Origin of the sequence: Runella zeae DSM 19591 (genome assembly GCF_000423565.1) — a bacterium.
Taxonomy (GTDB): domain Bacteria; phylum Bacteroidota; class Bacteroidia; order Cytophagales; family Spirosomataceae; genus Runella; species Runella zeae.
This window is the reverse complement of sequence record NZ_AUIF01000038.1, coordinates 57,672-111,178: the sequence shown is the minus strand read 5'-3', so window position 1 is coordinate 111,178 and position 53,507 is coordinate 57,672. Positions and strand designations below refer to the sequence as shown.

Genomic DNA, 53,507 nt, shown 5'->3' with positions numbered 1-53,507 from the left:
ATGTATATGTTGATTTAGGTTATCTTGGTATTCAGAAAGAATACAAATTTTTGTCTTTAAAGATTCCATTTAAAAAGCCCAAAAAAAGCAAAAAAAATCCTTATCCAAGCTTAACATTAGAGCAAAAAAACTACAACAAGTCTATTAGTAAAAAGCGAGTTTTTGTAGAAAATGCAATTGCAGGAATAAAACGTTATCATATTTTAATTAACAAGTATAGAGGAAAATCTAAGGAAAAATTTGATGAAAGTATTGAATTATGCGCAGGCCTTTGGAACTTCAAAATCGACTTTAAGAAAAAGATAACTTGTTAGTAATCAACAAGAAAACAACTCTAATTTTTATTTGTACACCTTGAATACTAAGGTTTGAGAAAATATTTGATATAAGTTTTGCAACCCCAAAAGCTTCTAATGTCTCAGAGTAAGTGCCAGATTCTTTTTTAATTGAAAAGTTTTGATACATGTTAGTTTTCGTTAAAATATTTTTTGAAATTATCTGTCGCTTTCTGGTCACAAAGTCTAAGAATCCTTACAAAAAACAAATAAATGACATACTGTTTAAAATCACTATCATCTAATATAAACCCTTCCAATCTTCCCTCTGTATCATTTTTTTCTAGGTCAAAGTCTAACTCGAACTGTGCCAACAGCTTTCGTATAACGTTATAATTAGATTCTGAAATCTTAAAAGTTGGATACTCTGCTTTTGATAAATCTGGGCTATGATGTTTTGCTATCGCCATGGAGATACCACTTTTTAAATAGGCATTATCATAATATTCATCTAGTACTTCTTGGATAGCATAAGCTCCAACGCCTGCGTGTGGAGGTCTTTGGTTAAGTCCTGCCTGTTTTGCTAAGGCTAAGTCATTTTCATCTTTTGAATCAAAATCTGAATGTCCCAATACTTCAAGTTTCCAGTTGGGGTCTTTCAATGCTTGGTATTTTTGCATGGGCACTTGCCATTTTTCATTGAGCTTTCCGTAGTCGTGTAAAACAATCATCCACTTTATCAGTTCAATAAAATTATCCTTTTCTAGCTCTGACATATCAATGTAGTCAGCCAATTGCTTAAATACAAAGTCCAATTTATTTCTTTTATCTCCCAGAAATTCTTGTTCAAAAGCTCCAATTAAGCCCATATTGTGCTGATAGAAAGTATCTTTTTCAAGTGGTTTGAAATCATCTTTCTTTTCTTTATACACGCTTCTTGGCGACGAATTATCAAATGTAGATTCATATTGCCAGTTTAACCCTATACCTTCATCATAGCCTAAATAATAGGAATTTACGAATAAACGGTTTGGGATTTTATCAAGAGTAGTGAGCTTTTGAAGAGTAAATTTAACATCTTCATCATTTTCAAAATTCATTTCGCCTAAGAAGGTATTTTCTTCCAAAGTCCATGCAAGCGTATTCGATTCAATATCATAGTTTCTTACACCTTCTCCTTTCATAATTTTGTTTAGCCATGAAACTAAGCTCCATTTATACATACCAATTGATTGGAAGCGAAATGGATATTTGACAACTTCATTTTTTTGATTCTCGTGGATTAAAATAACTTCTACACTCTGAATATCTCTAATTGTATGTCGGTAGTTATTCTTTTTACAATCCTTCCAGCTTTGTTTAATCTTATCTTGATTAAATCCACCACCCTGTCCAGCAGACATATTTTTTATCAAGTCTTTTTCTGTTTCTCCTAAGATTACTTCAATTAATTTTTTAGGAATATTACCATCAAGAGTTTGATATTTTTTAAGTTCGGAAAATGTTTTTTCACATAAATCTTTATCATAAGGCAAATACTTATTATTCAATTTCGTTATCTCAGTCTTATCTTCTTTGCTTTCTGGTTCTAACTTTATTCGTTCTTTCTCTTCAACCTCCAAAAGTGAATAAATAAATACTTTCCCAATTTCATCTGCAAAGCGAGCATTACGCCCAACTCTTTGTAAAAAGGAGCTTATTGGTGATATTTCTGTGTGCATGACTGAACATGAAATATCCATTCCTGCCTCAATTACTTGCGTTGCTATTAATATAGCATTGGTATCGGTAGCATTTTTCCCGAATAAGGTTTTCAACTTATTCTCTTTTGCTTTTCTATCACTATCAAAAAAACGAGAATGTAAACAAATAATTTCGGCATTTTTGAACTTCAAATTATCGGTTATCTCTTTTTGATCAATTAATTCATAATATATTTTTTGAGCATTTTCAACCCGATTACAAATGATTATTGTTTTATCCTTATGGTTTTCAATAACATTTTCTGGGTTCAAAGTTTTATCTAAAACGCAAACGGTTTTCTTATTTTCGGTAGGAAGTAAAGACCTTATTCTACTTTTATCCACCTCAAAATCATCTAATGTGATAATTTCGTAATTATCCAACGTACTTTTGAGAGAGTACATAAAATCTTCACTAAGTGTCGCAGTCATTATACAACATCTACAAAGGTTCCCGAGCATTTTCAATGTACCAATAGTGGTTGCCATAGAAAGACCGCTATCTAACAAATGAAATTCATCAAAAACTAAATAACTTCCAACCAATGCCCCTGCATTAATATTGGCTTGACGGGGTGATAACGGCAACGGAAAGCAGAGAAAATTACTAAGAGTCTGGTCAATTGTTGAAAAAATAATATCTTTCTCAAAATATGGGTCATCTGAATATTCTCCTGTTTGTCTTTTTATTTCGTCTTCATCGTACCCATTCTTTTTAAGAATATCAAAAACATCTTCATAAATAGAGTTTGCCAAAGTCCTCAAAGGAAGACTATAAATCATTTTTTCAGGGAATGAGTCAAGCTCTAATTCTCTTGCATACAAAAAAGGCATTATAGATGCCCACGTTTTTCCTGCTCCTGTTGGGACTTGTAATATTACATTTTTACCTTCCAATAGTTTTTTAGCTACAGCAAGCTGATAACTGTATGGAACAATGCCATCAGAAAATGTTTTTTTGTAGTATTCTTCTATGTTCATATTTTCGTAAATCAATTTTCTGATTCAAATATTCACCCCTCCCCCCCTCATTATCTGCCCTACCCCTCAAAATTTCTAAAAATTTATTTTTGCAATGTGCCTTCGGATATGCTCAATGAGCGATTCTGGTTCTACTATTTCTATGATATGCTCGTGATATCCCAATATAAAATTGGTTAGTCCGAAAAACCTTTCATTCACATTACACTCAAAATCATACACGCCAGGTTCCTCCGCCGAGGGTTGTAGATAGGCTTGTGTCAACGGAAAACGCTCAATCAGCTCATTGTATCCTCCTACCTTCAATCGAATGTGCACCCTTACTTTATGGTCGTTTACAATCCTAAATGGGTCGGTAGCGGTCACATAGTGTAGCGTTTCGTGCTGCCACGTCATTTCTTGTAATTCTACGCGCTCAATCCTCGAAATCCTGTAATGTCGAATATCCATACGGTCTAGGGCAAAGGCGTGAAGAATATCTTCTTTGACATTCACCGAAAAGGGTTCAACCAACTTATTGGAAACTTCACTGCTATTCGTCGAACGATAATGGACAAGTTTCACAACCCTTTTCTGTTGCTTAGCTTGTTGGAGCAAGTTGACTTTTGAGAGAAAAGTCCGCGAAAACAAACTACTCCCTAGCTTCGACACATCATAAATCATATTGAGCTTTTCCTGCATTCGCTTAGATCTTTTCTCGGAAGCTTTTGGATTGACTGAAAGCGCCTCCATTAAAATTTCTTTTTCGGCTTCGGTAAAAAATAGCATATCCTCTAAGTGTTCTAAAGGTTTATTGGGCACAATAGCATACCTATATTTATTATCATAATCAACATTAAAATCAGCATCTCGAAGCTCCTCAAAGTCTTTTTTAATTGTATCAGGGTCAACGTTGTACTTAGTAGCCAATGTCTTTTTAGTATATTGATACGTACTCTCAATCAATAGCTTAAGAATCGCTAACAAACGGTATTTGGGGCTATTATCATTAAATTTATTCATAATTCAAACCAATAAAACAATCTATTTTGGGTGATTATATATATCTTTTTACGAACCTTTATCCTTTCACCTTAAAAATGAAAACAAAAGCTGTAATTTAAAACGATGAGTTAGCAAACGGTCTTTCGCAAACCTCCACACACCCACATCCCATCGCGCTATAGCGGCCAAACCCTCCCCAATACCCCACTTCAATAAGTTCGGGTGGAGCCGTGAGCGAAAATGTAAAATCCTGATAACCAATCACTTTCGTCTGTAGCCTTTCTTTCCCTTCTTTGGTCAAAATACCTCGTTTTTTGATACGTTCGGGGTCGCTCAAGAGTTCAAACTTCACGAGTCGCTCGGCAACAGTTGCGTCCATGTGCATAGAAGGCTGTATCGAACGAAATTTATCGACCAAATTGACCGCAAAAAATCGACCAAATTCCGCATTCGTCGGGGCTAAATACTGATCCAAACTGTCTGTTTTTTTGGCCACTACCATCGGCGATAAGGTGCGAAAGGTCATTGTGGCATCTAAGGCCACCACGGGTAGCGTCTCTACCCGCTCTACCACAAAATCGGCGCGATACTCGCGATTGTAAATACTAAGCTGCTGCTCTTGAAACAATCCTATGATAAAACCCTCGGCGGCTTTGTCTACATAAAACGAAATGACAAGGCTCAACATATCCGAACGGAGCGTCATATACGTATCGCCTTTTCGAATGGGTTCAGTGCGTGGAATCACCAAACTCGAAAATGTGAAATGCTTAAATGTTTTTCGGGTAGCTGCCAACTCATAGCCGCGCTGATGCAAAAACGTAGCATAATCCGCATCTGCCCGCGCCAACAACCCATAAATCCAAGCCTGTAGAGGGTATTGATAATTAAACAAAAGTTTTTGTCGGTCACGTAGAGGTTTTAGGTATATCTTAAAGCGCATAATAAAGCTGTATGTATTTTGGAACACTGTAGGGTTTAAAATCTCAAGTTACAGAATCTTCCGCTTATAAAGACTGATAGTTATCATAAATTTATCAAGTGGTATCAATGACTGCAACAAAATCCCCTAGTACTTTTCAAAAACTTAAATTTGGCCCTAATCAACCATAAAATCAGCTTTAGTCACCACTCTTTATAATAAGTTTTGAGTAGGTGAGAAACTTATTTTTCTTTTCAGTTTAAGACCTTAATCTTCGTTGTAATGCGCCAGACATTTTTCATATTAGGCACTTGTGCTAGCTTGGTAGCTGCCCTTTCTTTTACCGGAACCAACACCCTCCAAAAAGCGTATCAAACAGTAACCCAAGGAGATTCCAATCAAGTATATGTACCCGAAGACCTCGAAGCAACGCTCTGGGCTACCACACCTTTGTTTCATAATCCTACCAATATGGACATCGACGCCAAGGGTCGAGTGTGGATTACGGAGGCGGTCAACTACCGAAATTTCAATAACAAACCTGACCAAAAACTCAGCTTTGCCGAAGGCGACCGGGTGGTCATTTTGGAAGATACCGACGGCGATGGCAAAGCCGATAAATCGAAAGTGTTTGTACAAGACAAAGATTTGGTGGCACCATTGGGCATTGGGGTCATTGGCAATAAAGTAATCGTAAGCTGTGCGCCTAACTTGATTGTGTACACCGACGAAAACGGCGACGATATTCCCGACAAAAAAGAAATCATTTTGACGGGTTTTGGCGGGCTCGACCACGACCACTCGCTGCATTCGCTTACGGCAGGGCCTGATGGACTTTGGCATTTCAATACAGGCAACGCTGGCTCCCACCTCGTCAAAGACAAAAGCGGCTGGACGCTTCGCTCAGGAAGTATTTATATTGGCGGTACTCCCTACAACAAAAACAACCAAGGCAATCAAAAAAGCGATGACGGACGCGTATGGGTGGGCGGCTTGGCACTCCGTATGAACCCCGATGCAACGGGACTCAAAGTAATGGCGCACAATTTCAGGAATAGCTACGAAACCGCTATCGATAGCTATGGCAATTATTGGCAAAACGACAACGACGACCAAGTCGTGACTTGCCGCACGAGTTGGGTCATGGAAGGCTCTAATGCGGGCTATTTTAGCGCCGACGGTACACGCTACTGGCAAGCCGACCGCCGCCCCGATCAAGATATGTTTACGGCCCATTGGCACCAAGAAGACCCTGGTGTACTCATCGCTAGCGACAACACCGGCGCAGGCTCTCCTACGGGTATGCTTGTGTATGAAGGAGATGCGCTTGGCCCCAAATACCGTGGTACGGTACTGAGCTGTGAAGCAGGCCGAAATGTGGTATGGATGTATTGGCCCAAACCCAAGGGCGCAGGCTACGACCTCAGTCAGCGCATTGATTTGATAAGTTCGTTTCCTAAAGTGGACGAACATTACATTTGGCACGAAACAGGTCAAGACAAACGGAAATGGTTTCGTCCAAGCGATGCCGCTACGGGGCCTGATGGTGCTATTTATGTGGCCGATTGGTACGATGCTGTCGTGGGAGGCCACCAAATGCACGATAAAATCGGCTATGGACGCATCTATCGGATTACGCCCAAAGGCAAAAAACTTACCACGCCCAAACTTGACTTGAACACTACCGCTGGGCAAATAGAAGCCCTCAAAAATCCCGCTATCAACGTAAGAAACCTTGGTTTTGTGGCACTGAAAGCAGAAGGAGAAAAAGTAATACCGGAGGTAAAAGCCTTGCTTAAAGCACCCAATCCTTTTGTACAAGCAAGAGCGGTGTGGCTATTGGCACAATTGGGTCCTAAAGGAAAGGCCGAAGTAGCTACAATCCTCAAAAACAACCCTGATAATCAACTCAAAATCACCGCATTCAGAGCGCTGAGACAACTTTATCCCATGAACGACCTTTCGTGGATTCCCGCCATAAATAGCATTACAGATGTAGCTTTGCTACGCGAAATCGCCATTGCATTGCGGGATGTTCCTTACGAAACTTCTAAAAATCTACTCAAAGCGCTCATTGCTAAATTTGACGGTAAAGACCGCTATTACCTCGAAGCCCTGGGAATTGGATTGGACGGTAAAGAAGAAAATATCTACCGTGACCTTCGCCCTTCTTGGCCTAAAAATCCAGTTCAATGGACACCTCAGCAAGCTTGGCTCACGTGGAGAATTCACCCCAAAACCGCTCTTTCTGATTTAAAAACAAGAGCAACCACGGCTACCCTACCCGCCGATGAGCGTAAAAGAGCTATTACGGCCTTGGCTTTTATCAAAGACAAAGAGGCGGCACTCACGATGCTTGAGCTTTCTAAAAATCAGCTCAAAGATGTAGCCGAGCAAGCGTTTTATTGGGTCAATTTCCGCAAAACCAACGATTGGCAAGACCTCCTCAACTGGCAAGAGGCCGCTGCTGCACAGCTTACTCCTGAACAGAAAAAAATGCTTGAATGGCAAAAAATAATGCTTGATACCCTAGCCTCCAAACCTGACCGTGAAAATGCGGCCAAGAGCCTTGCCGCTGATGTGTTTGGGGGGCAGTTGATTTTGGCGACTGCAAGCGAATACAAAATACCCAAAGAAGTACGTCCCGTCATTGCGGAGCATATTTTCAACAACCCCGACCGTAGTATTCGTATGATGGCGGGCGATTATTTCCCACGTCCAAGCGGCAAGGGACTCTCAATCAATTTGGCAGCAAGCTTTCCGAGTGATGCCTCCAAAGGACAGAAGATTTTCCAAACCAATTGCGCCATTTGCCACCGTTTTGGTAAAGACGGCAAAGACATCGGCCCCGATTTGTCGTTGATTGGCAAGAAGTTTGACAAACCCGGCCTGCTTGATGCCATCATCAATCCAAGCGCTAGCATGGCTTTTGGCTATGAACCGTGGATTATCCAAACCAAAGATCAAAATACTTACTATGGTTTTATCGTAGGTGACGGAGCCACAGTGGTACTCAAAGATGCTGGCGGTCAAACTACCGCTATCAAAGCTACCAATATCGCCTCCCGCAAACAACTCACCAATAGCCTTATGCCAGAGCCGTCGTCGCTAGGACTCAAAGAGAAAGACCTTGCTGATTTGGCAGGTTATTTATTGAAACTACCAGCTACCAAATAAGCTGGGCATTCATCTATTTGTATAATTTTCAACAATTACAAATTAAATACACCCTTAAAAAATCAATATAGTTCAAATTTTGGCAATTTGAAGGCTAGAAATTGGCTTTAAGGTTCCATTATCTTTGTATTATTATTTCAATCAAAAATATTACAAAACATGGAAGCGCAAACAATGACCCCTACCATGATTCCGAATCAGAATCACAAAGAAATACCCGGTAACCCTTCTACCGCTACAAGTAGTCATATCAAACTCAGCGACCGCTCCAATGGACAATCACTAAGAGTTTTGAGCGAAGAGGATTGGGCATTTTGGGTACATAATGGTTACGTAGTTGTCAAAAATGCAGTACCACGCGAGCAAGCCCTAAAAACCGCCGAATTTTTGTGGGAATTTGAAGAAAAAGACCCCAACAATCCCGAAACATGGTATGCTCCACCACGCGCCGAAATGAAAATGAAGGAGCTGACAGGTACAGGCATGGTAGAAGTATATAACCATCAACATCTCTGGAACAATCGCCAAATGCAACGGGTCTACGACGCCTTTGTGGATATTTGGGGTACGGAAAAACTATGGGTCACTATCGACCGTGCCAACCTCAACTTCCCGATTCGTCCGGGTTTTGAATACAAAGGGTTTATTCACTGGGATTATGACCCCGAAACCAAACCCCAAAACGTACAGGGTGTACTCGCCCTTGCCGACCAAACCGACGAAAACATGGGCGGGTTTCAATGTATTCCTGAGCTTTTCAGAACTTACGATACGTGGAAACTTACCCAACCCGCCGACCGCAATCGCTTCCAACCCGACATCAGTGGTTTTGAAGACAAACTCATAAAAGTAAAACTCGAAGCGGGTGATTTACTGATATTTAATAGCAGTCAGCCGCACGGTATCCGTCCCAACCTCTCAGGAGATAAGGTCAGAATCGCTCAGTACATCTCAATGATGCCCGCCGAAGAAGACAATGATGCCATGCGCGAATGGCGCATCAATTCTTGGAAAAACCGCATTGCCCCTGAAGGTTATGCTTTTCCGGGTGACCCTCGCCGTTGGGAACAAATCAAATATGATCGTGCCGAACTCAATGAACTAGGCAAGACATTGTTAGGACTTGAAAAATGGTAAAAAATAGACAAGCCTGCCGGGAGAAATCCTCAGCAGGCTTGTCTATTTTCAATGGTAGTACTAATTGCTTATTCAGAAGTTTTAAACTGCCCTTGCCCTACGCCCATTTTTCCTACACTCGTCATACCTTCTATTTTTAGTTGAATCGTAGATTTGGCATCGGAGGTAAAAAAGGTCACTTTGGCCTTTCCTTCTTGGTTGGTTTGGATGAGAGGTGCCCAAAATACAGTAGGGCGAAAATCAGGCCGAACGTGCTCAGGGGCGGGCTTATCGTACTTAGGAGCGTAAAACTCTATTTCTGGGCTATATCCTAAGATTTTGGTGACTAAGGTACCCGGAACCGCCTCTTTTGACCAATCGTAGTTGCTACCACCACGTTTTGTCAATATCGCAATCACTCCTCCTCCCCCACGGCTCCCATAGATAGCCGCCGAAGCACCTTTCAAAATATCGACGGCCTCTACGTCCGACGGTGGAAGATTCATGATCGCTTGTTTGTCAACGGGCATTCCGTCCAACACAAAAAGCGGTTCTACTACTCCACTAAAATTAGCCGCTCCCCGAATCTGAACGGTTCGGTCCATGCCACTTCCCGTGATAGTAACTCCCGCCACTCTCCCCTGAATCACATCAAAAATACTCATAGCGCCTGCCGTATTGATTTGGTCAAATTTCACAGTGGCATCAGGATTACCATACAGTGCCCTTCTTCCATCATCTTTTAGCGGGTCGGCTTTTTTTGCTTTCACTACCACTTCTTGCAGCAGTTGCTCCCGGCTTGCTCTTATCTGCCGTTCTATGCGCAAGTATTCTTCGGTTCGTCTGAGATACTCTGCCAATTCGTTGGCGTCAAATTCTATAGGGTTATAAGGCACTTTAGTTACCGTCATTTTGGCTGGCTGAAAGGGCGTAAGACTAAGAACGAGGTTTCGATTGCCTCTTTCCGTGACGGCCTGTACCAGCAGATTGGTGGTATCGCGCAAATCCACGTCATAAACTGCAAACTCCCCCGTTTCGGTGCTTTCGCCCGTCAAAAACGACTGAGCACTGTCTTTTTGCATCATCATGAAAGTCAGTTTTACTTTACCGGCTTGCTTTTTGTTGAGGCGGGTCACTTTGCCTTGAAAACTAATGCCCTGCTCCAAATAAAAAGGATGAGCACTCACAGAATCACTCAAAACCGCAGCCCAATTGAACCGTCGCCACCCTTGGGTCATCATCAACAAATCAAGTTGCGCATTTGAATTGGTATTTTGGGCACTAAAATACCTTGCCGGTTCCTCAATATTTCCTTTCAAATCAGAAGTCAGCAAAAAATACGAACGGATGTTGTCAGCATAAAGTTCTTTGTCAATGATTTGGCCAGCATCAACGGCTGCCAACGAAAAATTACCGCTCACAGGCTGCCCGTTGGCATCTTTGGCCGTGATTTCCACCTCTACTTTTTCACGCGATTTATAGACTTGTTTATCAGTCGCAACCTGAATATTTAATTGTTGGTTTTTATTGATAAAAGCCAAGCGCTCAGCTACGGGCTTGGCTTGGTCATCAAACAGCGTAAAATGAAGGACACCTTCGGGCAATTCAGCTCGCGGCACGTTAAAAAGCAGCGTTTTTTTGGCCATTGCCCCTTTTGCTCCGTATACTACTAGTCCCCGTGTATGTACAAGAAGTGCTAATTCGCCTTGTGTCACGTTTTTATTGTGCCTCACAATCACCCTTATGTTATCTTTATTGGATAGATTATCGACGGTCAGTACAAAGCCTTCAGCCAATATCTCTGGCATCGGATATTTGGTGTATTGTCCGTTGGGTTTCCTGACTTCTATTCTGTATTGTTGTCCAGATTCAGGTTTTAGATTAAAAAAGCCCATCCCCAAATGTCCTGTATTAAAACCTGCCACGGTATCATTGGCTTGGTTTAATACTGCCCCTGTGATATCGGTTCCTTTTCCCAAGGTATTGAGTGCTTTAAAAGCAACTCGACTTTCTAAATTGGCTACAAGATGCCCCCCTTCTGGCATAAACTGCACGTCAATATCATCAGGATTAGGCGGCAACGACGAGGCTTTGAAATCTGGGCGAAGAATTTTTATATCTCGTTGAAAAAAGAAAGAATCGTCATAATTACGCATCCAATTGGTGTATGCTCTTAAACGATACTCCCCTACTGCTAGCGAGTCTCCAAGAGCCAACTCTCCCCTTCCTATACCACTCGACATAGCTACTTTTTTCATCAAAATGATTTTTCCATTTTGCTTATTTACCAAATCCACATAAAGCACTCGGCTGATTGAATCGGCTTCGTGAAGCATGGCCGTCACCAAATAGGCTTTAAACCAAATCCGTTCTCCTGCCGAATAATAGGGCCTATCTAGGTGTAAATAGACTTTTTCTTGAGGATAGGTACGCTGGTAGTTTTGAAATTTACTCACAATTTTGTCAAACCAAGCATCGTCCATTTGGAAGGAACTCAACAAACAACTGAGTACAATAGTAAAGGTTAAGAGGCTGTAACGGGTCATAACTTTTGTTTTTTAAATTATATGAAATGCTAATAAACAAAAAATGAGCTTACAAAAAGCTCATTTAATACAAAATAACTAATTTCTTAAGTATACCTTTTTTTGTATCTTATTACTTTGGTATATAGAAAGCGTTTTTTTTGTTTGTTTCCTAAAAAAATCTACGTTTTTTCTTCCCAAATCTGGCACAAATTCACAATCACTTCCACGGCCTTCTGCATGTCTTGTACCGATACCCATTCTAGTTTGGAATGAAAGGCATGTTCACCCGCAAAAATATTAGGGCAGGGCAATCCCATAAAAGACAAACGTGAGCCGTCGGTTCCTCCTCGGATACTTCTTCTAAGGGGAGTCAAGGCTGAACGTTTGATGGCTTCTAGGGCGTATTCACTTACTTGGGGATGTTGGTCTAACACTTCTTTCATATTACGGTACTGCTCAATCACCTCAAAATCAGCCCTAGAATTAGGGTAGTTGACGAGTACACTGTCCAAAATATTTTTTAAAAAAGTCTCCTTTTCGTGCAAACCTTCTACCGAAAAATCGCGAATGATAAACTCCAACACTACTTTTTCGAGGATGCCTTCCATGTGTGTCGGGTGAATAAACCCTTCTTTTTCTTCGGTAGTTTCGGGCGAAAGGCGGTCTTTGGGCAACGCCGCCAATACATCGCCCGCTATTTTGAGGGCATTTTCCAATTTTCCTTTGGCAAACCCAGGGTGGGTACTTACGCCATAAATTGTGATTTTGACCGCATCGGCACTAAAAGTCTCATCTTCGAGTGTTCCGAGGCTTTCGCCATCAATCGTATAGGCAAAATCCGCCCCCAATTTCTCCAAATCGACCTTGGCGGTTCCTCGCCCTATTTCTTCATCGGGCGTAAATAGGATTTTGATAGTGCCGTGTTTGATCTCAGGATGATTGACAAGCTGATAAACGGCATCCATGATTTCGGCGACACCTGCCTTATTGTCAGCCCCCAAAAGCGTAGTCCCACTTGCGGTCACGATATCATTGCCGATTTGGCCCCTTAAATCTGGATGGTCGGCTATTCGCAAAACTTGCGATGTATCATCGGGCAAAACAATATCTGAGCCGTCCCATTGCTGATGCACAAGCGGCTTTACACCTTTTCCCGAACAATCTGGCGCCGTATCTACGTGCGAGCAAAAACAAATCACCGGAACATTGAGCTTGGGGGTATTGGCGTGTAAAGTAGCATATACGTAGCCATACTCGTCCAAATGAGCATCTACAAGGCCCATTTCAAAAAGCTCATTTACCAAAACCCGACTTAAATCTTTTTGTTTTTCGGTAGAAGGTTGAGTAGAAGAATGAGGATCTGACTGAGTATCAATTTGCACATAGCGTAGAAAACGCTCCAAAACAGTAGAAGACATGGCTATCGGTTAAGAGGTGAAAAAACAAAAACCGCTTAGTGTGTACTAAGCGGTTGCTAAGTTACCAAAGTGGTTTATTTTGGCAAAATTCTAGCCTAAATCGTTGAAGATTTTCAACTAGCACTAATAGGAGCCTTTTGGTATCTTCCCCAAGCCACAAACAACGCCAAAGCTCCCAGTACGAAATTGAAACCAATAGCCGCAAATTCGCCTTTAAGCGCATGATAAACCGCCGCTGCAATCATCACTGTAGTCAATCCTAAGGCAGCAAGGGGAGTCAGAATAGGCTTAATTCTTAAAAGCGAAGGCAAAATAAGGCCGATTGCCCCAAGCAGCTCCACTGCTCCAACAAATCGGACTATACCTTCCGAAAAATCCTTAACCCAAGGCAACTGAGTCGCCAACTCGGCGATTGGAGTCGTGAGTTTCATGAAACCAGCCATCAAAAACATGGCCGCAAGCAATACTTGAACAATCCAAAGCGTAATTTTCATGAGATTGGGTTGATTAAAGATGTGGTTATAACAATTCTATAAAAGACTTTAGCGGAGTAGTTTTACGACCTAAAATATTTTCCAAAGCAGCATCTGTCGTACTTAGTTCGCCATCTTTGATAGCTTCTGCTATCCCTACAATCATCGCTATTACGGGTTCGGGAAGATTTGCTTGTTGCAATCCACCCACAAAAGCTTCGGTCGGAATACTAGTATAAGTAATCGTCTTGCCCTTCGCTTCGGTCAAAAGAGCGGCAATTTGGGTAAACGATAACGACTCACCCGACGTGATTTCATACACTTGATTGAGGTGCTTTTCGGGGGCTACGAGTACCTTTGCCAATCCTTCAGCTATATCAAACCGTGCCACTAAATTGATTTTGGCATCTCCCACAGGATAATACCAATCCCCTGTTTCGAGGGCATTACCCAACAACATCGGCAATACTTCGGCATAAAAAGTGTTTCTAAAAACAACATAATTTAGCCCTGACGCTTTGAGGTATTCTTCGGTTTTGATGTGATCAAGACCGGGCAAAAACTTGGTTTCGTAAGAGGGCTTGACCACACTTGTATATACAATGTATTTTACGCCTGCTTTTTTGGCGGCTTCTATGGCATTGGTATGCTGCAAAAGTCGGTTTTCCATTGAACTCGACGAAATCAACAACAAAGTATCTATTCCTTCAAAAGCTTTTGATAGCGAATCGGCATCCGAATAATCTCCTTGACGAACTTCAACCCCTTTTTCTGCGAGGTTGCCTGCTTTAGCTACATCTCTCACCAATGCTACTATTTGAGTACTAGGCGTTGTTTCTAATAAAAAATCAATCGTAGCTGAACCTAAATGACCCGTTGCTCCTGTTACTAATATCATCTTTGTAATTTATTTTATGGATAATCTTTTTACCAACAGCAAATGTAGCTACCTTTACTATACAAAAGTAACTACTATACCAAAGTATATCGGTATACTTCATGATAGCAACTAAACGATTTGTATACAAATGATAAAAGAAGACTTGCCCAATTGTGCAGACTATGTAGTACCCGTCCGCGACTGTCTTGACATCATCAGTGGCAAATGGAAACTACCCATTTTAGGAGCCTTAATACAAGGAAAAAAACGTTTTAAAGAATTGGAAAGGTCGATTATCAACATTACCCCTCGGATGTTGTCGAAAGAATTGCGTGAATTAGAAATCAATCAAATGGTCAAACGTACCGTGTACGACACTGTTCCTGTCACCGTAGAATATGAATTAACTCCCTACGGACATTCGTTGCGGAATGTTCTTAACGAAATGAGGGCTTGGGGCATACAGCACCGCAAGCGTATTATGGGTACAGCTATACCTAATGAAGTAGTCCCGACTGAAGATTTAGATTTAGTGGAAGAAGAGATCAAATCCTAAAAGCTCCTATGCAGAGCTTTTAGGATTGACATGAAGTCTATTTTATTTTTTTCAAATCTTTGACACTTACCGTACCTCCAGGATAGCTAAAAGTAAGATTCTGGACACTGTTGGATTGTGATTGCTGCACTCCCGAAAGCTCATAACCTTTGGTACTATACTTTGTAATTTTACCCTCGTGTTCAATCTCTAATTTGTTCTCTGAGGAAAAATAAGCATAATGATACCCATTTTGACTTCCCCGAAATGAGGCCGAAGGTTTGGTATTTTTACTTTCGATTTTTGGCGGTGCTTTGGTTTTAGAAGTGGCTTTAGTAGGTGTTTTAGGCGTTTCTTCCTCTGCCCGAACTAGCTCCGATAGCTCAGTGCATAAGCCATCTACTTTGTACTTCAAGCCTATGTCAAACATATCGCCTACCATTATCATTCCGGGTTGCCATTGCCCCATGCCGCCCAGTTCACCTATGTTAAACTGTACTTGTCTTCCACCAGTGACTTTCAGCCCCATCAGCAGAGCTTGGGCAGTTTCTTCACTTACTTGGTATTTTTCGGCAATTTTTTTAATTGTTTTCATGTGTTAAGTATTTAATTGGTTATCAAAAACTCAACTCCAAACATTCGGTGAGAACAATGGCACAACTTTTAGCTCCTACTCATTTTGTTTGTATTGAGTACTTCTCATTATGGTAACTCAAAAAACCATGCCACGACCTTACAATTTTGCCATCAACTCCCAATCGCCGATAGCCTTTAGATACAAAAAGTCAAGCAAAATACCATTGACATTGTTGATAAGTCGATGACCTTCCACAAAAGGCAGCACACAAGTCACGATACGCTCATGCTCAGAAGCTTCCCCCATAAATTGCTCATCGTAAGCTTTGATTTGTTCTAAGGGAAGTTCGATTTCACAATAAAAATAGTGCATTGCTTCGTCGCTCGTACCCGTAGAAGGGTAAGCAGGAAAGTCTAACAGGCGTACTAGTTGGCTTCTTTCCAACTGAATCCCCGTTTCTTCCCACACTTCTTTGGCGGCTACTTTATAGGCATCCGATTCGCTGTCGAGCATACCGGCGGGATGTTCGTAAGTCATCGAACCATCGCAGATGCGGCGCTGTTTTACCAGCAAGAGGTATTTATCTTTGGTTTGCTCATCAATAAGACATACCAAAACGCACAGTACTTCGCCTTTTAAAAAGCAAATAGGAGGAATTTTGTCGCCTTCGGGAGTGGTAGCATCGAGCATCAAAAGTGAAAAAAGTGCCTCTCCGTTGCTATTGTGACGGGTAAACTTTTCGTCGATGTGGTGAATCTGGAGGCCATTACTTAACAAATGCCGCTTCCAAAGTTTAAATTTGTGGGAATCAAAAACGTTTTCTTTCATTGTCAAAATTTTGGACAAAGTTAGTTCTAATCTGGCTTTAAAGGGGATACATTTTACATTTAAAGATTAAGTAGTTTGAGAATTATCTTATCTTGGTATATTTGATTGACCTTTAAAAATCAAATAGATAAACAATAGCGACTTATCTTTACTAAATTACAACTTTAACAAACACATGGAACTTTCCATAAGTACCCCAGCCATTTTGTTTTCGACGGTATCGTTGATGATGATTGCTTTCACGAATCGTTATTTAGCGATTGCGAGTCTCATCCGCGAACTGCACGATAAGTTTAGAGTTACGCCCGATGTCAACTATGTCGAACAAATCAAACACCTCCACCGACGTGTGCATATCATTAGAAATATACAGTTTATCATCGTGACGAGCTTGCTGTTGAGCGCAATTTCCATGCTTTTCATCTATTTACATTACCAATCTGCCGCACAAATGTTATTTTTCGTTGCTTTATTGCTCCAGATAGCAGCTTTGGGTCTTTCGGTTTGGGAAATTTCGCTTTCCATTCATGCGCTCAAAATCGAACTCAGCGATATGGAAGAACAACTCGGAAAACGCTCAGGCTTCTTTGGACGCTTTAGAGTAGATGAATAGTAAAAGTAGATTTTTTGTGCCGCATTTACGTAATTTGTTGAATACAAAGCTATCTTATGACTAGTCTCAATGACATACATCGCCACGTTTTCGACCTATTACTCGAACACCATTTTAGTGAAAAACAAGCAGGGAGAGAGTTCTATTTTCTGACAGAAATAAGTCACTCTGAACCTCTTTCGTACTCTATCAATCCAGAAAATCAATATGAAGAAGTCGTAGTCGTCAGGCTTTTGGGGAGAGATTCCTACAATACGCGCCTCTCTCTCTTAATCAATAGCAAGGAAGATTTGTATGTGTTTGGTAATAATCCGCAATCTTTCTACGATAAATACATGGATTCTATTGTTTCGATACTGTCTTCCAATACTCCCTTAAAGTACGGTGAGCAAGAGTATACTTTTAAAATTAACAATAATCTCCAAGATTTTTTGGCTAGAGATTGGCCTCCTATCAAAGCCTTGTTTCAGGCTGAAAAAACAGATTTAGACTTTATTATTACCCAACAAGAATTTGAAAACTACCTTGCTAAATCACCTTTTTATAGTCCTCCCACCAATTTTGTAAAAAAGAAACTTGCGCTTACGTCCTTAGAAGTTCGGAATTTTCGAGGAATCAAACATACCAGTATTACAAATCTACCTAATAATGCTCGTTGGATATTTTTGACCGGAGAAAACGGATTTGGCAAAACCTCGGTTTTACAAGCTATCGCAGCAGGACTTCATGGCAGATATGATGCTATGGGTAACGAGCTCATACCATCTTCGGCAACGATTGAAGTTACTTATTACATTGATGACATTTCAACAGTGACCAATCGCTCAAGTTCCAGCCCTACTTATGCTGAGCAACATCGGGTGACGGATCATCTAGCAACTTATGGCTCATCAAGGCTCCAAATTTCAGCCTATACGACCAAAGAAAGTTTGGAAAAACAGAGTGCTCCTACTTATAGTTTATTTAATACCAATGCCGTTTTGTTGGACATAGAACAACTACTTAAGGATACCAATGCCTATCGCCCTGATGAGTTCAGACAAATCGTAAATATCTTTAAATCCTTATTACCCAATTTAGAAAAAATTGAAATAGATAGTACTACCAAAGCTATTCAAGTTAAGTATTTTGAAAAAGACGATGAGGGTAAGTTAGTCAACGATGGAGTTACTTTTACTCAGTTGGCAGCGGGTTATCGCAACATTATCGCGATGATAGGTGATATGATTTATCGCTTATCTACCAAACAAGGAGTAACGAACTTGTCTGATTTGGTGGGGGTTGTTATCATTGATGAGCTTGAGCTACACCTTCATCCTAAATTTCAAAAGTTGTTTGTTCATAAGCTTACTGAATTATTTCCCAGTATTCAATTTATTGCTTCTACCCACAGCCCTATTCCATTGCTGGGAGCGCCTTGTGATACTGTATTATTGCACGTAAAACGCAGTGAACAACAAGGAATTGAAATTGAAAAACTGGATATAGATTTTAGCATATTGACCCCAAACGCTATTTTAACATCACCCATTTTTGGATTTCAGGAGTTAATTCCTGAAAGTAAACCCAACAATGAAATGATTAGAAGTGAGCAAACCTATCAAGAGGTACTTTTTAATGACCAACTTGAAAAACAAATTGATCAATACCTCACTGAGGAAAACAAACAAGAATTGCTTAGTCTACTCAAAAAGTGATGAGAAAAGTAAACAAAAACCTCACACAAAAACCTTCGTCTTTATCTCGTCCCGACTTGTTGGACTTATTAAAGAAGATTGAAGCAGACAAAAATTTAATTAATACTGACATCTATCGAGGCAAATACAAAGACGAACACACCCAAATCATCCGTGAAGAAGTAGTAGAAGCGCTCGAAGAGATTTATCATGGAAAATGTGCTTACTGTGAACAACATACCTATACTTATATAGAACATTATCGACCTAAAAAAAGAATAATCAATACCCATCATGGAGGTTATTTTTGGCTATGTTATGAATGGTCTAACTTGGTGCCTACTTGCCATGAATGCAATAAAATAGGGGGTGGAAAAGGAGATAAATTCCCAATTAAAAATAAACGCAGTACCTACGAAGATTGTCTTTGGGAGGGCAAACTAGATTTACAAAAATGTATTGCGAATCAACCCCCTCTTATAGATGAAAACCCCTATCTACTTCATCCAGAAATAGATAACCCGATTGATTTTTTAACTTTTGAGATTGATTCTCAATACCAAGGCATTGCCCTTAAAGGCTTAGATGGTCATAATGAAAGAGGTGAACAAACAATCGAAATTTGTAATCTTAACAGAAAAGAATTACTTAGAAAAAGACAAGGAAGTGTAATCTATCCCATTTTGCAGAATATTAAGTTGGCTTTTGGTTTGTTAAGCAATCAAAAAATAGATACCACCCAATTCAAAGATTTTTTGTTTGCCGAATTTGAGCAACTATTTCAACAAGCTACAGAGTTCAAGCGATCTTTTACTCTTTTGAGAAGGACACTTATAGTTAGTCCATCGATTTTCAAAAGCCTTGTTACAGCTCAATTGTCTGATAACCAACAAGAAATTACTCAAGCTTTTTTTGAGTCATATTTTAATTCAATTCACACATAACTTCAAAAACAACTAAAACTCATGAGAAAACCACTATTGTATTTGCTGTGCTTAGGCGGATTTACGGCCTTTGCCCAAGACAATGTCGGGTACCAAACTCCTCCCAAACCCCTAGCAGATTTGGTACTTGCCCCTCCCACACCTACCGTGAGCGTCGATAGCAAAGGCCAGTGGCTATTGATTTCAGAACGCAACACCGCTACTACAACCATTGCGGAGCTTTCTGAACCCGAACTGCGATTGGCTGGCTTACGCCTCAACCCCGCCACAAGTGGCCCAAGTCGCGCCGTGTATGTCAACAACCTGAAATTGAGAAAAGTATCGGCAAGTGCTTCCGATATCCAAATCACGGGACTACCCGCCAATGCCAAACTGTCGAGCATTCAGTGGTCGCCCGATAACAGCAAAATCGCCTTTACAAACACTACTGACTCTAAAATCGAGCTATATGTAGCCGATGTAGCTACCGCAGCAGCTGCCAAACTCACCGACCTAGCTCTCAATGGTACTCTAGGAACGCCTTATCAGTGGGTTTCGGACAATCAAAGCTTGATTGCCAAAATCATCCCTGCCGAGCGTGGTGGTGCCCCCGAAATCAGTCGCGTACCTTCCGGACCGACCGTACAAGAAAACTTGGGCAAAAAAGCGCAAGCGGCCACGTATCAAGATTTGCTCAAAAACCCTACCGACGAAAAGCTTTTTGAGTACTATGGTACGTCTCAGGTAGCCAAAATCAGCTTAACCGGTACGATTCAAAAAATAGGTAGTATGGGTATCATTGCAGCGGCTGTCCCCTCGCCCGACGGCAGCTATGTAATGGTAGAAACCATTCATCGCCCTTTTTCTTATTTGGTAACCGTCAATCGCTTTCCTTCCAAAATTGACATTTATGGCAGTACAGGAAGTTTTGTAAAAACCCTTACTGACACTCCTTTACACGAAAACGTACCTTGGGGACCAGATGCAGCGCCCATGGGACAACGCAACCACAACTGGCGCAACGACGCCCCCGCCACTGTCTATTGGGTAGAAGCCAAAGACGGCGGCGATCCTAAACGCAAAGCCGAGATTCGCGATGTGGTATATTCTTTAGAAGCGCCTTTTTCAGGTACTCCTAAAGAATTGTACAACGCGGCCTATCGTTTTGCGGGTGTTACTTGGGGAAATGACCAAGTGGCTTTGTTTTCAGAACGCTGGTACAGTACCCGTAAAACCTTGACAAAATGGGTCAATCCAAGCAACCCAGCCAATCCAGTGGTACTATTTGACCGCTCTTCGGAAGACCGCTACAACAACCCTGGCTCGCCCGAATTGAAAAAAAATGCGTATGGTGAATATGTTTTGGACCTCACCCCCAACAACGAAATTTACCTGACGGGTCAGGGAGCTTCGCCCGAAGGTGACCGTCCGTTTGTAGATATTTTTAATCTTACCACCAAACAAAGCACCCGCTTGTGGCGTTCGGAAGCGCCTTATTTTGAGCGCCCTATCAGCATTCTTGATGCCCAAAAGGGATTGATTCTTACCTCTCGCGAATCCCAAGAAGAGCAACCCAACTATTTTATTCGTAACCTCAAACCTGCTCCCAAAAAAGGTAAAAAGCCTGCCGAGCCTGCCTTGACTCAGATTACGTTTTTCCCGCACCCTTACCCACAATTCAAAGGAATTCAAAAACAACAACTCCGCTACAAACGCCCCGACGGCGTAGATTTGACCGCCACCCTTTTGTTGCCTCCTGGCTACAAAAAAGAAGACGGTCCGCTGCCTACGTTTTTGTGGGCTTACCCTGCGGAGTTCAAAAGCGCAGCAGCGGCTAGCCAAGTCAATGGTTCGCCTTATCAATTCAACCGTATTAGCTACTGGACTGGCGCGGCCTTTGTCACTATGGGATACGCCGTACTCGAAAATGCCTCTATTCCGATTGTGGGTGAAGGCGACAAAGAACCCAACGATACTTACGTAGAACAACTCGTAGCCAGTGCCAAAGCCGCTATCGACGAAGGGGTAAGACTTGGAGTGGTGGATGCTAGTCGTGTAGGGGTAGGTGGACACTCTTACGGGGCATTTATGACCGCCAACCTACTCTCTCACAGCAACTTATTTCGCGGAGGAATTGCCCGCTCAGGAGCTTACAACCGGACTTTGACGCCTTTTGGTTTCCAAAATGAGCAGCGTACCTACTGGCAAGCACCTGATGTGTACAACAAGATGTCGCCTTTTATGAATGCAGAAAAGATGAAAACACCGCTTCTCATGATTCACGGCGAAGCCGACAACAACACCGGTACTTTCCCGATTCAATCAGAACGCTATTACAATGCCCTCAAAGGCATGGGTGCAACGGCAAAATTGGTATTTTTACCTTACGAAAGCCACGGCTATACCGCCAAAGAATCGCTTTTGCATATGCTATTTGAAATGAACGGCTGGCTCGACAAGTATGTCAAAAATGCCCCGCCTAAAACATCTAATAGTAAAACAGGACAGATGTCAGGCGAAAAATAAAACCACTTTGTATTTAAAAACCAAAAAACGCCAGCTCATGAGCTGGCGTTTTTTGGTTTTTAAATACTTATATTCCTTTTAATACGGGAAGTCCTCAGGATTACCCTTAATGGCCTTTCCATGTTCAGCTGTATTTTGTACAACTCCTATAACATCTTTTTGATAGATTGAGCACAATACTTATACTGAGCATCTAACTCTTGCGAAGCATTCACTTGATCCATATAAAAAGCCCCTTTCTTAGCCTCAGGATAATCCTTCAAAGCAAGCTGCATTTTTTGGGTATTTTCTTTATTTTGCAGTATTGCTTCATCAATGGCTTTTAATGAATGGGTGGCTATTTTCGTCAACTGTTCTGATTTATCCAGTACTTTTAGTTTTTGAAAACTATAATAATAAACCGCTGGACTCAGATTTTTTTCGGTTGCCAGTACATAAGTATAATACTTCAATGCTTCAAGTACTTCGGGTGAATTGTCTTCCAGCAACTGCGTTTTTAGAATCATTTGCAATGCGCAATATTGTTTAATACAGGAAGTAGCCACGTCAGTTTGGCTAAGTCCACTCAAAAACCCTCTTAATTTTTCGTCCTCATTTTTCCAAGAGAGTTTTGCGGCGGAGTCATACTTACCTTGGTCATTTCTCACAGGTTGCAAAGCTCCAATGTCACGGAGTCTGGCAAATAAAGGCCCTAAAGATACTGTTTCAGGTGCGGCTCCATGATAGTTGATTTTACTCAGACTCACTAGCTCTCTATTTTCAAAAGCTGTTTTGATTGCCTTAACACTTCTACTTGATGTTACATCATTGTGCACAGAAGTTTTTTCCAAATTACCATTAGGTTGGCATGAAGCACAAAAAAATAATATTACATACAAACAAGCTAAATTTTTCATATTATTCAATATTTAAGTGACAAAAACTTTGTTATTTACGAATATATAAATGCTAACGTTTAAAATAATATTGAGTCATTTTCTTCATTCATTTTAAGAAGCTGCAGGAATACATTTTAGGCAATATTGATCCAATATTGAACTTCTAGCATAACATCTACACTTTACACCCCACCCATAAACCATTGCATTATAGACTATTACACAAAAATACTTATACTAAACCAGGTCTGATTGAAGGTAAAATATGCTAATCTATTACCGCAGCAAAATCATTTTTACACCCACACGCAATCCAAAACACCCTATCTACACCTCAACTCAATTAAAGATTAGAAACAAAAAACTTAGTAAATAGTAAATTAGTTTTTACTTGAAAATGTACACTCACAAAAACAAGAAAATTCAACGCAAAACATCTACTACAAAGGTTTTTATTTTTTTCTAAAATAGAAATACCGGAAATCCAGTATTTTTATTTAAAACGACAAATCACCATAAAATTATTGAAAAAGATACAGTAAATTTCGTTGACTCCTATAGCGTGGTAAGCGGTGACTTTCCAAGTTTAGCGACATTTTATGCAATTACCATAGCATCTTTCGGAACTGCAATCACCTAAAAGCAGTTACCCTTTTGGTACATCTTATACTTTATTCAAATGACTTCTTTAGACATCGTAAAACAGTACTACGCTTATTTTAATCAAAAAAACTGGGAGGGAATGCTATCTTTGCTAGACCCCGAAGTGCGCCACGAGCCCAATCAAGGCGAAGTCAGAATCGGCAACGAAAAGTTCACCGAGTTTATGCAACACATGGACGAATCGTACGAAGAGACTTTGAGCGATATGGTATTTTTTAGCGCTTCAGACGATAGCCGCATCGCTGCCGAATTTGTGGTCAATGGTACTTACAAAAAAGCCGAAGAAGGTCTGCCTCCCGCTCACGGACAGCAGTATGTGTTGCCAGCAGGGGCGTTTTTGGAAGTAAAAAATGGCAAAATCACCCGCGTCACCACTTACTACAACCTACCTCTTTGGATTAAATTAGTTTCGTAACTACTAGCATGAATCTATCTTTTATCAGCAAGCACGGTGGCAAAATCGCTACTGTGTTTGAAGACCTAGGTCAGCTCCGTATCGCTGTTTTTCGAGATTTCCCCTATCTATACGAAGGCACACTTTCTCACGAAAAAGAATACTTACAAACCTACGCCGCTGCCGAAAGAGGGTTTTTATTTGCGGTTTATGATGGTCTCCAAATGGTAGGAGCTACCACCTGTATTCCCCTTCTCAACGAAACCCCCGAAGTGCGTTTGCCTTTTGAAGAGGCAGGTTATGATTTAAGTAAAATATTTTACTTCGGCGAAAGCATTTTACTTCCCGCTTATCGAGGGCTAGGACTAGGGCACCGTTTTTTTGACGAACGCGAAGCTCATACGCGAAGTTTTGGTACTTATACCACTACCTGTTTTTGTGCCGTAGTAAGAGAAGACAACCACCCTGCTCAACCCCAAAACTACCGCCCCAATGATGCCTTTTGGCTCAAAAGAGGCTATCAAAAAGACCCAAGCTTACAAAGCAGTTTTGAATGGCTCGATGTAGGCGATACTTCTCCCACTGTAAAACCGATGGTTTATTGGAAAAAAGAACTATAAAATGAACGTTACCATAGCCTCCGCCCAATACCCTATCAGTCATCATACAGATTTTGAAGCATGGCAACAGCACACCTCTGAATGGGTCGCCCAGGCTGTGAAGCAACAAGCGCAGCTTTTGGTATTTCCTGAGTATGGCTCGATGGAATTGGTGAGTATCTTTTCCGACGAAATTCGCCTTGATATTAGGCGACAAGTACTAGAACTTGACACCCTCAAACACAACTTTTGCGCAGTTTTTGCGGATTTGGCGCGTTTGTATCAAGTCGTGATTGTGGCTCCGAGCATTCCTGTCATCGAAAATGAGAAAGCCCACAATCGCGCCTTTGTGTTTTCGCCCAAAGGATTGGTAGGCTATCAGGACAAATTTTTTATGACTCGTTTTGAAGATGAAGAATGGGGTATCCAAACCTCCCCTAAAGTGTTGACGCTTTTTGAAGCCGAATGGGGTAGTTTTGGGATACAGATATGCTATGATGTAGAGTTTAGTATTGGAAGTCAAAAACTTAGCGAAGCAGGCGCGTCACTGATTTTGGTGCCAAGTTGTACAGAAACCATCCGAGGATCTACGCGTGTACACGTAGGTGCTCGCGCTCGTGCCCTCGAAAATCAAGCCTATATGGTAGTCTCCCAAACCATTGGCGAGGCTACGTGGTCACCTGCCGTGGATGTCAACTATGGCTTTGCGGCTTGTTATTGTACTCCCGACAAAAATCTCCCTGAAGAAGGTATTATAAGCTATATGACTCCTCAAAAAGTAGGTTGGCTGGTAGAAACCCTTGATTTTACCAAAATCGACCAAGTACGTACTGATGGTCAAGTCTTCAATTTTAAAGATCACGCACGACTACAAGCAAATTTTCGTAACGAAGAAATTACCATCAATAGAATAAAACTTTAATTATCTACATATCAACGCAGGTAGCGTTTTGAACGCTGCCTGCGTTAAGTAGGCAGTAGGCATTAACATCTACCTCTGTAGCATCACGAGAATATTTGACTAAAGAACGTTTCAACGCAGGTAGCGTTTTGAACGCTACCTGCGTTAAGTAGGCATTAACATCTATCTCTGTAGTATCACGAGAATATTTGACTAAAGACGTTTCAACACAACGTTTAAACGCAGGCAGCGTTTTGAACGCTGCCTGCGTTAAACCTAAACCTACACCAAATCAATCTACTTCTCTGTAACATCACTAGAATATCTAAAAAAAAGCAAATGGCGTACTAACGCGAGCAGCGTTTTGAACCCTGCCCGCGTTAAGCAGGCATTAAACCAAACTACTTAATCATTTTTTAATTTAAAAATAAACAAACATTCATTTATCTTTGTAACCATCATGAGAACACGTGACGAAAGCAAAGAAATACAAGTACAGCAAAAAGCCATCGAGCTTATCGTAGCTCACGGATTAGAGGGCTTTAGTATGCAAAAACTGGCAAAAGCAGCGGAGGTCTCCCCCGCTACTTTGTATATTTACTATAAAGACAAAGAAGACCTCATTACGAGCATTGGGCTAATCATCGGCAAAAAATTCAGTGAAAGTGTTTTGAAAGATTTCCACGCAGATTTGCCCTTTGCTGAAGGGCTTCGCATTCAGTGGCGAAACCGCGCTCAATATGCCATCGAAAATCGCTTAGAATCAGAATTTTACGAACAGATTAGAAGTTCTTCTTTCAAAGAAAAAATTATGGAAAACTTTGTAGAAGATTTCAAAATCTCGATGGGAATGTTTGTAAAAAATGCCATCAGACGCGGCGAACTCAGTCCAATGCCCATAGAAGTGTTTTGGTCGATAGCATACGCCCCTCTTTATAATTTGATTCGGTTTCATCACGAAGGACGCAGTATCGGAGGACAGCCATTTAAAATTTCTAATGACATCATAGAGCAAACCCTAGCGCTTACCATCAAAGCTTTAACTCCCTCTTGATTATCTATCTTTTAACGTATGAATCGCCTTCACTACAAAAATCATGGAAAGCTCATTCGAAATACTCATCTTCAAAACCGACATCAAAACCGAGGCCGACAAGTACAACATAGGGCTAATATTGGATGCCGTAGCTGACATTAGACGCTGGACGGTCGATTGTGAAGATTGCGACTGTGTGCTACGCATCGAAACGACGGAGAGCATAGTTACTCAAATTCAAGAATTGGTATCCAACGCTGGTTTTATTTGTGAAGAGCTTACCTATTGACATATGCAGCCTATCAATATTGCCACTCATCGGCTTCTGTCCCAAAAAATTTTCAATAGCGATTTGCTGACTCCTGCCGAGGTAGTATCACACTTGGGAGCGGTGCAAGCGCAAGATTATACCATGTCCAAATGGGGCATTGGGCTTCGTATTCCACAAGCTACCGACTCGCAAGTGGAGCAGGCTATCAAAGAAGGGCAAATCGTACGCACACACATCATGCGCCCCACGTGGCATTGGGTAGCAGCGCAAGACCTCCGATGGATAATGGCGCTTACGGCTCCTCATGTCCAACAACTTGTAGCATCTATGAATCGTAAACTAGCGCTAGATGATCAAACACTCCAAAAAGCTAGTGAGGTGATGGCCACGGCTTTAGCGGGTCACAACTATCTTACGAGAAGTGAGCTGATGGCTCAAATTGAACAAGCAGGCATCATTACATCCGATTTGAGAGCGGCGCATCTGACGGCATATGCCGAACTCAATTGCTTGATTTGCAATGGTCCTACGCGCGACAAACAAATCACCTACGCGCTAGTCGATGAGCGTATTCCTGCTACGCAGCCTTTGTCTCGCGAAGAAGCACTAGGCAAACTAGCCCTCAAATATTTTACAAGTCACGGCCCTGCTACGGTGCAAGATTTTGCGTGGTGGTCGGGACTCAAAATCACGGACGCACGTAAGGCTGTCGCATTGGTGCAATCTAATTTTATCAATGAAAAAATAAACGACCAACTTTATTATTTCCTCAACTCTCCTTCTATATCCACTCATAGCGTACATCTGCTCCCTGCTTTTGATGAGTTTATGGTCAGCTACAAAGACCGTACGGCATCACTTTCCCCCAACAAACACCAAGAGGCGATTACAGGAAATGGTATCTTCAAACCTATCATCGTAGTAGATGGAAAAGTAACAGGGATATGGAAAAAAGTCATTTCCCAAAAACAAACAAAGGTTCAAACCTCTTTCTTCGACACGCACTTTGAATCAGGCTTACTCGAAAAAGCCCTCAAAGAATATATCCACTTTTTAGAGAATTAAACCTTTTTTCTCTGACAAATAAAAATTGATAACAACCATGATGCAAGACAAAAAACCGCTTTTTTCGAACTATCAAAAATGGGTAGTTGCCCTACTCGCACTTACCCAATTTACCGTCGTGCTAGATTTTATGGTGATGTCTCCTTTGGGCGACCAACTGATGAAATCCATGAAAATCACTCCTTCTCAGTTTGGCTTTGTGGTATCGAGCTATGCCTTTAGCGCGGGGGTATCTGGGCTACTTACTGCTGGCTTTGCTGATAAGTATGATCGCAAAAAATTACTCCTCTTTTTTTACATGGGGTTTATTGTAGGGACGCTCTTTTGTGGCCTCGCTCCCACCTACGAAACCATCGTAGCCGCTCGTATCCTAACGGGTTTATTTGGGGGTGTTATTGGCTCAATTAGCATGGCGATTATCACCGACCTTTTTAGCCTCGAACAACGCGGCCGCGTCATGGGTTTTGTGCAAATGGGCTTTGGCGCAAGTCAGGTATTAGGGATTCCTATTAGTCTTTATTTGGCTAATATTTGGGGGTGGCAATCTCCCTTTTTAATGATCGTAGGATTAAGCATTATTTTGACCATCGTCATCATTCAAATGATGCGCCCCGTAGATCAGCACCTCCACCATCAAAGCGAACGCAAGGCTGTGGCTCATCTTTGGCATACTCTCTCCAAACGCGATTATCGAATAGGCTTTTTGGCCACAGCACTTATGTCTATTGGGGGATTTATGATGATGCCTTTTGGAAGTGTATATGCTATCAACAACCTTAAAGTAACTCCCCAACAACTCCCCCTAATCTTCATGGTGGCGGGAGTAAGTTCGCTGATTGTAATGCCGTTTATTGGTCGTCTTAGCGACAAAATCGACAAATATAAACTCTTCACTGGCGCCTCACTTTGGATGGTGGTCATGATTTTGATTTATACCAATTTGGGTATAGTTCCCCTTGGCATTATCATCTTTTTCAACGTATTGATGATGGCCGGTATCATGAGTCGAATGGTTCCGGCTACTACGATGATTTCTGCTCTTCCTGTACTTCAAGATAGAGGCGCATTTATGAGTATCAATTCTTCGCTGCAACAAATAGCGGGTGGAATTGCCTCTTTTGTAGCAGGTTTGATTGTGGTTCAAAAAGACAATTTCAGCCCTTTAGAACACTATAACACCCTCGGAGGAGTCGCAGCAGTGATTACGCTTCTGTGTATATTGATGATGTATCGCGTAAATCGCTTAATTAAAAAACAGCAGAACCAAAACCCTGAAATTCAATCAGTTTAAATTTACCACCGTCAATACGCAGAAAAAAAATGGTAAAACTTAACAAGTGTTAAATTTTATAACATCTGTCAATTTTTACCATTTTTCAAAGATATTCCTGTATTGGGTGTCCGAATGAAGACTGACGTTTTTTTTATGCTCTCACCAATTCCAGAATCGTAATCTCAGGTAAAATCCCTACTCTACCAGGATAGCCAATGTAACCAAAACCTCTATTTACATACAAGTGCTGCTCACCTTGCGTGTACAATCCCCCCCATTGTTTGTAACGATACTGAACCGGGCTCCACTGAAAACCGCCTACCTCTATCCCAAATTGCATGCCATGCGTGTGCCCCGCAAAAGCCACATCAATATCCTTAAATTTATCTGTAGTTACTTGAGCATTCCAGTGGCTTGGGTCGTGCGACAACAGAAGTTTGACAGGAAAGTCTTCGGTATTTTGAGCAGCTTTTTCTAGACTACCATATTGGGCAAAACCACCCATACCCCAGTTTTGAATTCCCAACAAACCAATCTGCTCATTACCTACTTTGATTGCGCGATGTTCGTCAACCAACAAGTCCCAACCCAATAGCCGATGGGCTTCTTTCAAATCTAGTAAATTTCGTCGCTTAGCTTCGGCGCTTGGCCATTGATAATAATCCCCATAATCGTGATTGCCCAGCACCGAAAAGGTACCGAGGGGTGCTTTAATTTTCTTAAAAATATCAATGTAGTCTTTTACTTCATCGGCAGTATTGTTCACCAAATCGCCCGTAAAGAAAAACAAATCTGGCTTCTGTGCCATCAACATTTCTACACCTCCTTTTACTGCTGTTTTGTTAAAAAAACTACCAGAATGTATGTCTGATAATTGCGCAATTTTTATCCCTTCAAAAGCCTTAGGCAAGTTTTTTAAAGGTACTTTTACCCGGCGAATTCGGTAATCATGCGCCCCAGAAATAATCCCATAAGTAAAACCAGCCACGGTAGTTCCGGCAACGGCCAAAGCCGATTTCATCAAAAACTCTGAACGTGGAATCGTAGGCTCTCCTACCGCCGGACTTGGTGCAGTGGCTTGGTCGCCAAACAAACTTACAACCCACTTCCCAAAGCGTACCACATCATCTAGCAACACAAAAAACAAAGCAAATACCTTGGCAAAATAAGGAATCAGCAACCCCGTCCAAATGAATTGGCGTGTCATACGGCTGAGCGAGTCGGCAGGTATCAAAAACTGCGTAACAATCCAAACCCCTAAACTGACGATAGGAATAGCCCAATAAATAGTGTGAATAAGGCGGCGAGCATCCAGAGATAGTCCGCGAGTCAGGGTACGAACGGCTTGAAAAACGTAGAAGTCCAACAAAAAAAAGACGCCTATAGTTATCAGAATAGAAGGCAGACGATTCATGGTTAAATGATTAGAATGGATTTGGAGGTACAACAAAATACATCATCAAAAAGTGTATTATCTGACAGAGATTTGTGGGAAACGGAAGATTTTTAGGATGAACCTGCTATTTTTGGCTTTTATCCTTTTTGATTCGACATGATTGACATACAACTTTCTGATAAACCCCTCAATCCACAAACTTGTTTTGAATCCGTAGTTTCAGACGCTGCTGGAGGAATTGTCACCTTTGTAGGCACAGTGCGCAATCAGACCAAAGGTAAAACAGTACTACGGCTCGAATTTGAAGCCTATGCGCCAATGGCAATCAAAGAAATGCAAAAAATTGCCGAAGAAGCAGCCCAACAATGGTCCGTGCTCAATATAGCAATTTATCACCGCGTAGGAATTTTGGAAGTGGGCGAAATACCCGTGGTTATTGCCGTGTCCTGCGCACACCGCCGCGCCGCCTTTGAAGCTTGTCAATTTGCTATTGATACCCTTAAAGAAACTGTACCTATTTGGAAAAAAGAATTTTTTGAAGATGGCGAAGTATGGGTAGCAGCTCACCCTTAGGGCTTACATCTCATTCTAAAATTCAAAGTTTGGTACCCTTAAACAATACCGAAGATTTGATAGACTGTTCTTTTAGATTTAAAAACTTTTTCCGCTCTTCATCTTTCATGAAATCTTCAAAATCTTGCTGAGTCCCAAATTCAACAAGATGAATCTCATAGGGATTCTCTATTTGGGATACAATATAAGACTCATCTGAAGGACGCAACCGAAACAAAAGCTTCCCGTTGTATTTAGCAATGAGGGGAATTGCCACGCTCTCAAATTCATCAAAAACCTTTTCTTGCCCTGGCTTGATATAAATAAGTTGGGTGATATAAATCATTGTATCTATTGTATAAACAGTGTTATTATTAATTATCCTCTAGGAAGAGTCTCATCATTATCTTTGTAAGTAATTGACTCGCAATCATATAACCTTACAATTGTGTTTATGACTTCAAAAACAAACATAGTTATAGACAAAAACTATATGGTTATAAAAACAATCAATTTGATTTATCAAAAAGCTTATTGTAATTTTGAAAACCAATCACGGAAAAATCCAGATACAAGTTGGCAAAATTTGATGTAAAATACACATTTTCACCCTACTCTTCTTTCATCAAATCAACAAAAACAGAGTTTTTTAAATAATTAACCAAATTTTAAAATGGAACAACATACCCCCTCAAACCCCTCCGTTTATGATGTCAACAGTGAAGGTGGCAAATGCCCATTTTCGGGTGCTTCTTTAAGTAAAGGTGCTGGTGGCGGCACACGCAACCGAGATTGGTGGCCCAATCAATTGAGATTGAATATCCTTCGTCAGCATTCCTCATTGTCCAATCCAATGGGCAGTGACTTCAACTATGCAGAAGAGTTCAAATCGCTTGACTTAGCTACCGTAAAAAAAGAAATTGTGGAGTTGATGACTACTTCACAAGACTGGTGGCCTGCCGATTATGGTCACTACGGCCCTTTCTTTATTCGTATGGCGTGGCACAGCGCAGGTACTTACCGTATTGCTGATGGCCGTGGTGGTGGTGGTTCGGGAAGCCAACGTTTTGCACCCCTCAACAGCTGGCCCGACAACGGTAACCTCGACAAAGCACGTCTTTTGCTTTGGCCTATCAAACAAAAATATGGCAAGAAAATCTCATGGGCCGATTTGATGATTTTGGCAGGCAACTGCGCTCTTGAATCTATGGGTTTCAAAACTTTTGGATTTGGCGGTGGTCGCGAAGATATTTGGGAACCTGAAGAAGACATCTATTGGGGTTCAGAAGGCAAATGGCTCGACGATAAAAGATATTCTGGCGACCGCAACCTCGAAAATCCCCTAGCAGCGGTTCAGATGGGGCTTATTTACGTAAACCCAGAAGGCCCTAATGGCAACCCTGACCCTATTGCTGCTGCTCGCGACATCCGCGATACGTTTGGACGTATGGCCATGAACGACGAAGAAACAGTAGCGCTCATTGCGGGTGGACACACTTTTGGTAAAGCGCACGGCGCCGCCGACCCTAGCAAATATGTAGGCCCTGAGCCGGCTGGTGCAAGCATCGAAGAACAAAGCCTTGGCTGGAAAAACACTTTTGGTACCGGCAACGCTGGCGATACTATCACGAGTGGTCTGGAAGGTGCTTGGACTACCACACCTACCAAATGGAGCAACAATTATTTCTGGAATCTATTTGGCTATGAGTGGGAATTGACCAAAAGCCCTGCGGGTGCGCATCAGTGGAAACCCAAACATGGCATGGGAGCCAATACCGTACCCGATGCCCACAATCCTGAGAAGCGCCACCACCCCATCATGTTTACGACAGACTTGGCCTTGAGAATGGATCCCGCTTATGAAAAAATCTCAAGACGTTTCTTCGAAAACCCTGATGAATTTGCCGATGCTTTTGCGCGGGCATGGTTCAAACTTACCCACCGCGACATGGGTCCTATCGCTCGTTATCTCGGACCAGAAGTACCTAGCGAAGAGCTTATCTGGCAAGACCCCGTGCCAGCCGTAGATCATGAACTCATCGATGACAATGATGTAGCAGCCTTAAAAGCCAACATCCTTGCGTCGGGTCTTTCGGTGTCTGAGTTGGTATCTACTGCTTGGGCTTCCGCTTCTACCTTCCGTGGCTCCGACAAGCGCGGTGGTGCCAATGGTGCCCGTATTCGTCTGTCTCCGCAGAAGTATTGGGAGGTCAACAACCCATCTCAACTTTCTAAAGTACTCGGGATACTTGAAAGCATCCAAGAAGAATTTAATGCTATCCAAACAGGTGGCAAAAAAGTATCCCTCGCCGACCTCATCGTTTTGGCGGGAGGCGCTGGTATTGAGCAGGCTGCCAGAAATGCGGGTGTAGAAGTAAGTGTGCCGTTTACCCCTGGCCGTACTGATGCCTCACAAGAGCAAACCGACGTAGAATCTTTTGCCGTACTTGAGCCAATCGCCGACGGTTTCCGCAATTACCAAAAGAAACACTACACTACCAGTGCCGAGGAGATGCTAGTAGATAAAGCACAATTGCTCACCCTCACTCCTCCCGAAATGACTGTGCTTGTGGGTGGATTGCGTGTACTCAACACCAACTTCAACCAATCACAACACGGGGTGTTTACGACTCGTCCAGAAGCACTTACCAACGATTTCTTCGTCAATCTCCTAGATTTGAGTACAACATGGAAATCAACCTCTCCGCATCAAGATGTGTTTGAAGGTCGCAACCGTGCCACTGGCGAACTCAAATGGACAGGGACACGCGTGGATCTTATCTTTGGCTCAAACTCGGAGCTTCGCGCCCTTGCTGAGGTATATGGCTGTGGCGATTCGCAAGAAAAGTTCTTAAAGGATTTCGTAGCGGCTTGGACCAAGGTTATGAATCTTGATCGTTTTGATTTGGCTTAATTGCTCACTATCAAGGCTTACTAATAAAAAGCGGTGGTTTGACAAAAACCACCGCTTTTACTTTTTTAGCCTAAGTCCCACAGCATTTTTTGTATTTTTTACCGCTTCCGCAAGGGCAACTATCGTTGCGATTAATCGGAATTATTTTTCCCGAATGATAAAACCACTCATTTTGTTGCTTCACAAAAAACGAGTGTTCATAATGCACGCGGCTTTTTTTCTGCTCATCGTTATAAAAAGCCTGAAAACTTACTTCTCCTTGCTCATCTAGGGCTGTCCCTTTGTGAGTTGAGATGATTTTCAGTCCCTTCCATTCTGATTCTCTCGCCCAAGCTTCTATTGATTCTTGGTGATACTGAAATCGTGTAGCAGGATGCGTAGTAGCCATCAGATAGGCTCCCGCCACTGTACAATAGGCCGAGTAGCGCGACTTCATGAGTTCTAAAGCTGTTTCAGCTTTGCGTTTTCCATTGATAATACTCCCACAGCAATCTTCGAATTCCTGCCCCGACCCACAATGACAAACTGATGACATACGCGATAAGAATATTTTAAAAGAAGAAGAAAATGCCCAAATATCTTGATTACTTTTTGTTAATAAAAATTCCGGCAGAGGCGACGTTCCACACAGCGTCTCTACTAATATTTTTCTTAACTCAGTTTCAGTCTTTTCTCAATCTATCTCTCACTTTCATCAAAGCAAATCCTAGCAGGTTGAGTCCCTTCCAGAGTTTAGGATTTTCCACTTTTTCGTCATTTGCTGCTAGCCCTATGCCCCAGATTTTGTCAACTGGGCTTGCTTCTACCAAAATTCTGTCTTTGGTATTCAACAAAAAAGCTTTTAAATCTTCATTTTGGGAAAATTTGTGCCACGACCCTTCTACCACAATGCGTTCCCTCTCCCTAAGCCATATTTTTTCATCAAAATGACTCACTTTACGCCCTAACGCTTTAGCTTCCGCTGGAGATTGAGTATTTATAATCTTGTGATATACCTCAATGTCATCAAAGAGTAGAGCCTTTTGAGCCATCATCCAGTGCTCGGCTGTATTATATTTCACACTATTTACGACGAAAGTAGAAAACCACCATTGGCTCAAACACGATTGGGTAATGTCTCCGTTCTTACTTGGTTGGTGTCCCCAGAAAAACAAATATTTTAACCGCTGTCCTTTCTCAAACTGAGAAATTAACTCTTCAATATTATAATCAATTAATTTTTCTTCCATACTTCATTTGAATTCTTTTGATTTCTGCTTTAGAAGTTCTAATGGGTTAAATCCGTTGAGAGAAGCTGCTTTAATACAGAAAATACCCTCGGCTGATTCTGAAGCCGAGGGTAAAAAAGTTTTGATATAAGCCCTTACAAAAGCGAGCTATCAAATCCTGTTTTTACTAAAAAAGTTTTTCATTTGGGGGTTTGATACCTTTCAAGCGAAGGTAAATTGTGGTTTGACCACGGTGGTGGGTTTGGTGTTCAAAACACTTGGCAAAGGCCACTTCGCGGGTCATATCCCGCCCAAAAAGCTTGATAGTTTCTCCCAATTGGGCATCGCTCATTCCTTTCAAGCCATTGATCGCAAAGTCATAGCTATCCATTACGGTTTTGATTACTTGTTCTTTAGAGCTTGTAGCAGCCGCTTTTTCGGCAGCTCCTCGCTCCATAGGGCTTGCTTTGCCAGTAGTCGCAGCCGTAAATCCAAAATTTGCATCCGCAAGGTGCATCATTTGCTCCGCAAAAGAGCGAATCTCTGGCGTAGGTTTGAGTTTGTAGCCATCTTCGGGCATCGCATCCAAATACTCTTTGGTGTACTCCTTGGCACGTTCCCAATCTTTCACGGCTTGCGCCACATTGGCTACGGGCTTGTGAGTAGCGTTTGCCAAAATCAGCAAAGTAACCAAGCCCAATACGATACTTAGTTGTTTCATGAGATGAAAAGTTTAAGTGAATAATGAATACAAAACAAATTTTTTAGTTGACTCGATAAGGGTAAATACTTTTTTGGATGTCTTTAAACCGAAAACTAATAAAAAAACGTTATATATTTACATACCAAACTCTGACATGCTATGAAATCACGAATCACCCTTTTAGCTACCTTCATTGCATTAACTACTTTTTTGAGTAGTTGTTTTTACGGAGGTTATCGTGGCCGTCCTGATTATTACGGGTCGCGCTATTATGCTCCAAGGCCCTATGTACGTGTGGTACCGCCTCCTATGGTAGTCCGTCCGAGGGTGTATGTAGCTCCTCCACGTTATAATTATCGCCCCCGATATGAAAGTAGACATCGTCATCGCGACTATCGTTCGGGACGTAGACGTTGGTAAAAAAGCATCTTAACTTTTTGAATTAGACATAAAATATCATGAAACGTAGCGTTTGGCTCATTCTGACCATTGCTCTTTTGCAAGTAGAAGCCCCTGAGGTAGAGGCGAAAGTCAATACAAATCAAAAAGCGACCGTAGAGGCCGCTTCTGAGAAATCTTTGCTTCGAAAACGTAAACGTAATCGTCAGCGCAAAGGATTTATGTGGGGACTATTTCGTAAACGCAATGCTTGTGATTGCCCCAAACATTAGGAGTCTCACAGCTATTATCTGTTAGCTTTATTGTGGGTTTTCAGGGGATTAAACTGAAATAAGCCTCCTAAAAATTTTGCAGAAAGACCGCTTGAATTAGGCTGTATTTATACAAAAAATCCCCCTTTTGATGATCAAAAGGGGGATTTTTTATAAAGTAAAAAAGCCTAAGCCATTTCCAAATCTTTTGAATAACGCTTACGCTCATTTTCGTCAAGATAAATCTTACGAATGCGAAGCGTAAGAGGAGTTACCTCTAGGTATTCGTCTTTTTGGATATATTCCATTGATTCTTCCAATGAGAAATTGATTTTGGGTGCAATCCGAACGTTGTCGTCAGAGCCAGACGCACGCATGTTGGTCAATTTTTTGGTTTCTTGCAGGTTTACCACAATATCGCCGGGACGGCTATGTTCACCTACTACCATACCCATGTAAAGTTCTTCGCTTGGATCGACAAAAAACTTACCACGCTCTTGCAAACGGTCGAGGGCATAAGGAGTAGCAGGGCCAGTTCCTTTAGATATAATAGAACCATTGATACGGCCCGGAATCGCGCCTTTGTGTGGCTCATAAGATTTGAAACGGTGAGAAATTACCGCTTCTCCCTGCGTAGCTGTCAATACATTAGAACGAAGCCCAATCAACCCGCGCGACGGAATATCGAATTCTAAGTGTTGCAAATCGCCACGTGGCTCCATCACGAGCAAATCTCCTTTGCGCTGAGTTACGAGTTCGATTACTTTACCCGCCGATTCTTCGGGTACATCTACCACCAGCATCTCAATAGGCTCTAGACGCTGCCCACGCTCATCTTGTTTGAAAATCACCTGTGGCTGCCCTACTTGCAATTCGTAACCTTCACGACGCATGGTTTCAATCAATACCGACAAGTGAAGAATTCCGCGTCCAAACACCAAAAATTTATCTTCGGTATCAGTAGGCTCTACCCGCAAGGCAAGGTTTTTCTCCATTTCTTTAAACAAGCGGTCGCGCAAGTGACGCGAAGTCACAAACTTACCTTCTTTACCAAAGAAAGGTGAATTGTTGATGGTAAACAGCATGTTCATCGTAGGCTCATCTACTGAGATACGAGGAAGCGGCTCTGGGTTTTCGTAAAGCGTGATGGTATCTCCGATTTCAAAATCTTCCAAACCTGTCACGGCACAAATATCACCCGAAGACACTTCGCTTACTTTCTGACGGCCTAGCCCTTCAAAAGTCTGTAATTCTTTGATACGAGCGCGTTTTACACTTCCGTCTGATTTGCAAAGGCCAAGTTGAGCACCTTCTTTCAAAGTACCACGATGCACGCGACCAATAGCGATACGCCCCACAAAAGAGCTATAATCTAAAGATGTAATTTGCATTTGAGGCTCACCTTCATTGATAGGCGCCGCCGGGATATGCTCCACAATGACATCCAAAAGATAAGAAATATCATCGGTAGGTTTTTGCCAATCAGGCCCCATCCAACCTTGTTTTGAAGACCCAAAAACGGTTGGGAAGTCAAGCTGATCTTCATTGGCCTCCAAGTTAAACATCAAATCGAAAACCGATTCGTGTACTTCGTCGGGGCGGCAGTTGGGTTTATCTACTTTATTTACGACCAATACCACTTTAAGTCCTAATTGTAAAGCCTTGCCCAATACGAAGCGAGTTTGAGGCATAGGTCCTTCGAAAGCATCTACTAAAAGCACAACGCCATCGGCCATCTTGAGTACACGCTCTACCTCACCCCCAAAGTCGGCGTGGCCTGGCGTATCTATAATGTTGATTTTTACGTCTTTGTAGCGTACTGATACGTTTTTAGAGACAATAGTAATACCCCGTTCGCGTTCGAGGTCGTTGTTGTCCAAAATGAGGTCGTCAAACTGTTGGTTTTCACGGAACAGTTTTGAAAAGTGGATAAACTTATCCACAAGGGTAGTTTTACCGTGGTCAACGTGCGCAATGATGGCAATGTTGCGGATGCTTTGCATTTGAGTTGTTTTGTTAACTGTGTTATTGTCAATTGTGAAAGATTCGCTTTAGGTTAGCTAAACGATTAATTTTCAACAATTAACTTGTCTTCAAAAAGACCCGCAAAGTTACAACTATTTTATCAAAAACACAGATGAGTACAATATTAAGTATATATAATAGAAGAAAAGGGTAGTTTTTTATCGGAATAGTTCAATTTTGTAAATAGCTTTTTACTTTCTTCAACATTGCTTCTACTTTTGTCTTAGGGTCACCGGGGCCGAGGGTTTCGATGGGGACATACCCTTGATAATCCGATTGCTTTATCATTTTGATGATTCGTTCTAGGTCGGTATCCACTTCCTGTCCCTCTATAAAGATTTTTTCTTTCAATTGCCAGTTTACTGCGTATTGTATGGTTTGTTGGATTTGTTGGTAAGGGTCTCCGATACGGTAGCTACCTGTATCCAAAATCAGCCCAAACCATTCGGACTCAATCGCCTCAAAAACAGACACTACGTGCGCTGCCGTTTGGATAAAATCGGCATGGTTTTGTAGGCCGATGATGACGCCGTTTTGTTTGCCATAAGCTACACAAGCGTCAATACATTCCAGCATCCACTCGTGTACTTGCTCGCGGGGTACACCTTCGTTTTTTTGGACTCCCGAAAAAATCCTCAATACAGGGGCACCTAGTTTGGCGGCTACTTCTACCCACGCTTTCACGAGTTGTACTTCTTTTTGTCTTTTTTCTTTGTCAGCAAGGGTAAAGTCATTTCTCACGCCCGCGCCGCTTATTTCTAATCCTTGCCGAAACGCCCTTCTTTTGACATGATATACGTAGTCGTTGCTCGGTACTTGGGGATAACCTCTAAAATAATACCCCGTAATGTCTACCGCATCGAAGCCAACTTGGGCACAAAAATCAATGAGGTCATCAAGATTCATGCTGCCATTCATGAGAGGCGCATTGAAAGAATACGCATTGAGGCTTGTCTTAAGACGTGTCGGCGTAGCCACAGTATGAGCTTTGACCGCTTCACTCCCAAGCGAACCTAATGCACCTATTGCCAACGATTTGATGAAATTTCTACGAGGCGATTGTGTGTCCATTTTTTGAGGGGGAATTGGTGTGTAACTCATGTTTTATCCTACTTTTGTCAAAACATCAATTGTATTCAAAAATACTCTATGAAAACCCTTTTATCCGCTTTCTTCTTTTTTATTTTGTTGGCAAACAGCCGTGGCCAATCTTCTAATTTTGTAAAGGATAATTATACCAAATGGGATCGACAAATCACGATGCGTGATGGCGTGAAGTTGTACACCGTCATTTACATTCCCAAAGATAATAGTCAAAAATACCCCATTTTGATGGAGCGTACACCTTATTCGGCAGGGCCTTATGGCGAAACTAACTACACCACAAATGGCCCCGGCCCAAGTCAATTGCTTTCGGAAGAGAAGTATATTTTTGTGACCCAAGATGTGAGAGGACGCTACATGAGCGAAGGAAAGTTTGAGGAAATGACGCCTCATCAGTTTTCCAAAAAAACACCCAAAGACACCGATGAAAGCACTGATACCTATGATACTATCGAGTGGCTGCTCAAAAACATCCCTCAACACAACGGGCGCGTAGGGATTACGGGGATTTCTTATCCGGGTTTTTATGCTTCTGCTTCTTTGCCCGATGCTCACCCTGCTATCAAGGCGGTATCGCCGCAAGCGCCCGTTACGGATGAGTTTGTGGGGGATGATGCCCGTCACAATGGTGCTTTTTTTCTCATGGATAACTTTAGTTTTTTGAGCTATTTCGACACCCAACCTAGTCAACCCGTTGCCAATTATAGTCCTCTGTTTAGTGCCAAAATTAAAGATGCTTATGATTTTTTCTTGAAACTTGGCCCGCTCAAGAATGCCAATAGTGCCGCGTATTTCAACAATAAAGGGCGGATTTGGAACGAATACCTCCAACACGAAACCTATGACGAGTATTGGAAATCCCGCAATATTCGTACAGCTCTCAAAAACGTCAAACCCGCTACGTTGGTAGTAGGAGGCTGGTTTGACGCCGAGGATTTGTTTGGTGCTTTACGGACATATGAAGCCATTGAAAAGCAAACTCCTTCCAACAAAAATCAACTCGTTATGGGGCCGTGGACACACGGTGCTTGGTCGCGGCCAGATTGGTCTAGTTTTGGCAACCTCAACTTTGGTTCCAACACCGCTAAGTACTTTCAGGAAGAATTGGAATTGAAGTTTTTTAATTTTTATCTAAAAGACAAGGGACAATGGAACGCCGCTGAAGCCACGGTTTTTGATACAGGTACCAACGAATGGAAGACTTTTGAGACGTGGCCGCCCAAAAACCGCGAAGCCAAAGAATTACATTTTCAGGCCAATGGCAAACTTACTTGGGAGGAAGTTGCCAATGCGGAGGGATTTGATGAATACATCAGCGACCCACGCAGACCTGTTCCTTATACCGACGGAGTTTTTGCGCGTCGCAACAATCAATATATGATAGAAGACCAGCGCTTTGCCGCTCGTCGTCCCGATGTGCTTACCTATGAGACCGAACCACTCGCCGCAGACGTGACATTGGCAGGCCCGCTGACGGCTCATTTTTTTGCATCCACTACGGGTACTGATGCGGATTTTATCGTAAAATTGATTGACGTACTTCCCGACGACACTCCCGCCCCAAGTCCCAACCCTAAAAACATCACCTTGGCTGGTTATCAGCAACTTGTAAGAGCAGAAGTACTAAGAGGAAAATTTAGAAATAGTTTTGAAAAGCCCGAAGCTTTTGTCCCGAATCAAATCACTGACGTAAAAGTGCGTATGCCAGATGTGTTACATACTTTTAAGAAAGGACACAAAATCATGGTACAGATTCAGAGTTCTTGGTTTCCGTTGGTAGATAGAAATCCCCAAAAATTCATGAATATCAGCGAGGCCGATGAAAAAGATTTTCAGAAATCAACTATCCGAATCTACCATGCCCCCAAAAACGATTCTCACTTGCACGTCTCGGCGATTAAACCATAAATAATTATGTCATTAACCATGATGAATTTCCTCAACGTATCCCAAATCAGTCATTTAGAAAATACCGTTTTTCCTGCTTATTTTAACACTTGCCGATGGTTTGCGGGCAAAGCACGCGCTCAGGATGGTTTTCATATCCGTCAACAGTTGCCTTTGGGCAATGCGCTCATTCTGATTGTTGAAACCACCTATCATGACGGCCCTTCGGAGTTTTATCAACTGCCATTGAGTCAAGTAAGTGTGGCGATTGAGATACCAGAAAAAGGTGTTCTCGAAAAATCGGAGGAGACCCAATTTATTGATGCCATTTATGATGCACAATTTCGGCACCATATTTTTAGCAATATCTATCGTAACCACACCCTTCCTTCGTCAGAGGAAGCCAATAGCTTGTTTTTTGAGCGCGGGAAAGGGCTATCAGATGCAGACTCTCATGAGGTAGAGAGCAGAGTACTGCCCGTAGATTCGAGCAATTCTGCGATGCTTTTTGACGGCAAATACTTTATGAAGTTATACAGAAAACTATTTGACCAAACCAACCCCGAAGTAGAAATGGTGAGTTTTCTGACCCAACATTCAGATTTCAAACACATTCCGGCCTACGCAGGTAGTGTCACTTGGAAACGCCACGGCCTACCCGACATCACCTTGGGCATGATGCAACAAGCCATCAATACCAACAAAGACAACTGGGCTTTGACGGGCGATTTCCTCAATGACTTTATGTATGGCGTGCCTCAGGGGCTTTTTGGAATCAAAGAAGAGGTGTTTGATGAAGTCGTTTTGCTAGGAAAGCGTACGGGCGAAATGCACAAAGGGCTTTTTGCGCCCGAAGCTTCAGCGGATTTTGCACCTGAGCCTTTTGATGAATTTTATCGGCATTTTTTGGTCAATCGCCTTATCGATTTGCTTGATCGCCGTTATGCATTATTGATTGAAAACTACCAAAAACTCGACGAATCTACGCAACAACTTGCGTGGATATTCATGGAAGCGCGTGAGTTGATTGACGAATTTGCCCATGAAATGCTCACCCGTCCGCTTGAGTCGCTGCGCATCCGCATTCATGGTGATTATCATTTAGGGCAAGTCTTGACCCAAGACGGTGATTTTATTTTGATTGATTTTGAGGGTGAACCCGAAGCAAGCATTGCAGACCGCAAAATCAAACACAGCCCCCTCAAAGACGTCGCGGGGATGATTAGGAGTTATCATTATGCCGTAAGTGCCAAACTCTTTGAAAGTAGAGAAACGCAGGGCATCTCGTCCGAAAAGCTTCAAATTGTATCCGACCGTTGGTATAAGCTCATGCGCGATACCTACATCGAATCTTATTTAGAAACTTTTGGCTGGCCTCATCCGCTTTTTAAAAGTCAAATTGAAATCAACTTTTTGTTGCTCTTTTTCTTGCTCGAAAAAGCCGTTTACGAACTTGGATACGAAATCAGCTACCGACCGTCGTGGGTCAAAATCCCGATGCGCGGTATCGTAGAAGTGATTCGAGAAATCGAAAAATTAAAAGAATCTTCGGTAAGAATTAGCCGATTAGGCGCGGCTCGCAAGTTTTAATCTTTCGGAGAGTTCGCAATTTTGCTATTTTTGCCCCCTGATTAAACAACGTATTTTAATGACCAACATCCAAGCTATCGTTCAAGCCTCTATTGATACCAAAACCCGAGTTTTGGCCGATGAAACCCTCCTCGGTACCGTTGCACAAGTAGCAGAAGCCATGACTACTGCCTTCCAAAACGGTAAAAAAGTCCTTTTTTGTGGTAATGGTGGAAGTGCCGCCGATGCCCAGCACCTCGCTGCTGAGTTTAGTGGGAGATTCTATTACGACCGTCCGCCTTTGTTTTCGGAGGCCCTTCATGTCAATTCTTCTTATGTGACGGCTGTAGGCAACGACTATAGCTATGATGTGATTTATTCGCGCCTTGTACAAGCCATGGGACGCGAAGGCGATGTATTGGTAGGAATCTCGACTTCGGGCAATTCTACCAACGTAGTCAAAGCCTTGGAAGTAGCCAACGAGCTAGGAATGATTACGGTCGCGATGACGGGCGAAACAGGCGGAAAAATGAAAGACGTAAGTAAGTTTTTGATTAATATTCCTTCCAAAGATACCCCCCGTATCCAAGAATGCCATATCTTGCTCGGGCACGTCATGTGTGAGATTGTGGAGGCCAATGTATTTCCGAAATAAAGGGTAAAACCTTCGCCAAAAATGTCAATGAGAATAGAGCAGATAGCGGTTGAGAACTTTAGAACCTTCCGAAATACGTCAATAAAAAATATCCCTAAAATGGCGGTGTTTCTTGGCGCAAACGGTTCTGGGAAATCTACTTTTTTTGACATTTTTGGGTTTTTAAGCGATACACTACAAAGCAATGCGACTATTGCGCTGAACAAAAGAGGTGGTTTTCAGGAAGTTATATCTAGAAATTGTAATATTCACACAGATTTAATAAAATTCGAAATCAAATTCAGGAATCAACACCCTGACAATGAACATACCCCTCTTATCACCTACTCCCTAGAAATAGGCTTTGAAAAAGGGAGGGTGTATATCAACCGTGAAACATTGAAATACCGGAGAGGGCAAAAGGGGAAACCTTGGCACTTCCTAGATTTCAAAAGGGGTATTGGATATGCCATTACGAATGAATCCGAATATGGAATTTTAGGGGTACAAGAAAAGCGAATTGAACAAAAAGTAACAAGTCCTGATATTTTGGCAATCAAAGGATTAGGGCAGTTTGAGCAATTCAAAGCCATAAGCACTTTTCGAGAGCTTCTTGAAAAATGGTACATTTCTAATTTTATGATTGAAAATGGTCGAAAAATTTCCGACACTGGAATTTCAAATCATTTGTCAGTCTCGGGGGATAATTTGGCACAGGTCACCAAATATATCTACGATTATCATCGCGATGTGTTTGCTAGTATCTTAGAAAAACTGCCACGTAGGATACCCGGCATCAACAAAGTAGAAGCTAGAGAAACCGAAGACGGGCGGATTATTTTGCGTTTTCAAGACGAAAACTTTAAAGACCCATTCGTGGCCAGGTATGTTTCTGATGGTACTATCAAAATGTTTGCATATATGATTTTACTTCATGATCCAGAGCCACATCCATTGCTTTGTATTGAAGAACCTGAAAATTTTCTACATCCCGATTTGTTGCTTCAACTCTGTGAAGAAATAAGAGAATATGCCGAAAAAGGAGGGCAAGTATTTGTGTCGACTCACTCTCCCGACTTTGTCAATGGCCTCCATATCGATGAATTGTTTTTTCTTGTTAAAGAAAAAGGAATTACGCATATCAATGCCGCCGCTGACGACTCTGTAGTGGCGGCATTAGCCGAAGACAATCAATTGGGATGGCTTTGGCGAAATCATTACATTAAAGGAGCAAATCTATGACAGTATTACACATTTTTACAGAAGAACCTTCTGCAAAGATTCTATTTGATACTATATTGCCCTCAGTTTTATCCAATCAAAACGTTACATACCGAATTTATCCCCATCAAGGAAAACAAGATTTAGAAAGAGCTTTAAAGACAACTTTGCCGCATATCAGTAAAATTCCTTATTCTAAAATACTTATTACTAGAGATCAGGATAGTTCAGATTGTATTGAGCTAAAACAAAAACTTGAAAGTCTTATTAAAAATACTTGCCAATGTGAATATCGTATCAGAATAGTTTGTAAAGAACTTGAAGCGTGGTTTTTAGGCGACCTCAAAGCAATCCAATTAGCTTTCTCGAGATTTAAACCTGAACAATATCAGTCAAAAGCAGATTTTAAAAATGTGGATGCGATTATTAATCCAAATCATTATCTTTTAAAAATAATTCCAGAATACAAAGGCAAAAGTAATTTACCTAAATTAGAAACAGCCGAACGAATTTCGCCGTTTCTTGATTTAGAACAAAATCAGTCATCAAGTTTCAATCACACCCTAAATGCCATAAAAGAACTATTAAGTATCTTGTAATTTTAAATATCACAACCCGTAAAAATAAATAAATGTCTCTATTACAAAACAAAGTAGCTATCGTTACAGGTGCCTCTCGGGGTATCGGCAAAGCCATTGCTACTCGATTTGCCCAAGAAGGCGCACAAGTAGCTTTTACTTATTTATCAAGTGTAGAAAAAGGCTTGGCCCTTGAAGAAGAGCTACAACAATTTGGCACCAAAGTAAAAGGATATCGATCTGATGCCTCTGATTTCAAGGCCGCCGAAGAACTCATCGCCCAAGTGGTGGCCGACTTTGGCACAGTAGATGTAGTGGTCAACAATGCGGGCATTACGCGCGATGGTTTATTGATGAGAATGACCGAAGAACAATGGGATGAGGTAATTCGCGTTAATCTAAAATCAATCTTTAATTTAACAAAAGCCGTAACGAGGGTGATGATGAAAGCCAAAAGCGGATCAATCATCAATATCACATCCGTAGTAGGACTTACCGGAAATGCCGGACAAGCCAACTACGCAGCCTCCAAAGCGGGTATCATCGGATTTACAAAATCGGTTGCCAAAGAACTAGGCTCGCGCAATATTCGTTCCAATGCCATAGCTCCGGGCTTTATCGAAACCGAAATGACGGGCGAACTCAATGATAAGGCCGTAGAAGAATGGAAACAAAGTATTCCGCTCAAACGCGGTGGTCAGCCCGAAGAAGTAGCCAATTGCGCCGTATTTTTGGCATCAGATTTGTCTAAATATATTACTGGACAAGTATTGCAGGTAGATGGTGGAATGGTAATGTAAACTTATTGACCTTTAACGCTGGACATTGGACAGCCGAAGCGGTATTTGCTCCGTGTGTCCAATGTCTAATGCCATTATAAAAAATGCTCTTAAACGAAATTATCTTTCAGACTTCACCTTGGTACGTAGGGCTTTGCTTGTTATTGGGAGCAGCTTATGCATATTTCCTTTACCAACCCAAACCCATTTGGAGCAAAAACCTCAATATCCTTTTGGCGGTTTTTCGGGGGGCATTGGTAAGTATCATTGCTTTTTTGCTGCTCAATCCTCTCTTGCGAAGTATCCAAACCCTCACCGATAGCCCCAAGGTCGTATTGGCGATTGATAATTCTGAGTCTGTCAAAAATTATGCTCCTAAGTTTTTAGACGCTTTAGATAAACTTCGAGAAACCCTAACCGACGAGGGAATAGAGGTAGCCATCCAAACCCTCAATAGCGAAAATTACCAAGAAGACATCACCAAACTCCCTTTTGACCGTCCCACTACCAATCTTTCGGGCTTATTTAGTGGGGCAAAAAGCAACTACGAAGGACGCAACCTTACTGACGTGATTTTGCTCACTGATGGTATTAGCAACCAAGGTCTTTCACCTACTTATGGACAATACCCTTTTCGAATTCATAGTGTGGGCGTGGGTGATACCCTTCCCAAACGCGACTTGAGCATTAAAGCTATTTCGGCCAATAAAATCGCCTACCTAGGCAATCAATTCCCGATTCAGGCCGACATCGTAGCAAGTGGTTTTCAAGGCCAAACCGCTACCGTGGCTTTACGTCAAAATGGAAATACCATTTCGAGTCAACGAGTAACTTTTGGACAAAAAGAAGATTTTAAACAAGTCACTTTCCAAACTACTTCTACCCAAAAAGGCGTTCAGCACTATGTAATTGAGATTGAGATCCTTAAAGGCGAATTCACGCCTCGCAACAATCGTCGCGATGTGTATATCGACATCATCGATGGCAAAGAAAAAGTGCTTTTACTAGCCCTTGCGACTCACCCCGACATTAAGGCGGTTCGTACGATTTTGGAAAAAAACCTTAATTATGAGGTAGATGTGAAAATATTTGGGCTGAATCCTTCTTCGGAAACCTACCCTGAAAAAAAATACGATCTAATCGTTTTACACCAACTACCCGATTTGTTTAATGTAGGGGGCGATATATTACAGCGCTATCTTCAGCGCGACAATACTCCCGTATTTTTTATTTTAGGAACTCAATCCAATACCTCAAAAACAAGTCAGCTTAATTCAGCCTTGAGCATCAGTGCCAATCCTGGCCAAATCGACAAAGTTTCGGGAAGGTTTAATCCCAATTTTCGATTGTTGAATTTGGACCCCGAAAAACTGACTATTTTAGAAAAAATGCCGCCCCTTACGGTGCCTTTTGGCGAATATCGCCTTATGCCAGGAAGTGAGGTGGTACTGTACCAAAATGTAGGAAACCTCAAAACCAACAAACCTCTTTTGGTGATTAACACAGGGGGAGCTCGCAAATCGGCGGTGTTGGCGGGAGAAGGTATTTGGCAATGGCGCTTAGAAGAATATGCCCTTACCGACAAACAAGAAGCAGTTGACGAATTACTGCAAAAAATCATTCAATTGATTTCGATCAAAGATGACAAACGTAAATTTAGGGTTTACCCACTTGCCAACGAATACAATGTAGGCGACAAAGTGACTTTTGAGACTGAAGTGTACAACGATATTTATGAAAAAACGTACGGGCAAAGTATCCGCCTCGAAATCACCGACGAGCGCGGCAAAGCACAAGCCTATACTTATACCAATGCAGAGGGCAATTCGAGATTTGAGTTAAGTGGGCTTGCCGAAGGAGTGTATCAATACAAAGCCACTACGAGTATTAACAATAAAATCGAAAACGTAACAGGGCAATTTATTGTAAGAGATTTAGCCCTCGAATCGCTCAATCTCACCGCTGATTTTGGACTACTGCGGTCGCTATCGCAGCAGTCGGGAGGGCAGTTTGTGAGAGGAGAGCAAATCGAAAGTTTGAAGGATTATTTAATAAAAAACAAAGCCCCTGATCGCTTAGATAGTACCGAAGACCTCTCTGAGCTGATTCAGAACAAATGGTTGTTTTTCTTACTCTTGCTTTTAGCGACGTTGGAATGGGGAATAAGAAAGTATCAGGGCAGTTATTGACCGTGAGAAATATCCACTATTTTTTTTGTTTTCTTCTGTTTTTTCTAGTTTGTAACAGCAGTATTAAAGCACAATCCGACAGTCTTCCGCCTCCCAATTACCGTGCTTTGCGGTGGATATTGGCCGGAGAATCGTTGGCTTATAGTGCTTCTATTTATGGCTTAAGTCAAGCATGGTACAAACCCCCTTTTACTCGCTTTAGCATCAACGACGACTCCCATGAATGGCTACAGCTCGACAAAGTCGGACATTTTTTTACGGCCTATCAGATTTGTCGTCATACGGCGGCGATTTATAAAAAAACTGGAATCACCAACCGCCAAGCAGCCTTCTATGGCGCATTGTCTGGTTTTTTGTTTTTGACCCCTATCGAAATCCTCGATGGCTTTCAATATCCTACTTACGGGTTTTCGCCAAGCGATATGGTCGCCAATATCGTAGGCCCTTCTTTGTATTTGGCCCAGTATGCCCTTTGGGGAGAAGAGCGTATTCAACCCAAATTCTCTTTTTATCCCACCAATCTCGCCAAAGTCCGCCCCGAACTGCTAGGACGAAACTTCAGTGAGCAGTGGCTCAAAGACTACAACGGCCAAACGTATTGGTTTTCAGTAAATATATCGTCGTTTGCACCAAATACCCGACTACCCAAATGGCTAAGTGTTTCGCTAGGCTATGGCATCCACGACATGGTAGGAGCCAAAATAGAAAAAAGCCAATCACTAGGCTACAATCCATATCGGCAGTTTTATTTGTCGTTGGATGTGGATTTTCGTCGAATTCCGACACGTCACAAGGCCCTGAAGACATTGTTTTTTATGCTCAATACCCTCAAAGTACCCGCCCCCACCCTTGAATTTAATCAAAGACAAGGCTGGAAAGGTCATTGGTTGTATTTCTAAAAAGTCAACAATTTTTAGCTCCTTGCTGCTTTGAAAGATTTGTACCAATTTTTCAATCATTTTTCACCGCTGTCCGACAATACGTGGAGAGCGGTGAAACCTTTATTTGAAGAAACATCCCGCAAAAAAGGGGCTTTTTTTCTGCAAGAAGGGCAAATAGCTACCCAAATTGGTTTTCTCCGAAAAGGGGTAGTTCGGGCTTTTTATCGGACAAGTGAGGGGATAGAATACAACAAACATTTTTTCGTTACACCTTCTTTTATAGGGGGTTATGCTTCTCTTATCACCCACAAACCTACCACTATTGTATTACAAGCGCTGACAGATTGTGAAGTATTGACAAGCGATTTTCGGCAACTCACCGCTCTATACGACAATCATGCCGACTTGGAGCGAATCGCCCGCAAACTTGCAGAAGCTTATTTTGTACAAAAAGAAGAAAGAGAAATAGACCTTGTATTGCTAGATGCGGAAAAGCGATACGAAATTTTCCAAAATCAATATCCGGGCTTAGAACAAATGATTCCTCAATATCACATTGCTTCTTACTTGGGAGTCAGCCCCACCCAACTAAGTCGTATTCGTAAAAAAATATCGGGTAGATGATTTCTTTACCTATGTAAATGCTTTTAGCGACGCAGGTTGATAGTTTTGTGATGATATCATAACTCACCCAAAATCAATCTCTTATGCAAACCCACGGCAACACAATCTTACTCACAGGTGGTACTTCGGGTATCGGTCTTGAGCTTCTTACTCGTTTTTATGAATTAGACAATATCATCATTGTAGCGGCCCGCAACCAAACTCAACTAGAAGAAACCAAACAACGTTTTCCCAAAATCGAAACCATTGTATGCGATTTAGCATCGGAACGTTCTGTTCAGCAACTCATTGATTACTGTAGTGGGCAATATCCTTCGCTCAACCTGATGATCAACAACGCCGCCGTTCAGTATAATTATTCCTTTGTCACCGAAAAGATAGGGTATGACAAAATCGCTTCTGAAATCCATACCAATTTTACGAGTGTATTTCAGTTGATTGATGGGCTTTTGCCATTGTTGCTTAAACAGCCTACGGCGGCGATTGTCAATGTATCTTCGGGTTTAGCCTTTGCACCCAAAAAATCGGCGCCGATTTATTGTGCGACCAAGGCCGCAATTCATATCGGTACCAAAGCGCTTCGGTATCAGCTTGAAGAGACTTCGGTTAAGGTTTTTGAAATCATTCCGGCCTTGGTCGAAACGCCCATGACCGCAGGGAGAGGCAAAGGAAAAATAACGCCACAACAACTAGTGGAGGAGTTTATGAAAAGCTTCCAAAAAGACCAGTTCGAAATCAATATAGGCAAAACGAAACTGCTACGATTCTTGCAAAGAATCGCCCCATCAATAGCCGATAAAATATTAAAGAATGGCTAGAGCAGTTTTTTCAACGCCATAATGTACCCAAAATGAATTCCTTCATGAAATAGTATATATTGGAGCGCGTCGTCGATGCTAGCCATTTCACCATAACGAATGGATGAAACTGGGTAATTGTCAAAAACGCCATTGGCATAATCTACTTTGAGCGTATCAAGAGTAGTCAACATCATATCCTTGATTTTTTCAATTTCGTAGGCATCTACCAACCCTTCAGGTTTAGTACCAGGCTTATAAAGAGGCATATATCTTTCGTCAATGACGACTGATTGCCCTGCCCTTACATAACAAAGTGACTGCTGCGCCACTACAAGATGTGCCAAATTCCAGATAACATTGTTGTTGAATCCTTTCGGAATTTCATTGAGTTGTTCGGGAGACAGATCACTAATTTGATTCAATAGAAAACGACGTACATTGCCAATTTTTTCAATAATAGCTATCATAAGGTGTATGTTGAATATATGGGTTTGTTAGGTTTTAGAAAGATAAAAGAGATTTTCCCACAAAAGTTCAAATCTAACCAAAATGAAAGGATTATGAGCAATGTTGGTAGCCACTAAAATTAGTCTTATCAATAAGCAACTAAAGCTTTTTACTAAAAAAGCTTATCGCCTACCGCTTGAAGTATATAGCTAATTAGTGCGCTTTTTTTGTTTCTATTCAAAGAAAAAACATAACTTTACCCAAACAACAAATCTTTAACCAATCCATGATTCAGACCAGAATTGTTCCTCGTACGCCCTCGGCCTACGACCCGCCATTGATTATAAAAATGCTTTTTGAGCAAGTAACTAGGTACAATCCGCAGAGAGAGATTGTTTATCGTGATTTGTATCGAATGGATTACCTTACTTTCGATAAACGTGTGCGTCAACTGGCCAATGTACTTACCGAAGCAGGGGTAAAAGCCGGTGACACCGTAGCCGTCATGGACTGGGATAGTCACCGTTATTTGGAGTGTTTTTTTGCGATTCCGTGCCTTGGAGCAGTACTTCATACCATCAATGTACGTCTCTCTCCGGCTCAGATTCTTTATACCATGAATCACGCCGAAGATAGATTCGTGATAGTACACGAAGATTTTTTCCCGATTGTGGAAGCAGTAAAAGATCAATTGACCACTGTTGAGAAGTTTATTGTGGTGAGCGACAAAGTGTACCAAAACCCGGATGCTTCACTTACACCTACTTCTTTTGCGACGATTGGCGAATACGAAAACTTGCTTTCAAAAGCATCAGGTCAATATGATTTTCCTGATTTTGACGAAAATAGCCTAGCTACTACTTTCTATACCACTGGTACAACGGGCAATCCAAAAGGTGTGTATTTTTCGCACCGTCAGTTGGTGATGCACACCTTCTGCCTGATGTCGTATTTTCCTGGTTATCGGGCTTTACCGCTTGATAACCGTGATGTATATATGCCGATTACACCTTTGTTTCACGTACATGGTTGGGGATTCCCGTTGTTGGCTACGATGCTCAATTTCAAGCAAGTATTTCCGGGAAGATACGAACCCGAGATGCTGCTGAAACTTTTGCTCAAAGAAAAAGTAACTTTCTCACACTGTGTACCCACGATTTTGACCATGCTTGTCAACAGCCCTGTGGCCAAGCAAGTCGATTTGAGTCAATGGAAAGTCTTGATTGGAGGTTCAGCTCTCACCAAAGGGCTTGCCAAAGCTGCTTTAGAATTAGGTATCAATATCACCCAAGGCTACGGTATGTCCGAAACAGCCCCTATCATGTCGGTGGTGCACCTTAACGATGAACAGCTTCAATTGAGTATTGAGGAGCAATTGCCTTTCAGAACCAAAGCGGGGAAAGTGGCCCCCTTTGTAGAATTAAGAATCATGGATGATGAAGGCAATTTTCTGCCTCATGACGGCGAAGCCGTAGGCGAGTTGGTAGCTCGTGGCCCCTGGATGACCCAAGGGTATTTCAAAGACGTAGTTGCATCCGAAACCCTTTGGAGCCAAGGATGGCTACATACTGGAGATGTGGCTTCGATCGGCCCCGACTATTACGTAACGATTTCGGACCGCGTAAAAGATGTCATCAAAACAGGGGGCGAGTGGGTATCGTCGCTTGATATTGAAAATCTTTTGTCACAAATAGAAGGGGTAGCAGAGTCGGCGGTGATTGGTTTTGCGGATGCAAAATGGGGCGAGCGTCCACACGCCATCGTCGTTATCAAACCAGACTATGCCGACAAAGTAACGCCTGAGACTATCAAAGCAAACTTGCAAGCCAAAGTAGAGGCGGGCGAAATCAACAAATGGTATGTGCCTGACCACATCAAACTTGTAACAGAGATTCCCAAAACTTCAGTCGGAAAGATTGACAAAAAACGCATTCGAGCCGAAATGAAAGAAATGATTTTGGGATAAAGAAGAAACGGCATGTTCACTGTAAAGCCTATTCATAACGAAGAAGAATATAAAACTGCTTTTAAAGAGCTTGATAAGGTTTGGGACGCAAAGCCCAATACGCCTGAAGGAGTATCGGAAGTTTTA

General features: G+C 41.9%; 49 protein-coding genes (1 of these 49 only partly in view). 31 read left to right on the top strand and 18 right to left on the bottom strand.

The window, feature by feature from the left end; all coding sequences use genetic code 11:
• Nucleotides 1–314 (top strand): transposase family protein (locus tag G563_RS34530; protein ID WP_037326637.1); only part of this gene is annotated, 314 nt, incomplete at its 5' end.
• Nucleotides 315–466: 152 nt separating this feature from the next.
• Here the strand turns inward: G563_RS34530 and G563_RS0112110 are convergent.
• The 3 genes from G563_RS0112110 to cas6 form a co-directional block, all read right to left on the bottom strand.
• The gene (locus tag G563_RS0112110) at nucleotides 467–2,998 is read right to left on the bottom strand and encodes a CRISPR-associated helicase/endonuclease Cas3 (protein WP_028665547.1); all 2,532 of its coding nucleotides are present in this window, start codon (nucleotides 2,996–2,998) and stop codon (nucleotides 467–469) included.
• A 75-nt stretch (nucleotides 2,999–3,073) separates the two neighbouring features.
• Nucleotides 3,074–4,000 (bottom strand): helix-turn-helix transcriptional regulator, encoded by a 927-nt coding sequence (locus tag G563_RS0112105; protein WP_028665546.1) that lies wholly within the window; start codon nucleotides 3,998–4,000, stop codon nucleotides 3,074–3,076.
• 97 nt (nucleotides 4,001–4,097) lie between these two features.
• Nucleotides 4,098–4,925: a CRISPR-associated endoribonuclease Cas6 gene (cas6, locus tag G563_RS0112100; protein WP_028665545.1), complete on the bottom strand. Its 828-nt coding sequence runs from the start codon at nucleotides 4,923–4,925 to the stop codon at nucleotides 4,098–4,100.
• Nucleotides 4,926–5,186: 261 nt separating this feature from the next.
• Between cas6 and G563_RS0112095 the strand changes: the two genes are divergently transcribed.
• On the top strand, nucleotides 5,187–8,081 hold the full coding sequence (locus G563_RS0112095) for a PVC-type heme-binding CxxCH protein (RefSeq protein WP_051210933.1): 2,895 nt from the start codon (nucleotides 5,187–5,189) through the stop codon (nucleotides 8,079–8,081).
• A gap of 159 nt (nucleotides 8,082–8,240) precedes the next feature.
• Complete coding sequence (locus G563_RS0112090) at nucleotides 8,241–9,218, top strand: phytanoyl-CoA dioxygenase family protein (RefSeq protein ID WP_028665543.1); 978 nt, start codon at nucleotides 8,241–8,243, stop codon at nucleotides 9,216–9,218.
• A 68-nt stretch (nucleotides 9,219–9,286) separates the two neighbouring features.
• Here G563_RS0112090 and G563_RS0112085 read toward each other — a convergent pair whose 3' ends face one another.
• From G563_RS0112085 to G563_RS0112070, 4 genes are all read right to left on the bottom strand, one after another.
• Complete coding sequence (locus tag G563_RS0112085) at nucleotides 9,287–11,743, bottom strand: TonB-dependent receptor plug domain-containing protein (RefSeq protein WP_028665542.1); 2,457 nt, start codon at nucleotides 11,741–11,743, stop codon at nucleotides 9,287–9,289.
• A gap of 161 nt (nucleotides 11,744–11,904) precedes the next feature.
• Nucleotides 11,905–13,143 (bottom strand): peptidase T, encoded by a 1,239-nt coding sequence (pepT, locus tag G563_RS0112080; RefSeq protein ID WP_028665541.1) that lies wholly within the window; start codon nucleotides 13,141–13,143, stop codon nucleotides 11,905–11,907.
• Between the two features lie 113 nt (nucleotides 13,144–13,256).
• On the bottom strand, nucleotides 13,257–13,637 hold the full coding sequence (locus G563_RS0112075) for a DoxX family protein (RefSeq protein ID WP_028665540.1): 381 nt from the start codon (nucleotides 13,635–13,637) through the stop codon (nucleotides 13,257–13,259).
• 25 nt (nucleotides 13,638–13,662) lie between these two features.
• Nucleotides 13,663–14,514, bottom strand: coding sequence for an SDR family oxidoreductase (locus G563_RS0112070; protein ID WP_028665539.1), 852 nt, complete (start codon nucleotides 14,512–14,514; stop codon nucleotides 13,663–13,665).
• A 130-nt stretch (nucleotides 14,515–14,644) separates the two neighbouring features.
• Here G563_RS0112070 and G563_RS0112065 point away from each other — a divergent pair, with 130 nt between their 5' ends.
• Nucleotides 14,645–15,052 (top strand): winged helix-turn-helix transcriptional regulator, encoded by a 408-nt coding sequence (locus tag G563_RS0112065; RefSeq protein WP_037326632.1) that lies wholly within the window; start codon nucleotides 14,645–14,647, stop codon nucleotides 15,050–15,052.
• Between the two features lie 37 nt (nucleotides 15,053–15,089).
• On the opposite strand, the gene G563_RS0112060 is transcribed toward G563_RS0112065, so the two are convergent.
• Together G563_RS0112060 and G563_RS0112055 are read right to left on the bottom strand one after the other, a co-directional pair.
• Nucleotides 15,090–15,626 carry a hypothetical protein gene (locus G563_RS0112060; protein WP_028665537.1) on the bottom strand — a complete coding sequence of 179 codons (537 nt, stop codon included), beginning with the start codon at nucleotides 15,624–15,626 and terminating at the stop codon, nucleotides 15,090–15,092.
• Between the two features lie 138 nt (nucleotides 15,627–15,764).
• Nucleotides 15,765–16,436, bottom strand: a complete 672-nt coding sequence (locus G563_RS0112055; protein WP_028665536.1) for an NUDIX hydrolase — start codon at nucleotides 16,434–16,436, stop codon at nucleotides 15,765–15,767.
• Between the two features lie 175 nt (nucleotides 16,437–16,611).
• Here G563_RS0112055 and G563_RS0112050 point away from each other — a divergent pair, with 175 nt between their 5' ends.
• From G563_RS0112050 to G563_RS0112035, 4 genes are read left to right on the top strand one after another with little or no spacing between them, the layout of a single operon-like run.
• Nucleotides 16,612–17,049: a DUF2721 domain-containing protein gene (locus G563_RS0112050; RefSeq protein ID WP_028665535.1), complete on the top strand. Its 438-nt coding sequence runs from the start codon at nucleotides 16,612–16,614 to the stop codon at nucleotides 17,047–17,049.
• 56 nt (nucleotides 17,050–17,105) lie between these two features.
• A complete protein-coding gene (locus G563_RS0112045; RefSeq protein ID WP_028665534.1) occupies nucleotides 17,106–18,746 on the top strand; it encodes an AAA family ATPase in 1,641 nt (546 codons plus the stop codon).
• Entirely contained in the window at nucleotides 18,746–19,669 is a 924-nt protein-coding gene (locus G563_RS34525) for an HNH endonuclease family protein (RefSeq protein ID WP_051210932.1), read from the top strand. The genes G563_RS0112045 and G563_RS34525 overlap by 1 nt, the downstream gene beginning before the upstream one ends.
• 21 nt (nucleotides 19,670–19,690) lie before the next feature.
• Complete coding sequence (locus G563_RS0112035; RefSeq protein ID WP_028665533.1) at nucleotides 19,691–22,174, top strand: S9 family peptidase; 2,484 nt, start codon at nucleotides 19,691–19,693, stop codon at nucleotides 22,172–22,174.
• 146 nt (nucleotides 22,175–22,320) lie between these two features.
• On the opposite strand, the gene G563_RS0112030 is transcribed toward G563_RS0112035, so the two are convergent.
• Entirely contained in the window at nucleotides 22,321–23,070 is a 750-nt protein-coding gene (locus G563_RS0112030) for a hypothetical protein (protein WP_028665532.1), read from the bottom strand.
• Nucleotides 23,071–23,731: 661 nt separating this feature from the next.
• On the opposite strand from G563_RS0112030, the gene G563_RS0112025 reads away from it, so the two are divergent.
• The 7 genes from G563_RS0112025 (at nucleotide 23,732) to G563_RS0111995 (ending at nucleotide 29,272) form a co-directional block, all read left to right on the top strand.
• Complete coding sequence (locus G563_RS0112025; RefSeq protein ID WP_028665531.1) at nucleotides 23,732–24,130, top strand: ketosteroid isomerase-related protein; 399 nt, start codon at nucleotides 23,732–23,734, stop codon at nucleotides 24,128–24,130.
• Between the two features lie 8 nt (nucleotides 24,131–24,138).
• On the top strand, nucleotides 24,139–24,729 hold the full coding sequence (locus tag G563_RS0112020) for a GNAT family N-acetyltransferase (protein ID WP_037326628.1): 591 nt from the start codon (nucleotides 24,139–24,141) through the stop codon (nucleotides 24,727–24,729).
• A 1-nt stretch (nucleotide 24,730) separates the two neighbouring features.
• Nucleotides 24,731–25,630, top strand: a complete 900-nt coding sequence (locus G563_RS0112015; RefSeq protein ID WP_028665529.1) for a carbon-nitrogen hydrolase family protein — start codon at nucleotides 24,731–24,733, stop codon at nucleotides 25,628–25,630.
• 439 nt (nucleotides 25,631–26,069) lie between these two features.
• On the top strand, nucleotides 26,070–26,663 hold the full coding sequence (locus tag G563_RS0112010) for a TetR/AcrR family transcriptional regulator (RefSeq protein ID WP_028665528.1): 594 nt from the start codon (nucleotides 26,070–26,072) through the stop codon (nucleotides 26,661–26,663).
• A 43-nt stretch (nucleotides 26,664–26,706) separates the two neighbouring features.
• On the top strand, nucleotides 26,707–26,934 hold the full coding sequence (locus tag G563_RS0112005; RefSeq protein WP_028665527.1) for a hypothetical protein: 228 nt from the start codon (nucleotides 26,707–26,709) through the stop codon (nucleotides 26,932–26,934).
• Nucleotides 26,935–26,937: 3 nt separating this feature from the next.
• Entirely contained in the window at nucleotides 26,938–27,981 is a 1,044-nt protein-coding gene (locus G563_RS0112000; RefSeq protein WP_028665526.1) for a winged helix DNA-binding domain-containing protein, read from the top strand.
• A gap of 37 nt (nucleotides 27,982–28,018) precedes the next feature.
• Complete coding sequence (locus G563_RS0111995) at nucleotides 28,019–29,272, top strand: MFS transporter (RefSeq protein WP_028665525.1); 1,254 nt, start codon at nucleotides 28,019–28,021, stop codon at nucleotides 29,270–29,272.
• Between the two features lie 133 nt (nucleotides 29,273–29,405).
• Here G563_RS0111995 and G563_RS0111990 read toward each other — a convergent pair whose 3' ends face one another.
• Nucleotides 29,406–30,668 carry a metallophosphoesterase gene (locus G563_RS0111990; protein WP_028665524.1) on the bottom strand — a complete coding sequence of 421 codons (1,263 nt, stop codon included), beginning with the start codon at nucleotides 30,666–30,668 and terminating at the stop codon, nucleotides 29,406–29,408.
• A 138-nt stretch (nucleotides 30,669–30,806) separates the two neighbouring features.
• Here G563_RS0111990 and G563_RS0111985 point away from each other — a divergent pair, with 138 nt between their 5' ends.
• Entirely contained in the window at nucleotides 30,807–31,223 is a 417-nt protein-coding gene (locus G563_RS0111985; RefSeq protein WP_028665523.1) for a molybdenum cofactor biosynthesis protein MoaE, read from the top strand.
• 22 nt (nucleotides 31,224–31,245) lie between these two features.
• Here the strand turns inward: G563_RS0111985 and G563_RS0111980 are convergent, their stop codons facing one another.
• Entirely contained in the window at nucleotides 31,246–31,548 is a 303-nt protein-coding gene (locus G563_RS0111980; protein WP_028665522.1) for a hypothetical protein, read from the bottom strand.
• A 327-nt stretch (nucleotides 31,549–31,875) separates the two neighbouring features.
• Here G563_RS0111980 and katG point away from each other — a divergent pair, with 327 nt between their 5' ends.
• A complete protein-coding gene (gene katG, locus G563_RS0111970; RefSeq protein WP_028665521.1) occupies nucleotides 31,876–34,116 on the top strand; it encodes a catalase/peroxidase HPI in 2,241 nt (746 codons plus the stop codon).
• A 70-nt stretch (nucleotides 34,117–34,186) separates the two neighbouring features.
• On the opposite strand, the gene G563_RS0111965 is transcribed toward katG, so the two are convergent.
• The 3 genes from G563_RS0111965 to G563_RS0111955 all read right to left on the bottom strand — a co-directional run bounded on the left by G563_RS0111965 (nucleotide 34,187) and on the right by G563_RS0111955 (nucleotide 36,045).
• Entirely contained in the window at nucleotides 34,187–34,651 is a 465-nt protein-coding gene (locus tag G563_RS0111965) for a YchJ family protein (protein ID WP_028665520.1), read from the bottom strand.
• A 127-nt stretch (nucleotides 34,652–34,778) separates the two neighbouring features.
• The gene (gene ybiA / locus G563_RS0111960) at nucleotides 34,779–35,345 is read right to left on the bottom strand and encodes a riboflavin biosynthesis intermediates N-glycosidase (protein WP_028665519.1); all 567 of its coding nucleotides are present in this window, start codon (nucleotides 35,343–35,345) and stop codon (nucleotides 34,779–34,781) included.
• 166 nt (nucleotides 35,346–35,511) lie between these two features.
• Nucleotides 35,512–36,045, bottom strand: a complete 534-nt coding sequence (locus tag G563_RS0111955) for a DinB family protein (RefSeq protein WP_028665518.1) — start codon at nucleotides 36,043–36,045, stop codon at nucleotides 35,512–35,514.
• A gap of 141 nt (nucleotides 36,046–36,186) precedes the next feature.
• Here G563_RS0111955 and G563_RS38025 point away from each other — a divergent pair, with 141 nt between their 5' ends.
• Nucleotides 36,187–36,447: a hypothetical protein gene (locus G563_RS38025; protein WP_157585279.1), complete on the top strand. Its 261-nt coding sequence runs from the start codon at nucleotides 36,187–36,189 to the stop codon at nucleotides 36,445–36,447.
• 38 nt (nucleotides 36,448–36,485) lie between these two features.
• Complete coding sequence (locus tag G563_RS0111950) at nucleotides 36,486–36,698, top strand: hypothetical protein (protein ID WP_028665517.1); 213 nt, start codon at nucleotides 36,486–36,488, stop codon at nucleotides 36,696–36,698.
• A 167-nt stretch (nucleotides 36,699–36,865) separates the two neighbouring features.
• Here G563_RS0111950 and typA read toward each other — a convergent pair whose 3' ends face one another.
• Both typA and G563_RS0111940 read right to left on the bottom strand, forming a co-directional pair.
• Complete coding sequence (gene typA, locus G563_RS0111945; RefSeq protein WP_028665516.1) at nucleotides 36,866–38,680, bottom strand: translational GTPase TypA; 1,815 nt, start codon at nucleotides 38,678–38,680, stop codon at nucleotides 36,866–36,868.
• A 193-nt stretch (nucleotides 38,681–38,873) separates the two neighbouring features.
• Nucleotides 38,874–39,803, bottom strand: a complete 930-nt coding sequence (locus tag G563_RS0111940; protein ID WP_229598496.1) for a sugar phosphate isomerase/epimerase family protein — start codon at nucleotides 39,801–39,803, stop codon at nucleotides 38,874–38,876.
• Nucleotides 39,804–39,851: 48 nt separating this feature from the next.
• Here G563_RS0111940 and G563_RS0111935 point away from each other — a divergent pair, with 48 nt between their 5' ends.
• The 10 genes from G563_RS0111935 to G563_RS0111890 all read left to right on the top strand — a co-directional run bounded on the left by G563_RS0111935 (nucleotide 39,852) and on the right by G563_RS0111890 (nucleotide 50,986).
• Nucleotides 39,852–41,714: a CocE/NonD family hydrolase gene (locus tag G563_RS0111935; RefSeq protein WP_028665514.1), complete on the top strand. Its 1,863-nt coding sequence runs from the start codon at nucleotides 39,852–39,854 to the stop codon at nucleotides 41,712–41,714.
• 6 nt (nucleotides 41,715–41,720) lie between these two features.
• On the top strand, nucleotides 41,721–43,283 hold the full coding sequence (locus G563_RS0111930) for a maltokinase N-terminal cap-like domain-containing protein (protein ID WP_229598495.1): 1,563 nt from the start codon (nucleotides 41,721–41,723) through the stop codon (nucleotides 43,281–43,283).
• A gap of 58 nt (nucleotides 43,284–43,341) precedes the next feature.
• Nucleotides 43,342–43,917, top strand: coding sequence for a D-sedoheptulose-7-phosphate isomerase (locus G563_RS0111925; RefSeq protein ID WP_028665512.1), 576 nt, complete (start codon nucleotides 43,342–43,344; stop codon nucleotides 43,915–43,917).
• A 21-nt stretch (nucleotides 43,918–43,938) separates the two neighbouring features.
• Entirely contained in the window at nucleotides 43,939–45,138 is a 1,200-nt protein-coding gene (locus tag G563_RS0111920; RefSeq protein ID WP_229598494.1) for an AAA family ATPase, read from the top strand.
• On the top strand, nucleotides 45,135–45,716 hold the full coding sequence (locus G563_RS0111915) for a DUF4276 family protein (RefSeq protein ID WP_028665510.1): 582 nt from the start codon (nucleotides 45,135–45,137) through the stop codon (nucleotides 45,714–45,716). The genes G563_RS0111920 and G563_RS0111915 overlap by 4 nt, the downstream gene beginning before the upstream one ends.
• Before the next feature lie 32 nt (nucleotides 45,717–45,748).
• The gene (gene fabG / locus G563_RS0111910) at nucleotides 45,749–46,495 is read left to right on the top strand and encodes a 3-oxoacyl-[acyl-carrier-protein] reductase (protein ID WP_028665509.1); all 747 of its coding nucleotides are present in this window, start codon (nucleotides 45,749–45,751) and stop codon (nucleotides 46,493–46,495) included.
• Between the two features lie 83 nt (nucleotides 46,496–46,578).
• Nucleotides 46,579–48,663 (top strand): vWA domain-containing protein, encoded by a 2,085-nt coding sequence (locus tag G563_RS0111905; protein WP_028665508.1) that lies wholly within the window; start codon nucleotides 46,579–46,581, stop codon nucleotides 48,661–48,663.
• Complete coding sequence (locus G563_RS0111900) at nucleotides 48,630–49,562, top strand: DUF2279 domain-containing protein (protein ID WP_037326623.1); 933 nt, start codon at nucleotides 48,630–48,632, stop codon at nucleotides 49,560–49,562. The genes G563_RS0111905 and G563_RS0111900 overlap by 34 nt, the downstream gene beginning before the upstream one ends.
• 93 nt (nucleotides 49,563–49,655) lie before the next feature.
• Nucleotides 49,656–50,168, top strand: a complete 513-nt coding sequence (locus G563_RS0111895) for a Crp/Fnr family transcriptional regulator (RefSeq protein ID WP_229598493.1) — start codon at nucleotides 49,656–49,658, stop codon at nucleotides 50,166–50,168.
• An 83-nt stretch (nucleotides 50,169–50,251) separates the two neighbouring features.
• Nucleotides 50,252–50,986, top strand: a complete 735-nt coding sequence (locus tag G563_RS0111890) for an SDR family oxidoreductase (protein ID WP_028665505.1) — start codon at nucleotides 50,252–50,254, stop codon at nucleotides 50,984–50,986.
• Here G563_RS0111890 and G563_RS0111885 read toward each other — a convergent pair.
• A complete protein-coding gene (locus tag G563_RS0111885) occupies nucleotides 50,983–51,435 on the bottom strand; it encodes a DinB family protein (RefSeq protein ID WP_028665504.1) in 453 nt (150 codons plus the stop codon). The two genes, G563_RS0111890 and G563_RS0111885, sit on opposite strands and share 4 nt — an antisense overlap.
• A gap of 266 nt (nucleotides 51,436–51,701) precedes the next feature.
• On the opposite strand from G563_RS0111885, the gene G563_RS0111880 reads away from it, so the two are divergent.
• Together G563_RS0111880 and G563_RS34520 are read left to right on the top strand one after the other, a co-directional pair.
• On the top strand, nucleotides 51,702–53,381 hold the full coding sequence (locus G563_RS0111880) for a fatty acid--CoA ligase (RefSeq protein ID WP_028665503.1): 1,680 nt from the start codon (nucleotides 51,702–51,704) through the stop codon (nucleotides 53,379–53,381).
• A 12-nt stretch (nucleotides 53,382–53,393) separates the two neighbouring features.
• A protein-coding gene (locus G563_RS34520) for a hypothetical protein (protein WP_037326621.1) crosses the window boundary here: on the top strand, nucleotides 53,394–53,507 show its 5' portion. Its footprint extends 87 nt past the window's final position; the window shows 114 of its 201 coding nt (coding positions 1–114); the start codon lies at nucleotides 53,394–53,396; its stop codon lies off the right edge, out of view.

Bases quoted from the DNA above. Each gene is read 5' to 3' on its own strand.
- G563_RS0112110 (WP_028665547.1), bottom strand. From the start codon at position 2,998: ATGAACATAGAAGAATACTACAAAAAAACATTTTCTGATGGCATTGTT.
- G563_RS0112105 (WP_028665546.1), bottom strand. From the start codon at position 4,000: ATGAATAAATTTAATGATAATAGCCCCAAATACCGTTTGTTAGCGATT.
- cas6 (WP_028665545.1), bottom strand. From the start codon at position 4,925: ATGCGCTTTAAGATATACCTAAAACCTCTACGTGACCGACAAAAACTT.
- G563_RS0112095 (WP_051210933.1), top strand. From the start codon at position 5,187: ATGCGCCAGACATTTTTCATATTAGGCACTTGTGCTAGCTTGGTAGCT.
- G563_RS0112090 (WP_028665543.1), top strand. From the start codon at position 8,241: ATGGAAGCGCAAACAATGACCCCTACCATGATTCCGAATCAGAATCAC.
- G563_RS0112085 (WP_028665542.1), bottom strand. From the start codon at position 11,743: ATGACCCGTTACAGCCTCTTAACCTTTACTATTGTACTCAGTTGTTTG.
- pepT (WP_028665541.1), bottom strand. From the start codon at position 13,143: ATGTCTTCTACTGTTTTGGAGCGTTTTCTACGCTATGTGCAAATTGAT.
- G563_RS0112075 (WP_028665540.1), bottom strand. From the start codon at position 13,637: ATGAAAATTACGCTTTGGATTGTTCAAGTATTGCTTGCGGCCATGTTT.
- G563_RS0112070 (WP_028665539.1), bottom strand. From the start codon at position 14,514: ATGATATTAGTAACAGGAGCAACGGGTCATTTAGGTTCAGCTACGATT.
- G563_RS0112065 (WP_037326632.1), top strand. From the start codon at position 14,645: ATGATAAAAGAAGACTTGCCCAATTGTGCAGACTATGTAGTACCCGTC.
- G563_RS0112060 (WP_028665537.1), bottom strand. From the start codon at position 15,626: ATGAAAACAATTAAAAAAATTGCCGAAAAATACCAAGTAAGTGAAGAA.
- G563_RS0112055 (WP_028665536.1), bottom strand. From the start codon at position 16,436: ATGAAAGAAAACGTTTTTGATTCCCACAAATTTAAACTTTGGAAGCGG.
- G563_RS0112050 (WP_028665535.1), top strand. From the start codon at position 16,612: ATGGAACTTTCCATAAGTACCCCAGCCATTTTGTTTTCGACGGTATCG.
- G563_RS0112045 (WP_028665534.1), top strand. From the start codon at position 17,106: ATGACTAGTCTCAATGACATACATCGCCACGTTTTCGACCTATTACTC.
- G563_RS34525 (WP_051210932.1), top strand. From the start codon at position 18,746: ATGAGAAAAGTAAACAAAAACCTCACACAAAAACCTTCGTCTTTATCT.
- G563_RS0112035 (WP_028665533.1), top strand. From the start codon at position 19,691: ATGAGAAAACCACTATTGTATTTGCTGTGCTTAGGCGGATTTACGGCC.
- G563_RS0112030 (WP_028665532.1), bottom strand. From the start codon at position 23,070: ATGAAAAATTTAGCTTGTTTGTATGTAATATTATTTTTTTGTGCTTCA.
- G563_RS0112025 (WP_028665531.1), top strand. From the start codon at position 23,732: ATGACTTCTTTAGACATCGTAAAACAGTACTACGCTTATTTTAATCAA.
- G563_RS0112020 (WP_037326628.1), top strand. From the start codon at position 24,139: ATGAATCTATCTTTTATCAGCAAGCACGGTGGCAAAATCGCTACTGTG.
- G563_RS0112015 (WP_028665529.1), top strand. From the start codon at position 24,731: ATGAACGTTACCATAGCCTCCGCCCAATACCCTATCAGTCATCATACA.
- G563_RS0112010 (WP_028665528.1), top strand. From the start codon at position 26,070: ATGAGAACACGTGACGAAAGCAAAGAAATACAAGTACAGCAAAAAGCC.
- G563_RS0112005 (WP_028665527.1), top strand. From the start codon at position 26,707: ATGGAAAGCTCATTCGAAATACTCATCTTCAAAACCGACATCAAAACC.
- G563_RS0112000 (WP_028665526.1), top strand. From the start codon at position 26,938: ATGCAGCCTATCAATATTGCCACTCATCGGCTTCTGTCCCAAAAAATT.
- G563_RS0111995 (WP_028665525.1), top strand. From the start codon at position 28,019: ATGATGCAAGACAAAAAACCGCTTTTTTCGAACTATCAAAAATGGGTA.
- G563_RS0111990 (WP_028665524.1), bottom strand. From the start codon at position 30,668: ATGAATCGTCTGCCTTCTATTCTGATAACTATAGGCGTCTTTTTTTTG.
- G563_RS0111985 (WP_028665523.1), top strand. From the start codon at position 30,807: ATGATTGACATACAACTTTCTGATAAACCCCTCAATCCACAAACTTGT.
- G563_RS0111980 (WP_028665522.1), bottom strand. From the start codon at position 31,548: ATGATTTATATCACCCAACTTATTTATATCAAGCCAGGGCAAGAAAAG.
- katG (WP_028665521.1), top strand. From the start codon at position 31,876: ATGGAACAACATACCCCCTCAAACCCCTCCGTTTATGATGTCAACAGT.
- G563_RS0111965 (WP_028665520.1), bottom strand. From the start codon at position 34,651: ATGTCATCAGTTTGTCATTGTGGGTCGGGGCAGGAATTCGAAGATTGC.
- ybiA (WP_028665519.1), bottom strand. From the start codon at position 35,345: ATGGAAGAAAAATTAATTGATTATAATATTGAAGAGTTAATTTCTCAG.
- G563_RS0111955 (WP_028665518.1), bottom strand. From the start codon at position 36,045: ATGAAACAACTAAGTATCGTATTGGGCTTGGTTACTTTGCTGATTTTG.
- G563_RS38025 (WP_157585279.1), top strand. From the start codon at position 36,187: ATGAAATCACGAATCACCCTTTTAGCTACCTTCATTGCATTAACTACT.
- G563_RS0111950 (WP_028665517.1), top strand. From the start codon at position 36,486: ATGAAACGTAGCGTTTGGCTCATTCTGACCATTGCTCTTTTGCAAGTA.
- typA (WP_028665516.1), bottom strand. From the start codon at position 38,680: ATGCAAAGCATCCGCAACATTGCCATCATTGCGCACGTTGACCACGGT.
- G563_RS0111940 (WP_229598496.1), bottom strand. From the start codon at position 39,803: ATGAGTTACACACCAATTCCCCCTCAAAAAATGGACACACAATCGCCT.
- G563_RS0111935 (WP_028665514.1), top strand. From the start codon at position 39,852: ATGAAAACCCTTTTATCCGCTTTCTTCTTTTTTATTTTGTTGGCAAAC.
- G563_RS0111930 (WP_229598495.1), top strand. From the start codon at position 41,721: ATGTCATTAACCATGATGAATTTCCTCAACGTATCCCAAATCAGTCAT.
- G563_RS0111925 (WP_028665512.1), top strand. From the start codon at position 43,342: ATGACCAACATCCAAGCTATCGTTCAAGCCTCTATTGATACCAAAACC.
- G563_RS0111920 (WP_229598494.1), top strand. From the start codon at position 43,939: ATGTCAATGAGAATAGAGCAGATAGCGGTTGAGAACTTTAGAACCTTC.
- G563_RS0111915 (WP_028665510.1), top strand. From the start codon at position 45,135: ATGACAGTATTACACATTTTTACAGAAGAACCTTCTGCAAAGATTCTA.
- fabG (WP_028665509.1), top strand. From the start codon at position 45,749: ATGTCTCTATTACAAAACAAAGTAGCTATCGTTACAGGTGCCTCTCGG.
- G563_RS0111905 (WP_028665508.1), top strand. From the start codon at position 46,579: ATGCTCTTAAACGAAATTATCTTTCAGACTTCACCTTGGTACGTAGGG.
- G563_RS0111900 (WP_037326623.1), top strand. From the start codon at position 48,630: ATGGGGAATAAGAAAGTATCAGGGCAGTTATTGACCGTGAGAAATATC.
- G563_RS0111890 (WP_028665505.1), top strand. From the start codon at position 50,252: ATGCAAACCCACGGCAACACAATCTTACTCACAGGTGGTACTTCGGGT.
- G563_RS0111885 (WP_028665504.1), bottom strand. From the start codon at position 51,435: ATGATAGCTATTATTGAAAAAATTGGCAATGTACGTCGTTTTCTATTG.
- G563_RS0111880 (WP_028665503.1), top strand. From the start codon at position 51,702: ATGATTCAGACCAGAATTGTTCCTCGTACGCCCTCGGCCTACGACCCG.